Origin of the sequence: Streptomyces barringtoniae (assembly GCF_020819595.1) — a bacterium.
Classification (GTDB): Bacteria; Actinomycetota; Actinomycetes; order Streptomycetales; family Streptomycetaceae; genus Streptomyces; species Streptomyces barringtoniae.
The window spans coordinates 55263-112933 of record NZ_JAJHNP010000017.1; the positions used below are offsets into that span (position 1 = coordinate 55263).

General features: G+C 72.7%; 46 protein-coding genes and 1 pseudogene (2 of these 47 cut by a window edge). 33 read left to right on the plus strand and 14 right to left on the minus strand.

What is annotated here, in order from left to right; translation table 11 throughout:
* On the minus strand, nt 1-2001 hold the 5' portion of the coding sequence (locus LMU33_RS27840; protein ID WP_228623362.1) for a DEAD/DEAH box helicase. It extends 534 nt beyond the left edge of the window; 2001 of the gene's 2535 nt are visible here — the first part of the coding sequence; its start codon is at nt 1999-2001; its stop codon lies off the left edge, out of view.
* 406 nt (nt 2002-2407) lie between these two features.
* Between LMU33_RS27840 and LMU33_RS27845 the strand changes: the two genes are divergently transcribed.
* On the plus strand, nt 2408-3154 hold the full coding sequence (locus LMU33_RS27845) for a ferritin-like fold-containing protein (RefSeq protein WP_249814353.1): 747 nt from the start codon (nt 2408-2410) through the stop codon (nt 3152-3154).
* A 130-nt stretch (nt 3155-3284) separates the two neighbouring features.
* Here the strand turns inward: LMU33_RS27845 and LMU33_RS27850 are convergent, their stop codons facing one another.
* The 4 genes from LMU33_RS27850 to LMU33_RS27865 all read right to left on the minus strand — a co-directional run bounded on the left by LMU33_RS27850 (nt 3285) and on the right by LMU33_RS27865 (nt 5136).
* Nucleotides 3285-3554 (minus strand): hypothetical protein, encoded by a 270-nt coding sequence (locus LMU33_RS27850; protein ID WP_228623364.1) that lies wholly within the window; start codon nt 3552-3554, stop codon nt 3285-3287.
* Nucleotides 3555-3750: 196 nt separating this feature from the next.
* Nucleotides 3751-3978 carry a DUF3107 domain-containing protein gene (locus LMU33_RS27855; RefSeq protein WP_228623365.1) on the minus strand — a complete coding sequence of 76 codons (228 nt, stop codon included), beginning with the start codon at nt 3976-3978 and terminating at the stop codon, nt 3751-3753.
* Between the two features lie 134 nt (nt 3979-4112).
* A complete protein-coding gene (locus tag LMU33_RS27860) occupies nt 4113-4754 on the minus strand; it encodes a TetR/AcrR family transcriptional regulator (protein ID WP_132853227.1) in 642 nt (213 codons plus the stop codon).
* A gap of 157 nt (nt 4755-4911) precedes the next feature.
* Complete coding sequence (locus LMU33_RS27865) at nt 4912-5136, minus strand: Rv3202a family protein (protein WP_228623366.1); 225 nt, start codon at nt 5134-5136, stop codon at nt 4912-4914.
* 298 nt (nt 5137-5434) lie between these two features.
* On the opposite strand from LMU33_RS27865, the gene LMU33_RS27870 reads away from it, so the two are divergent.
* The 15 genes and pseudogenes from LMU33_RS27870 (at nt 5435) to LMU33_RS27940 (ending at nt 24316) form a co-directional block, all read left to right on the plus strand.
* Nucleotides 5435-6418 (plus strand): alpha/beta fold hydrolase, encoded by a 984-nt coding sequence (locus LMU33_RS27870; protein WP_228623367.1) that lies wholly within the window; start codon nt 5435-5437, stop codon nt 6416-6418.
* A gap of 7 nt (nt 6419-6425) precedes the next feature.
* Nucleotides 6426-8102 carry a DUF3152 domain-containing protein gene (locus LMU33_RS27875; protein WP_228623368.1) on the plus strand — a complete coding sequence of 559 codons (1677 nt, stop codon included), beginning with the start codon at nt 6426-6428 and terminating at the stop codon, nt 8100-8102.
* 49 nt (nt 8103-8151) lie between these two features.
* Nucleotides 8152-9297, plus strand: a pseudogene (locus tag LMU33_RS27880) (ATP-binding cassette domain-containing protein); the annotation flags it as partial.
* A 201-nt stretch (nt 9298-9498) separates the two neighbouring features.
* On the plus strand, nt 9499-11199 hold the full coding sequence (locus tag LMU33_RS27885; protein ID WP_228623369.1) for a DUF3492 domain-containing protein: 1701 nt from the start codon (nt 9499-9501) through the stop codon (nt 11197-11199).
* Complete coding sequence (locus LMU33_RS27890) at nt 11199-12443, plus strand: hypothetical protein (protein ID WP_228623370.1); 1245 nt, start codon at nt 11199-11201, stop codon at nt 12441-12443. Before LMU33_RS27885 ends, LMU33_RS27890 begins: the two co-directional genes overlap by 1 nt.
* A gap of 385 nt (nt 12444-12828) precedes the next feature.
* A complete protein-coding gene (locus LMU33_RS27895) occupies nt 12829-13788 on the plus strand; it encodes an NAD-dependent epimerase/dehydratase family protein (RefSeq protein WP_228623371.1) in 960 nt (319 codons plus the stop codon).
* Complete coding sequence (locus LMU33_RS27900) at nt 13776-14525, plus strand: spherulation-specific family 4 protein (protein WP_228623372.1); 750 nt, start codon at nt 13776-13778, stop codon at nt 14523-14525. Before LMU33_RS27895 ends, LMU33_RS27900 begins: the two co-directional genes overlap by 13 nt.
* Before the next feature lie 63 nt (nt 14526-14588).
* Complete coding sequence (moeZ, locus tag LMU33_RS27905) at nt 14589-15767, plus strand: adenylyltransferase/sulfurtransferase MoeZ (protein ID WP_228623373.1); 1179 nt, start codon at nt 14589-14591, stop codon at nt 15765-15767.
* A gap of 192 nt (nt 15768-15959) precedes the next feature.
* A complete protein-coding gene (locus LMU33_RS27910) occupies nt 15960-16145 on the plus strand; it encodes a hypothetical protein (RefSeq protein WP_228623374.1) in 186 nt (61 codons plus the stop codon).
* A gap of 92 nt (nt 16146-16237) precedes the next feature.
* Complete coding sequence (locus tag LMU33_RS27915) at nt 16238-17005, plus strand: hypothetical protein (RefSeq protein ID WP_228623375.1); 768 nt, start codon at nt 16238-16240, stop codon at nt 17003-17005.
* 11 nt (nt 17006-17016) lie between these two features.
* Nucleotides 17017-17916, plus strand: coding sequence for a multinuclear nonheme iron-dependent oxidase (locus LMU33_RS27920; protein ID WP_228623376.1), 900 nt, complete (start codon nt 17017-17019; stop codon nt 17914-17916).
* On the plus strand, nt 17913-21002 hold the full coding sequence (locus LMU33_RS27925; protein WP_228623377.1) for a carbamoyltransferase C-terminal domain-containing protein: 3090 nt from the start codon (nt 17913-17915) through the stop codon (nt 21000-21002). The genes LMU33_RS27920 and LMU33_RS27925 overlap by 4 nt, the downstream gene beginning before the upstream one ends.
* Nucleotides 20999-22237 carry a YcaO-like family protein gene (locus LMU33_RS27930; RefSeq protein WP_228623378.1) on the plus strand — a complete coding sequence of 413 codons (1239 nt, stop codon included), beginning with the start codon at nt 20999-21001 and terminating at the stop codon, nt 22235-22237. Before LMU33_RS27925 ends, LMU33_RS27930 begins: the two co-directional genes overlap by 4 nt.
* Nucleotides 22224-22997 (plus strand): TfuA-like protein, encoded by a 774-nt coding sequence (locus tag LMU33_RS27935; protein WP_228623379.1) that lies wholly within the window; start codon nt 22224-22226, stop codon nt 22995-22997. The genes LMU33_RS27930 and LMU33_RS27935 overlap by 14 nt, the downstream gene beginning before the upstream one ends.
* A 44-nt stretch (nt 22998-23041) precedes the next feature.
* Nucleotides 23042-24316: an MFS transporter gene (locus LMU33_RS27940; RefSeq protein ID WP_228623380.1), complete on the plus strand. Its 1275-nt coding sequence runs from the start codon at nt 23042-23044 to the stop codon at nt 24314-24316.
* Here the strand turns inward: LMU33_RS27940 and LMU33_RS27945 are convergent.
* From LMU33_RS27945 to LMU33_RS27960, 4 genes are all read right to left on the minus strand, one after another.
* Nucleotides 24249-24809: a GNAT family N-acetyltransferase gene (locus LMU33_RS27945; protein WP_228623381.1), complete on the minus strand. Its 561-nt coding sequence runs from the start codon at nt 24807-24809 to the stop codon at nt 24249-24251. The two genes, LMU33_RS27940 and LMU33_RS27945, sit on opposite strands and share 68 nt — an antisense overlap.
* A gap of 39 nt (nt 24810-24848) precedes the next feature.
* On the minus strand, nt 24849-26405 hold the full coding sequence (locus tag LMU33_RS27950; RefSeq protein WP_228623382.1) for an alpha/beta hydrolase: 1557 nt from the start codon (nt 26403-26405) through the stop codon (nt 24849-24851).
* Between the two features lie 148 nt (nt 26406-26553).
* The gene (locus LMU33_RS27955; protein WP_228623383.1) at nt 26554-28098 is read right to left on the minus strand and encodes an alpha/beta hydrolase; all 1545 of its coding nucleotides are present in this window, start codon (nt 28096-28098) and stop codon (nt 26554-26556) included.
* Nucleotides 28099-28183: 85 nt separating this feature from the next.
* Entirely contained in the window at nt 28184-30976 is a 2793-nt protein-coding gene (locus tag LMU33_RS27960; RefSeq protein ID WP_228623384.1) for a lysylphosphatidylglycerol synthase domain-containing protein, read from the minus strand.
* 186 nt (nt 30977-31162) lie between these two features.
* On the opposite strand from LMU33_RS27960, the gene LMU33_RS27965 reads away from it, so the two are divergent.
* The 5 genes from LMU33_RS27965 (at nt 31163) to nudC (ending at nt 41512) form a co-directional block, all read left to right on the plus strand.
* Nucleotides 31163-31549: an MGMT family protein gene (locus LMU33_RS27965; RefSeq protein WP_228623385.1), complete on the plus strand. Its 387-nt coding sequence runs from the start codon at nt 31163-31165 to the stop codon at nt 31547-31549.
* A 257-nt stretch (nt 31550-31806) separates the two neighbouring features.
* Nucleotides 31807-35160 carry an ATP-dependent helicase gene (locus LMU33_RS27970; RefSeq protein WP_228623386.1) on the plus strand — a complete coding sequence of 1118 codons (3354 nt, stop codon included), beginning with the start codon at nt 31807-31809 and terminating at the stop codon, nt 35158-35160.
* 176 nt (nt 35161-35336) lie between these two features.
* On the plus strand, nt 35337-38957 hold the full coding sequence (locus LMU33_RS27975; RefSeq protein WP_372478065.1) for an ATP-dependent helicase: 3621 nt from the start codon (nt 35337-35339) through the stop codon (nt 38955-38957).
* Nucleotides 38958-39010: 53 nt separating this feature from the next.
* Nucleotides 39011-40414, plus strand: a complete 1404-nt coding sequence (locus tag LMU33_RS27980) for a dipeptidase (protein WP_228623387.1) — start codon at nt 39011-39013, stop codon at nt 40412-40414.
* Nucleotides 40415-40567: 153 nt separating this feature from the next.
* Entirely contained in the window at nt 40568-41512 is a 945-nt protein-coding gene (gene nudC / locus LMU33_RS27985) for an NAD(+) diphosphatase (RefSeq protein ID WP_228623388.1), read from the plus strand.
* An 89-nt stretch (nt 41513-41601) separates the two neighbouring features.
* On the opposite strand, the gene LMU33_RS27990 is transcribed toward nudC, so the two are convergent.
* Entirely contained in the window at nt 41602-41844 is a 243-nt protein-coding gene (locus LMU33_RS27990) for a mycoredoxin (protein WP_228623389.1), read from the minus strand.
* Between the two features lie 163 nt (nt 41845-42007).
* On the opposite strand from LMU33_RS27990, the gene LMU33_RS27995 reads away from it, so the two are divergent.
* The 5 genes from LMU33_RS27995 (at nt 42008) to LMU33_RS28015 (ending at nt 45989) form a co-directional block, all read left to right on the plus strand.
* On the plus strand, nt 42008-44290 hold the full coding sequence (locus LMU33_RS27995) for an ATP-dependent DNA helicase UvrD2 (protein ID WP_372478066.1): 2283 nt from the start codon (nt 42008-42010) through the stop codon (nt 44288-44290).
* A gap of 165 nt (nt 44291-44455) precedes the next feature.
* Nucleotides 44456-44776, plus strand: coding sequence for a hypothetical protein (locus LMU33_RS28000; RefSeq protein WP_228623391.1), 321 nt, complete (start codon nt 44456-44458; stop codon nt 44774-44776).
* Between the two features lie 173 nt (nt 44777-44949).
* Entirely contained in the window at nt 44950-45318 is a 369-nt protein-coding gene (locus LMU33_RS28005; RefSeq protein WP_023546912.1) for a WhiB family transcriptional regulator, read from the plus strand.
* Nucleotides 45315-45638 carry a putative WhiB-interacting protein gene (locus tag LMU33_RS28010; protein ID WP_228623392.1) on the plus strand — a complete coding sequence of 108 codons (324 nt, stop codon included), beginning with the start codon at nt 45315-45317 and terminating at the stop codon, nt 45636-45638. Before LMU33_RS28005 ends, LMU33_RS28010 begins: the two co-directional genes overlap by 4 nt.
* Before the next feature lie 138 nt (nt 45639-45776).
* On the plus strand, nt 45777-45989 hold the full coding sequence (locus tag LMU33_RS28015; RefSeq protein ID WP_228623393.1) for a hypothetical protein: 213 nt from the start codon (nt 45777-45779) through the stop codon (nt 45987-45989).
* Nucleotides 45990-46073: 84 nt separating this feature from the next.
* Here the strand turns inward: LMU33_RS28015 and LMU33_RS28020 are convergent, their stop codons facing one another.
* Both LMU33_RS28020 and LMU33_RS28025 read right to left on the minus strand, forming a co-directional pair.
* Nucleotides 46074-47513 carry an ABC1 kinase family protein gene (locus LMU33_RS28020; RefSeq protein ID WP_228623394.1) on the minus strand — a complete coding sequence of 480 codons (1440 nt, stop codon included), beginning with the start codon at nt 47511-47513 and terminating at the stop codon, nt 46074-46076.
* Nucleotides 47506-48738 (minus strand): TOMM precursor leader peptide-binding protein, encoded by a 1233-nt coding sequence (locus LMU33_RS28025; RefSeq protein WP_228623395.1) that lies wholly within the window; start codon nt 48736-48738, stop codon nt 47506-47508. The genes LMU33_RS28020 and LMU33_RS28025 overlap by 8 nt, the downstream gene beginning before the upstream one ends.
* Nucleotides 48739-49043: 305 nt before the next feature.
* On the opposite strand from LMU33_RS28025, the gene LMU33_RS28030 reads away from it, so the two are divergent.
* From LMU33_RS28030 to LMU33_RS28045, 4 genes are all read left to right on the plus strand, one after another.
* On the plus strand, nt 49044-49640 hold the full coding sequence (locus LMU33_RS28030; protein WP_228623396.1) for a M48 metallopeptidase family protein: 597 nt from the start codon (nt 49044-49046) through the stop codon (nt 49638-49640).
* A gap of 129 nt (nt 49641-49769) precedes the next feature.
* Entirely contained in the window at nt 49770-51545 is a 1776-nt protein-coding gene (locus LMU33_RS28035; protein WP_228623397.1) for a TerD family protein, read from the plus strand.
* A 12-nt stretch (nt 51546-51557) separates the two neighbouring features.
* A complete protein-coding gene (locus LMU33_RS28040; protein WP_228623398.1) occupies nt 51558-52238 on the plus strand; it encodes an AIM24 family protein in 681 nt (226 codons plus the stop codon).
* A gap of 17 nt (nt 52239-52255) precedes the next feature.
* Entirely contained in the window at nt 52256-53011 is a 756-nt protein-coding gene (locus LMU33_RS28045) for an AIM24 family protein (protein WP_228623399.1), read from the plus strand.
* 75 nt (nt 53012-53086) lie between these two features.
* On the opposite strand, the gene LMU33_RS28050 is transcribed toward LMU33_RS28045, so the two are convergent.
* Together LMU33_RS28050 and LMU33_RS28055 are read right to left on the minus strand one after the other, a co-directional pair.
* Nucleotides 53087-53608 (minus strand): NUDIX hydrolase, encoded by a 522-nt coding sequence (locus LMU33_RS28050; protein WP_228623400.1) that lies wholly within the window; start codon nt 53606-53608, stop codon nt 53087-53089.
* Nucleotides 53605-55062, minus strand: a complete 1458-nt coding sequence (locus tag LMU33_RS28055) for a zinc-dependent metalloprotease (protein WP_228623401.1) — start codon at nt 55060-55062, stop codon at nt 53605-53607. The genes LMU33_RS28050 and LMU33_RS28055 overlap by 4 nt, the downstream gene beginning before the upstream one ends.
* A 191-nt stretch (nt 55063-55253) precedes the next feature.
* On the opposite strand from LMU33_RS28055, the gene LMU33_RS28060 reads away from it, so the two are divergent.
* The 3 genes from LMU33_RS28060 to LMU33_RS28070 form a co-directional block, all read left to right on the plus strand.
* Complete coding sequence (locus LMU33_RS28060; RefSeq protein WP_228623402.1) at nt 55254-56366, plus strand: SDR family oxidoreductase; 1113 nt, start codon at nt 55254-55256, stop codon at nt 56364-56366.
* Nucleotides 56367-56505: 139 nt separating this feature from the next.
* Entirely contained in the window at nt 56506-56967 is a 462-nt protein-coding gene (locus LMU33_RS28065) for a molybdenum cofactor biosynthesis protein MoaE (RefSeq protein WP_228623403.1), read from the plus strand.
* Nucleotides 56968-57349: 382 nt separating this feature from the next.
* Nucleotides 57350-57671, plus strand: partial view of a YlbL family protein gene (locus LMU33_RS28070; protein ID WP_228623404.1) — the beginning only. 776 nt of this gene lie beyond the right edge of the window; only the first 322 of its 1098 coding nucleotides appear in the window; the start codon lies at nt 57350-57352; its stop codon lies off the right edge, out of view.

Below are 57671 nucleotides of genomic sequence, written 5' to 3' on the forward strand. Positions count from 1 at the left end.
GGTCGTGTCGGCCGTCGCGGGCGCGGTGGCGGCCGTCTTGCGGGTGCGGCGCGGCTTGGGCTCCGCCTCCGTGTCCGCCGGTGCCGTCTCGGTGACGGCGGTGGCCGTCTTGCGGGTGCGGCGGGGCTTGGTCTCGGTGCCCTCGGCCGTGTCCACGGCCGTCTCGGCGGCCGGCTCGGCCGTCTTGCGCGTACGGCGGCGCGGCTTGGCCTCCACGGGCGCGGTTTCGGCCTGCGGCTCGGCGGCGACCGGCGCCGCCTCCGCCTCAGGTGCGGTGGCCTCGGGCGTCGTCTCGGCCGCGGCCGGCTCCGCCGACTTGCGGGTGCGGCGGCGGCGCGGCTTCTCGACAGCCTCCGGCACCTCCGGGGTCTCCAGCTGGGCCGGGCCCTCCGCGGTGTCCACCGACTCGACGGCGGCCTCGGTGGCCGTCACCGGCTGCGCCGACGCCCCGCCGCGCGTACGGCGACGGCGGCGCAGGGTACGGGGAGCGCCGGACTCCTCCACGCCGGTGGCCTCGGCGGCGCCCGACTCGGAGGCCGGCGCCGCGGGGGTCCCGGTGGCCGTGGCGCCCTCGAGCGGTGCTCCGCCACGGGTGCGGCGGCGACGGCGCGCCGTACGGGCCGTACGCTCGTGCTCGGCGGCGCCGGACTCGGGACGGCCGTCACGCTCGCCCCGGCCACCACGGCCGCGGCCGCGCGCGCCACGCCCGCCGGTCTCGCCGAGGTCCTCCAGCTCCTCCGCGTCCAGACCGGCACGGGTCCGCTCGGAGCGCGGCAGGGTGCCCTTGGTGCCCTCGGGGATGCCGAGGTCGGAGAACAGGTGCGGGGACGAGGAGTACGTCTCCACCGGGTCGTTGAAGTCGAGCTCCAGCGCCTTGTTGATCAGCTGCCAGCGCGGGATGTCGTCCCAGTCGACGAACGTGATCGCCGTACCCTTGGCGCCCGCGCGGCCCGTACGGCCGACCCGGTGCAGGTAGGTCTTCTCGTCCTCGGGGGACTGGTAGTTGATGACGTGGGTCACGCCCTCGACGTCGATGCCGCGCGCGGCGACGTCGGTGCAGACCAGGACGTCCACCTTGCCGTTGCGGAAGGCGCGCAGCGCCTGCTCGCGGGCGCCCTGCCCGAGGTCGCCGTGGACCGCGCCGGAGGCGAAGCCGCGGCGCTGGAGCTGCTCGGCGATGTCCGCCGCCGTACGCTTCGTACGGCAGAAGATCATCGCCAGTCCGCGGCCCTCGGCCTGCAGGATGCGGGCGACCATCTCCGGCTTGTCCATGTTGTGCGCGCGGTAGACGAACTGCTTGATGTTCGCGACCGTCGCGCCCTCGTCGTCCGGCGCGGTGGCGCGGATGTGCGTGGGCCGGGACATGTAGCGGCGCGCGAGACCGATGACCGCGCCCGGCATGGTCGCCGAGAACAGCATGGTCTGGCGCTTGACCGGCAGCATGTCGATGATCTTCTCGACGTCGGGCAGGAAGCCCAGGTCGAGCATCTCGTCGGCCTCGTCGAGGACCAGGCACTTGACGTGCTTCAGGTTCAGCTTCTTCTGGCCCGCGAGGTCGAGCAGCCGGCCCGGGGTGCCGACGACCACGTCGACGCCCTTCTTCAGGGCCTCCACCTGGGGCTCGTAGGCCCGGCCGCCGTAGATCGCGACCACGCGCACGTTGCGGACCTTGCCGGCCGTCAGCAGGTCGTTGGTGACCTGGGTGCACAGCTCGCGCGTGGGCACGACGACGAGCGCCTGCGGGGCGTCGGTGAGGGCTTCGGGGGCGGCGCGTCCGGCCTCGACGTCGGCGGGGACGGTGACGCGCTCGAGGAGCGGAAGACCGAAGCCCAGCGTCTTGCCGGTGCCGGTCTTGGCCTGGCCGATGACGTCCGTGCCGGAAAGGGCGACGGGAAGCGTCATCTCCTGGATGGGGAAGGGAGTGATGATGCCGACGGCCTCCAGGGCCTCGGCGGTCTCGGGAAGGATTCCCAGGTCTCGAAACGTGGTAGTCAGGGTCATGCCTCTTCTGTGTGCGCGGCGCGAGGCGAGCGCGGGGGTCATGTGCGACCGTGCCGGGGACGTCGGCTGCCGTACGGACGAACCACTCGGGGCAAGCCGTAAGACACGGGACCTCTGCCGACGCTCTAGCGCTCGTACCGCTGAGGGTGTCCCTCCGGTCGTCGTACGTACTGAGCCGTACGGCCAGGGAGGGCTGTCGGGTCGGAGCCGATCGGGCCACCGACCGGGCATCCTCATGCGTGCGCCCTGTTCGGAGACGTCGAACACCGTCGACGCACTCTGGCAGGCGCATTACCACCATACCCCGGATTCGCGCACATGCGATGGCCGATTTGGTCACGTCATGGTGGTCACACTGATCGGCCGGGACCTTACGACGCCACGCAAGCGGGCTATTGTGCGCCTCATGACTAGCTCTGACAAGCCTGAGAACGCGTCCGCCGCCTCCGCCGGACCCACCGGTGTCGCCGCCCAGGACTGGGCGCAGGCCTCCGCCGAGCCGCAGTACCGCGCCGCCGTCGTGGACCTGCTCGGCGCGCTCGCGTACGGGGAGCTGGCGGCGTTCGAGCGGCTCGCGGAGGACGCGAAGCTCGCGCCGACCCTCGCGGACAAGGCGGAGCTGGCGAAGATGGCCTCGGCCGAGTTCCACCACTTCGAGCGGCTGCGGGACCGGCTGACCGAGATCGGCGAGGAGCCGACGGCCGCCATGGACCCGTTCGTCGCCGCGCTCGACGGCTTCCACCGGCAGACCGCGCCCTCGGACTGGCTGGAGGGCCTGGTCAAGGCTTACGTCGGCGACTCGATCGCGAGCGACTTCTACCGGGAGGTCGCCGCCCGCCTGGACTCGGACACGCGCGAGCTCGTCCTCGCCGTCCTCGACGACACCGGGCACGCCGGGTTCGCGGTGGAGAAGGTGCGGGCCGCCATCGACGCCGACCCGCGCGTGGGCGGCCGCCTCGCGCTGTGGGCGCGGCGGCTGATGGGCGAGGCGCTGTCGCAGTCCCAGCGGGTCGTCGCCGACCGGGACGCGCTGTCCACGATGCTCGTGGGCGGGGTTGCCGACGGGTTCGACCTCGCGGAGGTCGGGAGGATGTTCTCGCGGATCACTGAGGCGCACACCAAGCGGATGGCTGCGCTGGGCCTCGCGGCCTGAGAGCCGGCGCGCTCTGTCGGGGGTGGTCGCGGGGATGTGCGCGGCTGCGGGTGTGCTGCGGGTGTGGTGCCGTTGCTCGCGCCCCGCGGCGGAGCCGCACCTCGAACGCAGCCCCGCGCCCCCTTGACGGCTACGCCGTCAGGGATCGTCGGCGCAGTCTGCCTGCCGGGCGCAGGAGGAGCGACAGGGACGCCGCCGAGATGATCGCGGCGCCCAGGAGGCTCAGCCAGGCGCCGCCGGGGCCGAGGGCCGTGTGGGTGACGAAGTCGCCGAAGAGGGCGCCGGCGACGCCCGTCGAGAGGACCAGCGGGCGGGCCGGCAGGCGGTGGGGCAGGCGGTACGCCGCGATCAAGGCGAGGGCCAGACCGAGCACTGCGGACGCGAGTGCTTCCAGGATCATGTCGGGGTCCCTCCCATGGCCGGTCTGCCTTGAACGGTCGTAGCCCGTCATACCCGTGACCTGCGGAGTGCAATCCTCCGCTGTGGAGGAGTTGTGCTCCAGCTGTGTGCCCGGGCCATACGGAAGGGCGCGGACCCAGCACCATGCGGAAGGGCCCGGCGGCACACGGCCGCCGGGCCCTTCTCACGACGTCGGCCTACAGCGCGCCGAACCCCACCTTGCGCACGGTCGGCTCACCGATCTCCACGTACGCCAGGCGGTCCGTCGGCACCAGGACCTTGCGCCCCTTCTCGTCCTGAAGGGTCAGCAGCTGCGTCTTGCCGGACAGCGCATCGGACACCAGGCGCTCGACCTCCTCGACGCTCTGACCGCTCTCCAGAACGATCTCGCGGGGCGCGTACTGCACGCCGATCTTGACCTCCACGGCTATGTCCCTCCGACGGCCAGTGATGTGCGCGATCTTCCGCGCCGTACGCAGCACACATTAGTCCGGTGAGGGGACCGGCACGCTGCGGGACGGAACGCCGTCAGCGAACAGCGTGCGGGAACAAACGGCCGTCAGTGGTGTTCGGTGCCGTGCAGCGGGAAGCCCGCGATGCCCCGCCAGGCCAGTGAGGTCAGCAACTGCACCGCCTGGTCGCGCGGCACGCTGCGGTCGCTGTGCAGCCAGGAGCGGGCCACCACCTGGGCGAGACCGCCGAGGCCGGAGGCGAGCAGCATCGACTCCGCGCGCGACAGGCCCGTGTCCTCGGCGATGACGTCGCAGATCGCCTCGGCGCAGTCGTTGGTGACCTTGTCGACGCGCTCGCGGACCGCGGGCTCGTTCGTCAGGTCCGACTCGAAGACCAGCCGGAAGGCGCCGCCGTCGTCCTCGACGTAGGCGAAATAGGCGTCCATGGTCGCCCGGACGCGCTGCTTGTTGTCGGTCGTCGACGCCAGCGCGTTGCGCACGGACTGGATCAGCGACTCGCAGTGCTGGTCCAGCAGGGCGAGGTAGAGGTCGAGCTTGCCCGGAAAGTGCTGGTAGAGCACCGGCTTGCTCACGCCGGCCCGCTCGGCGATGTCGTCCATCGCCGCCGCGTGGTACCCCTGCGCGACGAAAACCTCCTGGGCGGCGCCCAGCAGCTGGTTCCGTCGGGCTCGGCGCGGCAGGCGAGTGCCACGCGGGCGTGCTGCCTCAGTTTGCTCGATGGCTGTCACGCCGCCTCCCAAAGTCGTCCAAATCGCGGTGTCGGCCGCGCGGCCATCGTACTTTTCGGTAACCGTGCTGTGCGCGGTGCGAGCGCAGAATTTCACGTACCGGACGGCGACGAAAGCCGCAGCCGTCTCCTCGTGCAGCCGCGGGAGTCCGGCGAGGTCAGCGGTAGTCGTCCTCGTCGAGCGAAACCACACGCGCCTGTTCGGCCAGATCGGCCTCGTTCGCGGCGTCCCGGTTCACGCCCGTCAGGGGGTCGTCACGGTCCGGCTTGACCTCGGTGTGCTGCTCGGCGGCGTCCACCTCGGGGGCTTCGACGTCGATCTCCGGAACCGTGTCGGCCTCCAGGTCCTCGATCGTGTCGGGTTCGGTGGGGTCATGGGCCATGGTGGGCTCCCTTCCTACGAACGTCCCTGGTGAGCAGCAGGGGCCACATGCGGGTGCCCTCTGTACGAGCCTATGAGACGGCATAACCGGACGCCATGCCTCTCGCCCGTTCGCAGCGGACCGGTCCCGTTCGGGTTCACCCGTCGGTTCGGCGCAAACGTCGGTTCCGGTTCACCCGTCGGTTCCGGTCAACCCGGGCCCCCGCGGTTCACTCCGGGCGGGTTCAGTCCGTGACGGCTGGGACGGCTGTGACGGCGAACACATGAACCACGACGTGATCACCTCGTAACATTGCCGCATGTCTTCGACCGAGTCGCCGTCCGTGCCGGCCGCCAGTGTCCTTCCGAGGGTGGCGCCCGTCCGGGTCGGCGAGGGCGAGCGGCTGCGGTCCGTGGGGCTGCCCGGAGTCACCCTGTCGATCCGGTCCCGCCCTCCCGCGCGCGAGGGCCTGCCGCCCGCGCTGTACGTCCACGGGCTCGGCGGATCCTCGCAGAACTGGTCGGCGCTGATGGCCGAGCTGGACGGCGTCGTGGACGGCGAGGCGGTCGACCTTCCGGGCTTCGGTGACTCCCCGCCCCCGGACGACGGCAACTACTCCGTCACCGGGCACGCGCGCGCGGTGATCCGCTATCTCGACGCGGCCGGCCGCGGCCCGGTCCACCTGTTCGGCAACTCGCTCGGCGGCGCGGTCACCACGCGCGTGGCCGCCGTACGACCCGACCTCGTCCGTACGCTCACACTCGTGTCGCCGGCCCTGCCGGAGCTGCGCATCCAGCGCACGGCGGCGCCGACCGCGCTGCTCGGCGTGCCCGGTGTCGCCGCCCTGTTCACCCGGCTCACCAGGGAGTGGACGGCCGAGCAGCGGGTGCGCGGCGTCCTGGCGCTCTGCTACGGCGATCCCGGAATGGTTTCGCCCGAGGCGTTCCAGCACGCCGTGGAGGAACTGGAGCGGCGCCTGCAGCTGCCGTACTTCTGGGACGCGATGGCCCGCTCCGCGCGTGGCATCGTCAACGCCTACACGCTCGGCGGACAGCACGGGCTGTGGCGCCAGGCCGAGCGCGTGCTCGCACCGACCCTGCTGATCTACGGCGGCCGCGACCAGCTGGTCGGCTTCCGCATGGCCCGCCGGGCCGCCCGCGCCTTCCGCGACTCGCGCCTGCTGTCCCTGCCGGACGCCGGGCACGTGGCGATGATGGAGTACCCGGACGTGGTGGCCACGGCCTTCCGGGAACTCCTCGCGGAGACCGGGGACGCCCACACCGACTCGGACACGGGGAGCTGAGGCCGGCGTGGGACGCCACAGCCGCCGCGGCCCGTCTCCGAAGGACGACTCCGCGGACATACCCGCCGCCAGGCGCAAGGGCGGCACCCGGGGCGGGCAGCCGCTGCCCGGCCGGCGACAGGCGCCGACGGACGGGGCCGGCACCGGTGCCGGTGCGGCCGGGTACCCGCCGCGCGGCCCACAAGAGACACCGACGTTCCCGCAGGGCGCCGCGCCGCGTTCCGGCGAGGGGACTCCGGTGCGGGGTGTGCCTCGTTTGCCGGACGGCACGCCTGCGCAGGGTGTTCCGGGGTTTCCCGATGGCACGCCTGCTCAGGGTGTGCCGCGTTTCGGGGAGGGGACTCCGGCGCGCGGCGTGCCCCGGATGCCCGGTGGCGGTCCCGCGCGCGGTGTCCCGGGTTTTCCGGAGGGCACTCCGGCGCACGGCGTCCCGAGGCTTCCGGACGGCACTCCGGCGCACGGCGTCCCGAGGCTTCCGGACGGCACTCCCGCCCACGGTGTCCCGCGTCTTCCCGACGGCACCCCCGCCCACGGTGTCCCCCGTCTTCGTGAGGGCGCTCCCACCCGTGGGGGGCATCCCGAGCAGCGGGAAGCCGGCGGTGGGTGGGGTCGGTTCCCGGGGGCGGCCGGTCCCGGTGTGGTGATTCCGCGGCCGCGGCCGGGCGGGCCGGGGGCCGGTTCCGGGCCCCGGCAGGAGTACCTCGACGCCTTCACCGACGGGCGCGGCGGCGGTGTCGTCCTCGACGAGGACATCGACGTCTTCACACCTCGCACGGGGTCGCCTCGCCCTGCCGAGGGACACCCGGCCGACACGCCGGAGGCGGACGCCGACGACGCGTCCCCGTCCGGCCCGCCCGCGGAGCCCCCCGCCGGCCTCCCCGCGCAGCGCACGGGCGGCAAGGGGCGGGCCTTCACCGGGATCGCGGCCGCCGCCGTCACCACCGTGCTCGCGGTGGTCGTCGCCGGCCAGGTGACCGGGTCGCACCACGACGGCGGCGCAGGGTCGAACTCCGCCACCGACCAGGCTCGGGACGCGCGCACCCCCGGCGGTGAGACCCCGTCCGCCCCGCCAGGCACGGTCACGCTGTCGTACGAGCAGAAGATGGACCTGAAGTACCCGCTCAGCGCCACGCTGAAGGGCTCGGGGAAGTTCGCCGCCGTGCCCGGTTTCGCCAAGGCACCCGGCACCGGGCAGAAGTACACCTACCGCGTGGACGTCGAGCAGGGACTCGGCCTGGACGGCGAACTGTTCGCCGAGGCCGTGCAGAAGACCCTGAACGACGACCGCAGTTGGGCCCACGGCGGCGCCCGCACCTTCGAGCGGATCTCCTCCGGCAAGCCCGACTTCGTGATCACGCTGGCGAGCCCCGGTACGACCGCCAAGTGGTGCGCCAAGTCCGGGCTCGACACCACGGAGGACAACGTCTCCTGCGATTCCGCTGCCACCGAACGAGTGATGATCAATGCGTACAGGTGGGCCCAGGGCAGTAAGACATACGGGGACAAGATGTACGCCTACCGGCAGATGTTGATCAATCACGAGGTCGGTCACCGGCTCGGCCACGGCCATGTGACGTGCCAGAAGGACGGCGAACTCGCCCCCGTCATGCAGCAGCAGACCAAGTTCCTAGACCACGACGGAATCCACTGCCTGCCCAACCCCTGGCCCTATCCCAGGAGTTGACAGGCGCCGCTCATGTCACATTGATATGAGCCGCAAGGGCATTCGTATTTCTGGCGCCCTCATCGCCATGGCGCTCGCCTGTGAGCCGGACCTGCTGATCGCCGACGAGCCGACCACCGCCCTCGACATCACCGTCCAGGCCCAGATCCTCGACCTGCTGCACGCGCTGCGCGCGGAGACCGGCATGGGCCTGCTGCTCGTCACCCATGACGTGGGCGTCGCCGCCGAGAGCGTGGACGACGTCCTCGTCATGCGGCACGGCAGGGTCGTCGAGCAGGGCCCGGTCGGCACAGTCCTCGCCGCGCCCACCGCGGCGTACACCCGGGAACTCCTCGACGCCGTCCCGCGCGTGGACACCCGCCGTACCGGCTCCCGGGCCTCCGGCGAGGTCGTGCTGGAGGCCACCGGGGTGCGGCGCGAGTTCGGCCGCGGCAGGCGGGCGTTCGCGGCCGTGGACGACGTCTCGCTGACCGTCCGCCGCGGCGCAACGCTCGGCGTGGTCGGCGTGGTCGGCGTGGTCGGCGAGAGCGGCAGCGGCAGGACCACGCTCGGCCGCATGCTGGTCGTGCTGCTGGAGCCGACCGCCGGCACGATCCGCTACGCGGGCGCCCCGCACACCGGCGTGCACCCGGCCGTCCAGATGGTCTTCCAGGATCCCGTCTCCTCCCTCAACCCTCGTCGCAGCGTGGGCGAGTCCATCGCCGACCCGCTCCGCGCGCGTGGGGACCACGACGAGGAGCGCATCCGGGGGCGCGTGACGGAGCTGCTGGAGCGCGTGGGGCTCGAAAAGGCGCACTACGACCGCTCCCCGCACGAGTTCAGCGGCGGCCAGCGCCAGCGCATCGGCATCGCCCGGGCACTCGCCGCCGACCCGCGCGTCATCGTCTGCGACGAGCCGGTCTCCGCGCTCGACGTCACCACGCAGACCCAGGTGGTCGAGCTGCTCGGCGAACTCCAGCGGGAACTCGGCCCCGCGCTCGTCTTCATCGCCCACGACCTCGCCGTCGTACGGCAGGTCAGCGACCGGGTCGCGGTGATGCGCCGGGGCCGGGTCGTCGAGTCCGGGCCGGCCGACGAGGTGTACGACAGCCCGCGCGAGCCGTACACCAGGCAGCTCCTGGCCGCCGTACCGGCGCTGGACCCGGAGCCGGCGGCACAGCGGCGCGCGACGCGACGCGAACCGGCCGTGGCGTAACGTTTCGTGCACGGTTGATCGCCACATGAAGCCCTAGCGCGGCGGAACGCGACCCGCACGCGAAAGTTACGACCGTTCACCCCTTTTGGTGGCGCGATGGACAACCGTCCGTCGCGCCACCGCCTTGTCCGCTTACGTTCGTCCCGCTGCGAGCCGCCGGGGCAACGGCGGCTCACCGGACAGGAGATCGGGGGTGCACACGTGCGCATCGGACTGCTTACGGAGGGTGGCTACCCGTATGTGAGCGGTGACGCCGGACTCTGGTGCGACCGGCTCGTGCGCGGGCTCGACCAGCACGAGTTCGACATCTACGCGCTCAGCCGCGGCCGGCGCCAGGAGGACGACGGCTGGGTCGCGCTCCCGCCGCAGGTCGGCCGGGTGCGTACGGCACCGCTGTGGACGGCCGAGGACGACGGGGTCGCCTACGGACGGCGCACGCGCCGGCGCTTCACCGAGTGTTACGGCGAACTGGTCGGGGCGGTGTGCGACGGGACCGCGGCCGCCTCCGAGGAGGCATCCACCGATCTGGCGGACCGTTTCGGCAGCGCGCTGTACGGACTCGCCGAACTCGCCCGCGAGGAAGGCGGACTGGTCGGCGCCCTGCGCTCGGACGCCGCCGTACGCACCCTCGAACGCGCCTGTCGCGCCCCCGGAGCGCTGTGCACGGCGCGCGAGGCGCGCGTATCCGACCTCCTCACCGTCACCGCACACCTCGAACGCGCCCTGCGCCCCCTCTCCCTCGACTGGTACGGCGACGACGGCCTCGGCGCGGCCGATCTCTGCCACGCCGCCGCCGGCGGCTCCGCAGCCCTCCCCGGGCTGCTCGCCCGGCACTTCGCCGACGTACCGCTGCTCGTCACCGAGTACGGCGTACCGCTGCGTTCCCACTACCTGGCCCTCGGCCCCGACACCGCCGCCCCCGCCGTACGCGCGCTCCTCGCCGCATTTCACGGTCGGCTCGCCGCCGAGGTCTACCGGCGTGCCGAGGTCCTCACCCCCGGCAACGCCCACGCCCGCCGCTGGCAGGAACGGTGCGGCGCCGACCGGGCCCGGATCCGCACGGTCCACCCGGGCATGGACGCCACCCGCTTCGCGGAGGTCGGCGAGGCCCCGGACCGCGCCGACCCCGGGACCCTGGTCTGGGTCGGGCGTGTCGAACCCGCCAAGGACCTGATCTCGCTGCTGCACGCCTTCGCCGAGGTCCGCAAGGAGGAGCCCGAGGCACGCCTCAGGATCGTCGGCGCACCGTCGGGACCCGAGGGTGCGGCCTACCTCGGCCACTGCCGGGCGCTCGCCGCACAGCTGTTCCCCGACGAGGCGGAGGGCGTGCACGCCGTCGGCGACAACCCCGTCTCCTTCGAGGAGATCGGCGGCCCGGAAGCCCCCACGCTGCCCGAGGCGTACGCCGCCGGCGCGGTCGTCGTGCTGTCCAGCGTGGTCGAGGGCTTCCCGGTCGGCCTGATCGAGGCCATGTTCTGCGGCCGGGCCACGGTGTCCACCGACGTCGGTGCCGTGGTGGAGGTCATCGGGGGCACGGGACTCGTCGTCCCTCCGCGCAATCCGCGGGCGCTCGCCGAGGCGTGCGTGGCGCTGCTGCGCGACCACGAGCGCCGTGCGCGCCTCGGCGCCGCCGCGCGCGCCCGGGCGCTCGAACTGTTCACCGTCGAGCAGAACATCGCGGCGTTCGACGGCATTTACCTGCAGATCGTTTCGCACTGCCCGGTCCGCCGGGTCGTCCTCGACGAGGCCGGCGCTCCCCTGCCGTTCGCCACCCCCGCCGAGTCCCACGTCCCCGGCCGCTGGACCGGCCCCACGGCCCGCTTCCTGCCCCGGACCGTGCCCGGCTGGGCCACGGGCTCACCGGTGCGCGCGACACGACTGGCCGCCGCGGAGGGGGCGTGATGGACACACGGGACGACCGCACGGGCGCGGACCGCACCGGGGCGGTGGACGAGTTGAGCGACCGGGACACGCCACGAGCCCTCGGCCCGCTGGGCTCCCGCCCGGGCAACGGGGAGTCGGGCAAGCGGCGCGCCGCCGCGCCGCGGCGTGGTGCCGCCGACCCCGTGAAAGCCCTGCTGCACCGGCACCGTGAGCTGTGCGAGCGGGCCGTGGACCCGTTGGAGATCGCCGCCGGGCTGGAGGCACACGGCGTCACCGACCGGACCGCCGCCCGGTTCCGGCACCGCGATGTCTTCTCGCTCGCCGAGGAGTTGTACGCGCGCGTGCCGCGGGGCGGCGAGCAGGGCGCCGAGCCCGAGCCCCTGCCCGTACCCCGTGTGCGCAGGGACTGGGTCCTGCTCAGCCTCCTGCCGGGCGTCCTCGGCGGAGCCACCGTGGCCGGACTTCGCCTCACCCACGGACACCCCCGCCTGCTGGCCGCCGCCGTCGGCATCCTCGCCGTGGCCCTCGCCACACGCGCCGCACTGCGCCGCGGCCCCCTCGCCGGTCCGCCCGGCACGCACGCGTGGCGCACGGCGTACGGCACGCGCGCGTGGACCCTGTGGCTCCTCGGGTACGCCCTCCTCGGCGACGGCCTTCTCCACGCCGCCGCGACCGGTGGCCCCGATGCCCTGCCGACCGGCGCCCCGGACGGCTCCTGGCCCACGGCCGTAGCGCCCGCCGTGGCCCTGACCCTGGCCTGTGCCCCGGCGGCCTGGTGCGCCCACCTGCTGAGCGCGGGCGCCCGCCGCAGGCTCGCCGGCAGCCGGGGTCTGGAGGACTTCACAGCCGCCGCCAAGCCGCTGCTGTTCGGCACGTTCGCCCTGTTCCTTGGCGCGCTCACCGCCCTGCTGCTGGTGTGTGGCACCGTCCTGCACGAGCCCGTGGCCTACCCGCAGACCCTCGCCCTGGGCGCCCTGCTGCTGCTCGCCCGCCTGCTCACCGTGCACGGCCACCGGCACGCCCCGGCCGTGGCGCTCGGTGCGGCGGCGGCCACGGAGGCGGTGGCCCTCGCCCTGCCGCTGGCCGGAGGACTGCCGGGCTGTGCCGTTCTGACGGCCCCCGTACGAACGCTCCTGGACGCGTGGGGCGAGACCGCCGTCCCCGCCCTCGCCTGCGGCACGGCCGCGCTGGCCCTGCTGTTCCACGCCGGCCGCACCCTCACCCGGGCCTCGGCGCACGCGCCCACCGAAGCCCCCGACTGAATCTTCCGCAACCGGCCCGAACCGGCGCCGGAGGCGACCGCACCACGCCTTTTGAAGGAGAAAGCCAGATGACCACCTCCCGACCCGGAGCGTCCGGAGCCCCCGGAGCCGCCGGCGCGTCCGCAGCAGTCGCAGCCGCAGGCGCACAATCCGCCGGGACCGCCGGAGCCGGAGTCCGGGGAACCACCGGATCCGCCGGCACCGCGAGCGAGCGCGGACCCGCCGCACCGTCCTGGCCCACGGCACCCCTCGGCGCCGCCGGCCACCCGGGCCGGGCCTGTCACGTCGGCCTCAACGGTCATACTGGCCACGCTGATCACGTCGGCCCCGTCGGTCATCTCAGCCCCGCCCGTCAGGCCGGCGCCCGCACCCCGGGAGCTGTCCGATGAGGGTCCTGCTGATCGGAGCCAACGGATACATCGGCCGCTTCGTCGCCGACCGCCTGCTCGCCGACCCGGCCGTCCAGCTCACCGCGCTCGGCCGCGGCGACGACGCCGACGTCCGTTTCGACCTCGCCAGCGGCAGCCCCGGCGCGCTCACCCGCTTCCTCGACGCGGTCCACCCCGGGGTCGTCATCAACTGCGCCGGCGCCATCCGCGGCGGCGCCCGCGAACTGACCCGGCACAACACCGTGGCCGTCGCCACCGTCTGCGAGGCCCTGCGCCGCAGCGGCTGCGGGGCCCGGCTGGTGCAGATCGGCTGCAGCGCCGAGTACGGTCCGAGCCAGCCCGGCTCCTCCACCGCCGAGGACGCCGTACCGCGCCCCGGCGGCCCGTACGGGGTGAGCAAGCTCGCCGCGACCGAGCTGGTCCTCGGCTCCGGACTGGACGCCGTCGTACTGCGGGTCTTCTCCCCGGCGGGCCCCGGCACCCCGGCCGGCTCCCCGCTGGGCCGGCTCGCCGAGGCCATGCGGCGCGCCATGCAGTCCGGCGACGGCGAGCTCAAGCTCGGCGGCCTCGGCGTGCAGCGCGACTTCGTCGACGTACGCGACGTCGCGCGCGCCGTGCACGCCGCCTCGCTCTCCGCCGCGCAGGGCGTGATCAACATCGGCTCCGGCCGCGCCGTCCGCCTCCGCGACGCCGCCGCCGTCCTCGCGCGCGTGGCCGGATACGGCGGCGCCCTGCACGAACTCGACGCCCCGCCCGGCCCGCTGCGCAGCGCCATCGGCCACCCCCGCGCCGACTCCGACCACGCGGCCCCGGTGGCGTACCCGTACCCGGACGGCTGCGGCAGCTGGCAGCAGGCCGACGTGCGCACCGCGCGGGACCGACTCGGCTGGCGGCCCCGCATCAACCTCGAAGAATCCCTGGCCGACATCTGGATGGAGGCGGCATGCCGCATCTGACCAGCACCACAGCAGGCGTCACGAGCACCGGCCTGCGCACCGCCATCGGCGTCCCCGGCTACGCCCACCCGCTCGTCGCCCCCGCCCAGTGGGCCGAGCTAGCCCGCCCGGGCACCCCGCTGGACTGGGTGGTCCTCAACGTGGCCGCCGGCCCCGGCACCCGCCCGGACCCGCACTGCCTGGAGGCCGCGGGCCGGCTGCGGGGAGCGGGCGTCCGGGTCCTCGGCCACCTGGACCTCGCCCACGGCACCCGCGCCTTCGCCGACCTGCTCTCCGACGCCCACCGCCACCTCGACTGGTACCGGGTCGACGGCTTCCTGCTGGACCGCTGCCCCACCGACCGCACCGCGCTCCCCGAGGTCCGCCGCGCGGTCACCACCCTCCGGACGATCAGCGACACGGCCCACGTCGTCCTCGGCCACGGCAGCCATCCGCACCCCGGGTACGCGGAGAACGCCGATCAGCTGGTGACCTTCTCCGGCTCCTGGTCCGACTACCGCTGGTCGCAGGTCGCCGAGTGGACGGCCGACTACCCGCCGGACCGCTTCTGCCACTTCGTGCACGGCGTGCCCCGCGGCCACCTGGAGGAGGCGCTGCGCATCGCCCGCTGGCAGGGTGCGGCGACGATCTACTTCACCGACCGCACGGACCGGGGCGGCCGCACCGACCCCTGGGAGACCATGCCCGGCTACTGGGACGAAATCGTCTCGCGTATCGGAACAGGTGTCTCGGAATGAAGAAGGCCGTGGCAGTGTTACGGGGAGAACAACTGTAGTGATTGACCGACCAACGGAGTCCCCGTGTCGCTGCCACCCCTGGTTGAGCCAGCCTCTGAGCTCACCGTAGACGAGGTCCGCAGGTACTCCCGCCACCTGATCATCCCCGACGTGGGCATGGACGGGCAGAAGCGGCTGAAGAACGCCAAGGTGCTTTGTGTGGGCGCCGGCGGCCTGGGCTCGCCGGCGCTGATGTACCTGGCCGCCGCGGGCGTGGGCACCCTCGGCATCGTGGAGTTCGACGAGGTCGACGAGTCGAACCTGCAGCGCCAGATCATCCACAGCCAGTCCGACATCGGCCGCTCCAAGGCCGAGTCCGCCCGTGACACCGTCAAGGGCATCAACCCGTACGTGAACGTGATCCTTCACGAGGAGCGGCTCGAGGCCGACAACGTGATGGACATCTTCAGCCAGTACGACCTGATCGTCGACGGCACCGACAACTTCGCGACCCGCTACCTGGTCAACGACGCGTGCGTGCTGCTGAACAAGCCGTACGTGTGGGGTTCGATCTACCGCTTCGACGGCCAGGCCTCCGTCTTCTGGTCCGAGCACGGCCCCTGCTACCGCTGCCTCTACCCGGAGCCCCCGCCCCCCGGCATGGTCCCCTCCTGCGCCGAGGGCGGCGTCCTGGGCGTGCTCTGCGCGTCCATCGGCTCCATCCAGGTCAACGAGGCCATCAAGCTCCTCGCGGGCATCGGCGAGCCGCTGGTCGGCCGCCTGATGATCTACGACGCCCTGGAGATGACGTACCGTCAGGTCAAGGTCCGCAAGGACCCGAACTGCGCGGTCTGCGGCGAGAACCCGACCGTCACCGAGCTCATCGACTACGAGGCCTTCTGCGGCGTCGTGTCCGAGGAGGCCCAGGCGGCGGCCGCCGACTCCACGATCACTCCGAAGCAGCTCAAGGAGTGGATCGACGACGGCGAGAACATCGAGATCATCGACGTCCGCGAGCCGAACGAGTACGAGATCGTCTCCATCCCGGGCGCCAGGCTGATCCCGAAGAACGAGTTCCTCATGGGCACCGCCCTGGAGGGCCTCCCGCAGGACAGGAAGATCGTCCTGCACTGCAAGACGGGTGTCCGCAGTGCGGAAGTCCTGGCCGTGCTGAAGTCCGCGGGCTTCGCCGACGCCGTCCACGTCGGCGGCGGCGTCATCGGCTGGGTCAACCAGATCGAACCGCACAAGCCGGTCTACTGATCACGGTTCCCGCCGAACGGCGGGACTGACGAAGCCCACGGCATCTGACCAGTTCAGATGCCGTGGGCTTCTGTCGTCCGTGGTCGGCGTCGGTCGGACGGTCCAGCCTCGTTCAGACGGGACTCGAGTTCCCCCTCCTAGTTTTGGTGATCGCCAGAGAGACGACGTTCTCAACTGCCACAGGGAGACTCGATGTCCGACAAGACCACTGCCATCCTCGCTGCCCTCGACGGTGACAAGACGCTGCGTTCGGCGATCATCCAGCACCTCGCCACGACCCACGCGCAGGAGTTCGTCAACCCGCTGCGCGCCGAGCTCGGCGGCAACGACGACCTTTCGCTGGGCGCCGTGAACTCCAACAAGGAGTGGCAGGAGTAACGAGCCGCGACCCCGGCCGGGTTCCCTCCGGGGGACCCGGCCGCCCGTTTTTCCCCACACCCCTTGTCCAAGTCGAAACGGCGGTGATCGCCTTGCCCACCCTCGCCCCCGACGCGTGCGCCGTCGGGCCCGGTACGACCCGCGCGCTGCTGCTGCGCGACGACCGGGAGGCCCGCACGGAGCTGCTGCTCCGCCTGCTCTACTCGAAGACGTCCGCCGACGTGGTCGCCGACGCGCTGGCCGCCGGCGAGGGGCGGGTGTGCCCGGAGACGGCCGCTGTGCTCGCCACCGTCGACTTCCACGCCCTGACCGTGGAACGCGCGGCCCGGCTGCGGAACCTGAACCGCCACCTGCAGCGCACCTGCCCGCCGCTGTGGCAGTGCCTCGACAAGAAGACCCTCACCCCGCTGGTCGAGGGCTACGCGGACTCCGACGCGTTCTGGCGCAGCACCGGCCGCACGCTGTTCGAGAACTTCTGCCTGTACGCCCACGGCGCCGTCCGGGGCCGGTCCGCGCTGCTCGCGGACGTCTTCCAGCTCTTCGGGCTGGTGAGCCGCTTCTCCGCGCCCGAGCTGATCGCGCCGCCCGAGGACGTGTGCGCCTGTACGACCGGGATCCCGGGCGAGGGCATGGACCTGACGAAGTCGGCCTTCTCCCCCTGGGACGACGGCGGGCTGCTGCCGCCGGTCGTGCCGGGCGCCCTCCAGGTGGAGTCGTTCCGGTCCGCCTGGCGCCTGGTCGACGAGCGGGGCCGGCTGCCGCGCTCCGCGGAGCCCGGCGCGCTCGAACCCGGTGACCACCAGATCGTCGTAGCCGCCTTCCCCGGTCACCGGGTGACGGCCGCGGCCCTTCCGCTGTGAAGCAGGTCAGCATGACACCAGCAAAGGCACAGACCGTCGCCCGGCTCGGCTTCGGGCTCGACTGGCAGTACCGCGACCGCTACCCGCAGAGCATGGCCGAGCTGCGCACCAAGTACGACGGCCGGCTCAGCCACCTCTCGGTGGTGTCCCTGCCGAGCGCCGGGGACGCGCGGGTCTTCATGGACGAGTGCGCCCGCGGGCTGCCCGTGGTGCATCATCTGCCCGGCGTGGCACCGGCGGCGCCCGGCGGCCCCAACCTGGAGCTCTACACCCGCCTGGAGGCGGTGAGCGACGTCCTGGACGCCGTGTGGACGTGCGAGGACATCGGTCTGTGGTCGATCGGCCCGTATCCGCTGCCGTACTTCACCCCGCCCCTCTTCGAACCCGAGCTCGCCGACCACGTCGTCGAGGGCATCCGCACACTGCACCGCCTCGGCCGCTACCCGTTCGTGCCGGAGATCCCCTCCTGCACGCTGGCGGTCGGGCGGATGAGCCTCGGCGACTTCTTCCACCGGGTCACCGACGGCGCCGACTGCGATCTGCTGCTCGACGTCGCCCATGTCTTCTCGTACGCCGTCGCCGCGCGCCGGCCCTTCGCGCAGGTGCTGCGCTCGCTGCCGCTGGAGCGGGTGGTGGAGATCCATGTGGCGGGCGGCTACATCGACCCGACCTTCGACAACCGCTACCTCGACACCCACAGCCACTCGGTGGCCCCGGCCGTCATCGACCTGCTCCAGGAGGCGGTGGCCGCCTCCCCGCGGCTGCGGGCCGTGACGTACGAGATCGGCGTCGGCCTCGACGCCGGGAACCTCGACGAGGACTTCGGCCGGATCGAGGAGCTGCTCGGCCAGACCGACTGGACGCCGGCGGTCGTAGGCCCGTCCGGCCTGGCCCCGGCGGGTGCGGCATGACGGGGATCGGGGCGGGTGTCCGTGTCCTCGTGATGAGCGACGGGTCCGTACCGGCCGAGGAGGGCTCGCCCACCGACGGCCACACCGAGCGGGTGGCCCGGCTGTGCGCACGGCTCGCGCCCGGCGCGGAGATCGGGTACGCCTGCGCCGCGGACCTCAAGGCCCGCACTCTCGCCGCCGATCTGCGCCGCATCGTCACCGGCTGGGACGTCGTCGCCATGCCCTGGTCCTCCCCCGAACCGGACGCCGAACGTCTCGGCGTGCGACGCGCCTTCGAGGAGGTCGCCCGCGATCCGGCCATGCCCCTTTTCGTCGCCGCCGCCGGCCACGACGGCCCGGGACGCCTGCGCTTTCCCGCCTCCTGTACGTCGGTGCTGGCGGTCGGCGTGACGGGCGCCGACGGGGCGCCGACGGCGTACTGCGGGACGGACCTGGTGGGCCGCAAGCCCCAGGTGCTGGTCGCGGACGGGGCGTATCCGACCGAGTCCGCGTCCGGTGGGTTCGAGCCGATGCGGGGGACCTCGGCGGCGGTCGGGGTGGTCGCCGGGTGGGCGGCCGTGGTGCTGGGGCGGTTGCGGGGCGGTGGGAAAGCGGTGCCCTCGGCGTTGCTGCGGGCCGCGCTGCTCGCCTCGGCCGGGCCCGGTGGCGTGCTGGAGGGCGGGCCCGAGGATCTGGACGCGCCGGCCGCCCAGGGTGCCGACGTGCAGGTGTTCGCCCTGGACGGCGGGGAGTTGCGGCTGCGCGTCGGCGGCGGGCCGGCGCGGGTCGCCGTCGTCGCGACGGGGGCCGCGGAAACCGTCCTCGGCGGAGACCGGCCGCTGTGGCTGCCGCCCGCGGCCGAGATGTCCGTAACGGTTCCGGGGACCGAGCGTGCGACCGGCGCCGGATGGCTGGTGGCGGACGCCGAGGAGGGCACCGTCACGGTCGAGTGCTCCGGCCCGGCCTATGCGGCCGTGGGCGGGAGGGCCGTGGCGGAGGAGACCGGGCGGGCTCCGCACGCCGCACCCGCCGCTCGGCGCGGGCCCGTCGTCCTCGGGCTGTCCGCCAGCCACGACGCCTCCGCGTGTCTGCTGAGCGACGGGGTGCCGCGCGTCGGTGTGCAGCAGGAGCGGGTCACGCGGCGCAAGCACGACGGCGTCGGCTATCTGAACTCCCGTGCGGCGGCCGACTACTGCCTGAACTCGGCCGGGGTGGGCGCCGCGGAGGTCGACGCGTTCGCGTTCAACGCGCAGCCGCTGCTGCCCGGTTACGTCGGTCTCTCGGTGCCGTCCGCGGCGCGGGACTTCGACCTCTTCGACCCGTTCGACGAGCGGGTCGTGTACGTCTCGCACCATCTCGCCCACGCCTTCTCGGCGTTCTGGACCTCGCGGTTCGAGGAGGCGGTGGTCGTCGTCTGCGACGGCTCGGGCGGTTCCGTCCTGGGCGCGGACGACCTGCTGATCAGCGGGCCGGAGCTGAAGGAGTACCTGGAGCGGCCGCTGGAGGGGCGGCTGCCGCGGATCCACGTCTTCTCCGTCTACCACTTCGACCGCGGCGGATACCGGCTGCTGTTCAGGGAACTGGCCGACTCCTTCAACGTACGCGTCGGATCGTCGTCGATCGGGGAGACCTACGCGGCGGTCAGCCAGTACGTCTTCGGGGACTGGCAGGAGGGCAGCGGCAAGCTCATGGGCCTCGCCCCCTGGGGCAGGCCCGGCAACGCGGGGCCCAGTCTGCTCGAGGACGGCCCCGACGGTCTGCCGCGTTTCCGCGCCGACTGGAAGGACCTGTACCGCCGCCCGTCCGACGGCAGCGACCCGCTGGACCACGCCGACCTCGCCGCCCGCGTCCAGGCCGACCTGGAGGAGGCGCTCCTCGCCCGGGTGCGGTACGCGATGACGCTGGTCCCAGGCTGCCGGAACCTCGCCTACGCGGGCGGTGTCGCACTCAACTCCGTGGCCAACGACAGAATCGCCCGGGAGAGCGGCGCCGACCGCTTCTTCGTGGTGCCTGCGGCGAGCGACGCCGGCGTCTCCCTGGGCGCCGCGGCGGCCGCGCACTTCCGGCTCACCGGCTCGACCCGCAGGGACATCGGCGACTTCGACGACTACCTGGGCCATCCCTACACCCAGGAGGACCACGACAGCGCCCTCGCGCTCGTCGGGGACCGGGTCGCGGCCGAGCCGCTCAGCCTGCCCGGCCTCGCGGACCGGATCGCGGCCGGCGAGGTGATCGGCTGGTTCCGGGGCGGCTCGGAGTTCGGGCCGCGCGCGCTGGGCCACCGGTCGGTGTTCGCGGACGCCCGCAGCAGGGACACCTGGGACTTCATCAACGCGCAGATCAAGTTCCGGGAGGACTTCCGCCCGCTGGCGCCGATCGTGCCGGAGGAGGTCGCCGCGAAGTACTTCGAACTCGACGCCCCCTCCCCGCACATGCTGCGGGTGGTCAAGGTGCGCGAGGAGTACCGGGCCGAGCTGGCGGCCGTCACCCACGTCGACGGCACGGCCCGGGTGCAGACCGTGTCCGAGGCCGCCAACCCCGAGGTGCACCGGCTGCTGCACCTGGTCGGAGAGCGCACCGGCTTCCCGGTGATGGTCAACACCTCCCTCAACCGGCGCGGCGAACCCATGATCGAGACACCCGGCCAGGCCCTCGACATGCTGCTGGCCACGCACCTGAGCGGCATGGTCCTCGGCGACCGGTTCGTCCGCCGGCTCGCCGGACTCGGTACGACGCTCGACCTCGACTCCTGCATCGCCCTGGCACCCGGCGCCCGCCTCCGGTGGGAACAGGACGGGTCCGCAACCCGGCTGCGCATCACCGGCGGAGCCGAGGGGAAGGCCGGGCTGCGCCTGCCGGAGTGGGCGTTCACCGCGCTGTCGCGGGCCGGGTCGGGACGGCCGTTGTCCGCGTATCTGCCGGGGTGCCTGACGGGCACGGGCACCGAAGTCGACGCGGCGCTGGCCTTTCTGACGGCACTGCACGCGCGCTGCCTGGTGGTCGTGACACGCAGGCGTGCCGTGGCCGACCGGACGACCGCGCCGACGGGCGACAGCACGCCCGAGCCGCATCCACCCGTACGCCCCCGTCAGGGAGGCATGTCATGACCGACCTCCTCGCACCCGCTCAGACCCACGCCCTCACCTGGCTGGAGGAGCGCGGAGGCGCGCCCGCCATGGTGTCGTGCGGCACCTCGCACCGGTCCGTGGCCGCCGAGGAGGCCGTCGCCCGGGTGTGGCCGCTGCGCAACCGGCTCGGCATCAGCCGGGTCGCCGACCTCACCCCGCTGGACGTCCTCGGCATCCCGGTGTTCAGCGTGACGCGGCCGGGCGCCCGCGCCGGTCAGATCACCCTGTGCCAGGGCAAGGGCAACGGAAAGACCGAGGCGCTCGCCTCCGCCCTGTTCGAGGCCCTGGAACGGCACTGTGGTTCCCTGCCCCGGCCGCTGCGGACCGCCCGGCCGTCCGAACTCGACGCCGCCGGCCTCGTACGACTGGACGCCGCCGACCTCGGACTGCCCGCACTCCCCGACGAACCGATGGAGTGGATCGTCGGCACGGACGCCCGCGACGGAACCGACGTACTGCTTCCGGCCGCCGAGGTGGTCTTCCCGTACGACACCCCGCCGGGCCACGTACGGCCCGTACGCCCGAGCACCACAGGGCTGGCCTCCGGCGCGACCTTCGCCGAGGCCGTGCTGCACGCCCTGTACGAGGTGGTCGAGCGGGACGCCACCTCCCGCTATCTGCACGGCGGTCCGGGGCGGCTGGTCGGCCTGGACACCATCACCGGCGCCGCCGAGGCGGAGCTGCTGCACAAGTACGCGCGGGCCGAGGTCGACACGGTGGTCGTCGACCTCACCCATACGACGGTCCTGCCGACGTTCGCCGTGTTCCTGTCCGACCCGAACGCCGCCCAGGCCCACCTCGCCGTCTCCGGCTTCGGCACCCATCCCAACGCCGGGGTCGCGCTGCGCCGGGCGCTGACCGAGGCCGCGCAGGCGCGGGCCACCGCGATCCAGGGCAGCCGTGAGGACCTCGACCGGGTCGCCGACGTCTACCGTGCGGACCCGGCCCGGCAGCGCTCGGTGTTCCTGCGGCGCGCGCTGGCCGCCAAGGTCGAGGGTGTCACCGACTTCCGCGAGCTGCCCGACCCGCCGCCGCGGTCGACCCGCGCCACGCTGCGGCACGTCGCCGACCGGCTGGCGTACGGCGGCTACGACCGCGTCGTCTGTACCGACCTGACCGTCCAGGAGTTCGGCCTGCCCGTCGCCCATGTCGCGGTGCCCGGCATGGTCGACTCCGTCGTCGACCCCGGCAGGAGCCATCGTGTGGCCCAATGACACCGCCAGGCCGATCGTCTTCGGCGCCGCCTCCGTCCACCCGCTGGACCCGGCCGTGCTGGCCGGCGTGGAGCTGCGGCCGCCGGTGCGCCGCGGCGACCTCGCGCCGCTGCTCGAGCGCAGGCCCGGCACGGTGGTGCTGATCGACGGGTTGTTCGGCGGGTCGATGGCCGTCACCCCGACCGAGTGCCGGGAACTGCTCGACGCCGGCTGGACGATGGTGGGCGCCTCCAGCATGGGGGCGCTGCGGGCCGCCGACCTGTGGCCGCTGGGCGCGATCGGCATCGGCGACGTCTTCACCCTGTACCGGCTGGGCGCGCTGACCTCGGACGCCGATGTCGCCACCCTGCTGGACGCCGACGCCGACCACGCCGAACTGACGGTGTCCGTCGTCCACCTGCGAGCGGTCCTGGCGGCCGCGACCGGCTCGGGTGTCCTCGCCCCCGCTCTGCGCACGGCGATGTCCCGGGCCGCCGAGGTCGTCCACTGGACCGAGCGGTCGTGGCCGGCGTGCCGGGCGGCCTGGCGTGAACTGGGGGTGGCCGAGCCGGTGATCGCCGCGGTGCTGCGGCTCGGCCGGGAGACGTCCCTGCACCCGAAGGTGCGCGACGCCGACACCGCGCTGCGCTCGGTGCTGTCCAACGCCTGGATCGGCGACGGCGTCGATCCGGTGCGGCGCTGCCCGGCCTGCCAGGAGCGCCTGGAGGGTGCCCTGTTCTGCCCCACCTGTGTCTCCGAGGCGCACGAGACGTGTCTGTGAGTCTCCACATGTCTGGATCACCTGGAAAGGACCGGTGACTGATCATGCCGATGTCGGTGGCCGCACGGTTCAGGATCCGCCCCACCGGCCCGACCGAAGGACGGCTGCTGACGACGGTCGCCGTCGATGCCGTCGGCGGCGGCCTGTTCCTGGCGGGGGCCACCCTCTTCTACTCGCGGGTGGCCGGGCTGTCCGCCGGCCAGATCGGCGTCGGGCTGTCCGTGCTGGGCGTGGTGGCGCTCGCCGCGACCGTCCCCAACGGTGCCCTGGTGGACCGGATCGGGCCGCGGCGCGCGCTGATCGTGCTGCATATGTGGCGCGCGCTGTGGTGTTCCGCGCTGGCCTTCGTCGGCTCCTTCTGGCAGTTCCTCACCGTGCTGGTCCTGCTGGGGTTGGCCGAGTACGCCGGTATGCCCGCCCTCCAGACCTACGTCGGTGCCGCCTTCTCGGACGCCGAGCGGGTCGGCGTGATGGCCAGGGTGCAGGTGCTGAAGAACGCCGGGTTCCTGATGGGCGCGCTGCTGGCGGCGGTGGCCGTGGGCGTCGGCTCGGATCTCGCGTACCGGTCGCTGCTGCTGGGCGACGCCCTGTCCTTCGTCGTCGCGGCGGCGCTGATGGTGTCGGTGCGCGAGGTGGGCGGCCGCGGCAAGGGCCGGGGGCGCACGGGGCTGGCGCCGTTCCGCAACCGTCGGTTCCTGCTGCTGACCTGCTGCAACGGGTTCCTCCAGCTCAACTTGTCGGTGCTGGTGATCGGCATGCCGCTGTGGGTGACCCGCGCGACCGAGGCGCCGGAGGCGATCGCGCCGCTGCTCATCGCCGTCAACACCGTGATCGCCATCGCGCTCCAGGTGCCGATGAGCAGGGGCGCCGAGACGGTGCCCGGCGCGGGCCGGCACATGCGGCGGGCCGGGATGTCCCTCGCCCTGATGTGCGGCACGCTGACGCTCGCGTCCTGGGTGCCGCCGGCCGCGGCCGTGACGCTGATGCTGGCCTCGGTGGTGCTGCACACCCTCGGCGAGATCTGGCACGCCTCGGGCGGCTGGGGCCTGCAGTTCGCGCTGTCCCCCGAGGCCGAGCGCGGGAGTTACGCCGCCGCCTACAGCCTGGGCCCGACCGCCGAGGGCATGGTCGGGCCGTCGCTGGTCGCGGGCGGCGTGGTGGCCGCGGGGGCGGTCGGCTGGACGGTGCTGGGCGTGCTGTTCGCGGCCGCGGGGCTGGGCGCGCACACGCTGGCCGTGCGCGCCGCCCGGGTCACAGAACCGGGTGGTCGTCGTGCAGCACCCGCTGGAACATCCGGTGGTCCCGCCACTGTCCGTTGATGTGCAGATAACGCGGGGCCATGCCGATCGCCTCGAACCCGCACTTCTCCAGCACCCGTTGGGAGCCGGTGTTCTCCAGGAGGGTGGTCGCCTCGATCCGGTGCAGCCCGACCTCGTCCCGGGCGATCCGGCAGACCCGCTCCACGGCGGCGGTCGCGAGTCCGCGGCCCTGCTGATTCTCGGCGACCCAGTAACCCAGATAGGAACTGCAGAAAGGTCCCATGGCGATTCCGGACAGCGTGATGGCTCCCACGATCCGCCCGCCGGACTCGAAGAGCCACGGCACGAGCCGGCCGTCCGCGTACTGCCGTTCCTGTTCTTCCAGGCGCTGTGCCTGACCGGCCACGGTGAAGAAGGATTCCGGGCGGCGCGGCTCCCAGGGTTCGAGGTATTTCCGGTTCTCGACATAGGCGGTGCAGAGCGCCGGGGCGTCCGCCGGTTCGGCGAGCCGCAGTATCACGCCGTCCGCGATTTCTTCGCTTCCGATGTCCATGCGCGCACCCTAATGTCCCTTGCCGGGACGCCCGTCCTGTCAGGAGCAGACCTTGCCGTCCTTCGGCACCGTCCCGTTCAACAGGTAGGCGTTCACCGTCGAGTCGACGCAGTCGCTGCCGTTGCCGTACGACCCATGCCCCTCGCCCCTCCAGGTGAGCTCGACGCCGACGCCCTTGCCGAGTTCGTCGGCCATTCTGCGGGCGCCCTCGTAGGGCGTGGCCGGGTCGCCGGTGTTGCCGACCAGCAGGATGGGCGCCGCTCCCGGTGCGCTGACCTCCGGAGTGGTGTACTGGCCCGGCACCGGCCAGTCGTGGCACCAGCCGGCCGTGTCCCAGCCCAGGAAGTCCCCGAACACCGGCGAGATCCGCTCGAACTGCGCCAGCCGCTTCTTCGTCTCCGCGGGCGTCGGCCGCTCCTTCTCGTCCAGGCACGATATGACCCGCTGGGAGTGGGACGTCGTGCCGTAGCGCCCCGAGGAGTCCCGTTCGTTGTAGCCGTCCGCGAGCGCCAGCAGCGGTGAACCGTCCCCCTTCTGCGCCGAGTCGAGCGCAGCGGTCAGCCTCGGCCAGCTGGACTCGCTGTACAGCGGCAGGACGATCCCCGTGACCGCCAGGGTCTCGGTCAGCTTGCGTCCGGACGACGTCGGCAGCGGTCGCGCGTCGATCCGCCGCAGCAGGGCCGCGATCTTCCGGGTGCCCTGTTCGGGGTTCTGGCCGGTCGACTTCAGGTAGTCGTCCAGCGCCCGCTGGAAGCCCCGGGTCTGGTTCTCGGCATGGCCCACCGTGTCCGCGGTCGGGTCGACCACCGCGTCGAGGATCAGCCGTCCCACCCGCTTCGGGAACAGGTGGGCGTACACACCGCCGAGTTCGGTGCCGTAGGAGATGCCGAAGTAGTGCATCCGCGCATCGCCGAGGACCTGGCGCATCAGGTCCATGTCGCGGGCGGTGTCGGTGGTGGACACATGGGCCAGCAGCTTGCCGGCGGCCTTCTGACAGCCCTTGCCGAAGTCCGTGGCGTCCTGGAAGAACGCCTTCTCCTCCTGCGGGGTGTCCGGTGTGGCGTCCACGTCCTCGGCGGCCTCGATCTGCCGGTCGCCGCGGCAGCGGACGCCCTCGCTGGCGCCGACCCCGCGCGGGTCCCAGCTCACCAGGTCGTAGCGCTCACGGAGTTTGGGCACGGTGGCCGCGTAGTACGGCATCATCTCCCGGCCCGAGCCGCCGGGGCCGCCGAAGTTGAACAGCAGCGAGCCGATACGGTTCCCGCCCGTCGCCCGCGCGCGGATCAGTGCCAGGCCGATCGTCGCACCGTCCGGCTCGGACCAGTCCAACGGAACCTTGAGCGTCGCGCACCGCCAGTCGCCGCTCGGTGCGGGGGAGTCCCCCGTGGCCTTGCAGCCGTGCCAGTCGAGGCGCTGGGAGGTGAGGGAGGCGGGCAGGTCCGTCGCAGGCGCCGACGGCGGAGCCGCACTCGTGCCCTTGTCCTCGCCGCCCTCGTGCCCCTTCCCGTTGCCGCCCCCGTCCGACGAGCCGCCGCCGCAGCCGGCCATCAGCAGCGCCGCGGCCACCGCGGCCGTCCAGCGCAGGAATCGCCTCATACGCACCCCCCTCACAGGCCCTTCGCGTCGTGCCGCGCCGGGCGTTCAGGCCATGGTAGGCGCACCCGACCGAACCCGCGGCGGCCTGTGGATAACCCTCTGACCAGCGATTTCTTCATGGTTGTGGGGGTTCCGGGTTCCGGGGTCTTCAGGAGCAGACCGTGCCGGCCTGCGGTTGCCTTCCGTCCAGCAGATAGCCGTTCACCGCGCTCTGCACGCACCTGTTCTTGCTGTCGTACGCGCCGTGTCCCTGGCCCTTGTACGTCAGCTCGACGGCGACGCCCTTGCCGAGCGCGTCCACCATCTTCTTCGCGCCCTCGTACGGGGTGGCCGGGTCGCCGGTGTTGCCGACGACGAGGATGGGCGCCGAGCCCGGCGCGCTGACGTCGGGATGGTCGGCGGCACCCGCCACCGGCCAGTCGGTGCAGCTGAGCATGCCCCAGGCCAGGTAGTCCCCGAACAGCGGGGAGGCCGCACGGAACTCGGGCAGCTTCTGCTGGACGTAGTCGGCGGTGTACCGCGGCTTCTGGTCGGCGCAGCTGATGGCGATGTTCGCCGCGGTGATGTTGCTGTACTCGCCGTCCTCGCTGCGGCCGTTCATCGAGTCGGACAGCAGCATGAGGATCTTGCCGTCGCCCGCGTACGCCTGCTCGAGACCTTCGGTGAGGTACTCCCAGAAGTCCTTGGAGTACAGGGACTGCGCGATGCCGTTCGTCGCTGCGGTCTGGGTGAGCTGGCGCGGCGCGATGCCGGGGATCGGCCTCTTCTCCAGGTCGTTCAGCAGTTTCGCGATGCGGTTCTTCACATCCTGCGGGGTGCTGCCGACCGGGCATTCCGTGGGCTTCGACGTGCAGTCCTCGGCGAAGTTGTCCAGCGCGAGCTGGAAGCCCTGGGCCTGTCCGAGCGAACTCTGTTCGGGGTTCTGCGTGGGGTCGACGACGGCGTCGAGCACGGCCCGGCCGACGTTCTTGGGGAACAGGTGGGCGTACACGCCGCCGAGTTCGGTGCCGTAGGAGATGCCGAAGTAGTGCAGTTTGTCGTCGCCGAGGACCTGGCGCATCAGGTCCATGTCGCGGGCCGCGTCGGTGGTGGCCACGTGCGGCAGGATCTTCTTGGAGTTCTTCTCGCAGGCCGCGTTGAACTGCTTGGTACGGTCCAGGAGCTGGGTGCGCTCGGCGCTGTTGTCCGGGGTGGCGTCCTGCTGGAAGTACGTGTCGAGCTGGGAGTCGCTCTCGCACTTCACCGGCGCGCTGCGGCCGACCCCGCGCGGGTCGAAGCTGACCAGGTCGTAGCGGGTGCGCAGGGCGGCGTAGTCCGAGGCGAACGCGGGCAGCGTGCTGACGCCGCTGCCGCCGGGGCCGCCGAAGTTGAACACGAGGGAGCCGATCCGCCGGTTCGCGGGGCCGCTGGCCTTGGCACGGATCAGGGCGATGCCGATGGTGTCGCCCTTCGGCTTGCTCCAGTCCAGGGGCGCCTTCATGGTGGCGCACTGCCAGGTGCCGCCGTTCGGCAGCGGAGACGGGGCATTGCCGCCGCCCTCGGCCTCCGACGGAGCCGGGCAGTCCTTCCAGTCCAGCTTCTGCGCCGCGAGGTCGCCGTCCTTGCCGCCGTCGCCGCACCCGGCCAGCGGGGTGCAGAGCAACAGGGCGGCGGTGGCCAGGGCAGCGGCGCGCAGCCGGGAGGGGTTCGCCATGTTCCCATCCTGGACGCGTGCACGCCGGGGCGCGCGGGGCGCGAGCCGTACGAGGTACGGGCGCCCCGTGCCGTCGTAGGGCTCCCTACAGGGCTCCCTTGCGGGTGAGCTGGTTGAAGGCCAGCCAACCCGGCAGCACCGGCAGCCACAGCGTCAGCAGGCGGTACAGCAGGACGGCCGGGGCGGCGACCTCCTTGGGCAGGCCGACGGCGATCAGGCCGACCGTCAGGGTCGCCTCCACGGCGCCCACGCCGCCCGGGGTGGGCGCCGCGGACCCGAGCGCGTTGCCGGCGAGGAAGACCACGGCGACGCTGGCGATGCTGAGCGAGGCCGAGCCGTCGCCGAACGCCCGGATGGAGGCGTCCAGGCACATCACGAAGCAGAACGTCAGCAGCAGGATGCCGCCGATACCGGTGATCAGCTTCTGGGGCCGCTGCAGCACATCGAGCATGCGGGGCACGACACCGGCGAACAGCGACCGCACGCGCGTGACGACGAATTTCCGCAGGAACGGCACCGAGGTCACCACGAGCACCAGCACCGCGACCGTCAGCAGGCCCGCGATGACCGTCCGGGACGGCGACAGGGACGGCGTCTTCTCGGTGCCGGTGAGATAGCCGAAGGACAGCAGCATCAGGATGTGGAAGCCGAGCCCGGCCAGCTGCGAGGCGCCCACGCTCGCCACCGCGAGCCCCGGCCTGACACCCGCACGCTGCAGATACCGCGTGTTGAGGGCCACACCGCCGACCGCGGCCGGTGCCACGATCTTCACGAAGGAGCCGGCCACCTGGGCTCCCACGGCCCGCAGGAACGGCACCCGCTCCGGCACGAACCCCAGCAGCTGCATCGCCGCCGCGACATAGCTGAGCGCCGAGAACAGCACGGCGGCGACGACCCAGCCCCACTGGGCGTTGGCCACGAGCGGCCCGAGCTCGATGTGCGTGAGCTGCGTCAGCAGGAAGTACGCGCCGATCGCACCGGCGATGAAACTGATCAGCGTGCGCGGCCGCACCCGCTCCAGCCGGGCCGGTTCTACCGGCGCCTGCGGCCTGATCCGCAGCACCTCATGGCGGATCTGGGTGAGCAGATCCTCCTCGCGCGCCTCCTCCAGAGCCTCGTCGACTGCCCGCTTCTCGGCGCGCGCCTGGGCGCGTACGGCCTTCTTGGCGGCCTTCCCGAGGGACTCCTGGCCCTCGCCCTCGGCTCCGGCTGCCTCCGGACGCTTGGCCTGGCGGGACGCCTCCAGGACCGCCTCGCGCTCGCGCTGAGCCTGTTCCCGGGCCAGTTTGCGCAGCGTCGCGCGCGTGGAGCGGGTCAGGGCGATCGGCTGGAGCAGCGGCAGGCAGTCGGCGACCGCGTCGGGCCCGAGCACCCGGACCGCCGAGGCCACCGCCCGCTCGGCGCCCACCCGCAGGCCGAGCGTCGTGACCAGCTGGGCCACGTCCATGCGCAGCAGCAGCTCGCCGGCCGCGATCTCACCGCCGCGCAGTTCGGTCAGGATCACCCTGCCGGAACGATCCACCAGAATCGCGTCACCCGCGAGTCTGCGGTGTGCGATGCGCCGCGACTGCAGCGCCTGCACCTGGTGCCAGGTGTTGCGCAGCAGCTCGTCGGTGATCTCCTCGTCGGCCAGCGAGTCGAGCGTGCGCCCGCCGGTGTGCTCGTAGACGAGCATGACGGCGTCCGGACCGAGTTCGGCGGTGGCGATCAGCTTGGGTGCGTTGGCGCCCGCCGCGATCGCCGCGTACGCCAGCAGCGCCTCCTGCTCCAGCGCCTGGCGCAGCGACTGGAGGCTGGAGCGGGTGGCGAAGCCGCGCAGGGTGAGATTGCGCCACGCGCGGTAGAAGAAGCCCTGGGCCTGCTGTTCCCGGTCCACGACCGTGACGTCCAGCGGCGGGCCGTCCTCCAGGGTGACGAAGTAGCGTCGGCCGCGGTCGCCGTTCTCCGTCTCCACGGCCTCCTCGCGGGCCGCGCTGACGGGGTGGAAGCCGACGTGCCTGAGGCCCGCCATCAGCGTCTGCCCGGTGGGGCGGACGTTGGGGGAGCCGACCGCGTACAGCGTGCCGTAGGCGATGGTCCAGCCGATCAGCACCGTCAGGATGATCGAGAAGGGGGTCGTGTAGCCGGTGACCAGCATCGAGAACGCGTCGAGCAGCAGCACGATCCACAGCACCGCGCGCCATCTGGGTCTGCGGGACATGCCGACGGCCGTCATGTAGGCGATGACGGGTGCCAGGTAGCCGTGCACGGGATCGGTCAGGGCGTGGATGTCGCCCGGGGAGGGCTGGGTGAGCGCCTCCTGGATCGAGCCCGGTGCGGCCCGCGCGACCCATAGGTCTGTGGCGAGGGTCACCCCGTGGGCGAGGACCGCCGCGAGGACACCGTCGGCGATGCGCAGCCCGTCGCGTTTGATCAGCCGCTCGATCGCGAAAGCGACCGGCACCAGCAGGATCGCGATGCTGGACGCCAGACCCGCGATCTTGATGAGCAGGTCGGGGGCCTGACCGGTGCCCTTGTTGATGTCCTGCTCGAAGCCCGAGGTGGTGCCGTGCGCGAACGCGGCGATCGCGAGCAGCACCACGATGGCGAGTACGCCCACCATGAGCCGCATGAGGTCGGACGGACGGTGCACGCGCGCGGGGAGCAGCGGTTCGTCGCCCTCCACGGCCTCGGCGTGCGAATCGTCGCCGGCGCCCGGGCCGTGGCCGTGAGTGGTGTTCTCCGGAACGTGCGCTCCCTCGGTGCTGTCGTCTGCGTCGGCCGCGCTGTTCTCACGCGCGCGCGTGCCGTCGTCGTCCGCGCCTGCGGCGGTGTCGGGGCGCGCGGCGGCGTCAGGGGTGCCCGCCGCGTCTTCGGGGTGCACGCCCTGCTGCTTCATGGTCTCTTCTTGGTCTCGTATCACCAGTCACCGCCCGCACGATGGTGGCATGCCCCACCGACACACGCGGGCATCAGGGTGCGGATGCGCGGGCGCACAGTCTGCCGGAAGCGCCGTCCGGGGGCGAGAGGGCCGCTCCGCACGGTCCGCGCCGCGATGTCGGTGGGGTGCGGCAGGATGGGACGAATGAGCGAGCAGAGCCCTGCCGAGGACACCCCCGAGGAGTACGCGGACGCGCTGCCCGAGTACGCCGAGCGGGTGCTCGAGGTCGCCGAGCGGATCCCGCCGGGCCGGGTCATGACGTACGGCGATGTCGCCGAGTGGCTCGAGCAAGGGGGGCCGCGCCAGGTCGGCCGGGTGATGTCGCTGTACGGAGGCGCCGTCCCGTGGTGGCGCGTCGTACGCGCCGACGGGGTGCTGCTGCCCGGCCACGAACTGCGCGCGCTGGCCCACTACCGCGCGGAGGGCACCCCGCTGAAGGAGGCGGCCAGGAGCGCCGAGGGGCATCTGCCGCGGATCGACATGCGGCGGGCCCGATGGGACGGCGGGGCGGGCGCGGTGGCTCACACCTGACAGCTTCCGCCATCCAATGCCCTCGGGGAGAGCCCGTGGCCCGAAAGGGTGACCTGGGGGACATCCGTGGCATGACGTACGTTCGTGGGTTGTGGGACGCAGGTGGCACGAGCGCCGCGAGGGAAGAAGCGGAAGCCCTGCTTCCGTCCGGAGCGGCGGCGTAGCGTCGGCTGCACGCGTCCCCCTCACCCCGCGGCCACCGCCTCGCGCCCGTGACCGCCCGCCCACCAGCACGAACACCAGGACCGGCCAATCACGTGAGCTCCTCTTCCTCCACCAGGCGCCTGTCGCACCCTCCGGTGCGGCAGGGGGGCCGTGGCGCTTACCGACTGGTCCGTACCCCGCCGGCCGCCGTCGACCCCCCTCGTCTGGACGCGGCACAGCGCGCCGTGGTTGACCACCGCAGCGGACCCCTGCTCGTCCTCGCCGGTCCCGGCACCGGCAAGACCACCACCCTCGTCGAGTCCGTGGCCACGCGGATCGCCCGCGGCGCCGACCCCGAACGCATCCTGGTGCTGACGTTCAGCCGCAAGGCCGCCGTCGACCTGCGCGACCGCATGGCCCTGCGCATCGGCGCCGCCCGCGCACCGCGCGCGACGACGTTCCACTCGTACTGCTACGCACTGGTGCGCGCCCACCAGGACACCGGCCTGTTCACCGAGCCGCTGCGGCTGCTCTCCGGCCCGGAACAGGACGTCACCGTCCGCGAGCTGCTCGCCGGGCAGCCCGAACTGCAGCGGCTCGGACTGGCGCACGTGCGCTGGCCCGACGAGCTGCGCGCCTGCCTGACCACACGGGGCTTCGCCGACGAGGTCCGCGCGGTCCTCGCCCGCAGCCGTGAGCTGGGCCTCGGTCCCGACGCACTGGACGCCTTCGCGCGCCGTATCGGCCGCCCCGACTGGCGCGCCGCGGCCGCGTTCCTCGCCGAGTACCTGGACGTGCTCGACATGCAGGGCGTGATCGACTACGCGGAACTGGTCCACCGCGCGGTCCTGCTCGCCCACCGCCCCGAGACCGCCGCACGGCTCGCCGCCCAGTACGACGCCGTGTACGTCGACGAGTACCAGGACACCGACCCCGCCCAGGTACGGCTCCTGCACGCGCTGGCCGGCGGCGGCCGCACGCTGCTTGCCTTCGGCGACCCCGACCAGTCGATCTACGCCTTCCGGGGCGCGGACGTGAACGGCATCCTCGACTTCCCGGCGGCCTTCCCGCGCGCGGACGGCCGCCCCGCCCCCGTCGAGGTGCTGCGCACCTCCCGCCGCTGTGGCGCCGCCCTGCTCGCCGCAACCCGGCTGATCACCCAGCGCATGCCGCTGCCCCGGCTGCCCGCCGACAAGGTCCGCGCCCACCGCGAGCCGGCCGCCGAACGGGACGGGGGCCGCGTCGAGGTCTACACATACCCGACGGCCGGTACGGAACTGGACAACATCGCGGACATCCTGCGCCGCGCGCACCTGGAGGACGGCGTCGCCTGGAGCGACATGGCCGTCCTGGTCCGGGCCGGCTCCCGCACCCTGCCCACCCTCCGCCGCGCCCTCAGCGCGGCCGGCGTCCCGCTGGACATCGACGGCGACGACCTGCCCCTGCGCCACGAGCCGGCGGTGGCCCCGCTGCTGACGGCCCTGCGCGCGGTGGCCACGGCGGAGGCACACGACCGAGAGGCGGACGCCACCGCACTCGACCCGGAAAGCCCACCGGCCCCCGACGAAGTCCGGGAAGACACCCCCGACACCTCCTGGCTCGACACCGAGACCGCGCTCACCCTGCTCGCCTCACCCCTCGCCGGCATGGACCCGGCCGACCTGCGCCGCCTCGGCCGTGCCCTGCGCGAGGAGGAGCGGGCGGCCGGCAACCCGCTGCCGCCCCCCTCCGACGTACTGCTCGCGCGGGCGCTCGCCGAACCCGAGCGCCTGGCCGTGCACGACCCGGCGTACGCGCGCGGCGCGCAGCGCCTCGGCGCGCTGCTCCGCAAGGCCCGCGAACGGCTCGCAAACGGCGGTACGGCCGAGGAGACGCTGTGGGACCTGTGGGAGGGCACTCCGTGGCCCGCGCGCCTGGAGCGGACCGCCCGGCGCGGCGGCGCGGCCGGCCGCAACGCCGACCGGGACCTGGACGCCGTGTGCGCGCTGTTCGCCACCGCCGCACGCGCGGAGGAGCGCACCGGAGGCCGGGGCGCGCTGAACTTCCTGGAGGAGACCGAGGCCGAGGACATCGCCGCCGACACGCTCACGCGCCGCGCGGTACGCCCCGACGCCGTCCGCCTGATGACCGCGCACCGCGCCAAGGGCCTGCAGTGGCGGCTGGTCGTCGTCGCCGGTGTCCAGGAAGGCCTGTGGCCCGACCTGCGCCGCCGCGGCTCCCTCCTGGAAGCCGACCGCATCGGCCGCGACGGACTCGCCGAACCGCTCACCCCGGGCGCACTGCTCGCCGAGGAACGCAGGCTGTTCTACGTGGCCGCCACGCGCGCGCGTGACCGCCTCGTCGTCACCGCGGTGAAGGCACCGGCCGACGACGGCGACCAGCCGTCCCGCTTCCTGACCGAGCTCGGCGTCGAGCCGAAGGACGTCACCGGCCGCCCCCGCCGCCCGCTGTCCGTGGCCGCGCTCGTCGCCGAGCTGCGCGCCACCACGGTCGACCCGCGCGTGTCCGCCGCCCTGCGGGAGGCCGCCGCGCGCCGCCTGGCCCGGCTCGCCGCCCTCGCCGACGAGGACGGTCGCCCGCTGGTGCCGTCCGCGCACCCCTACCGCTGGTGGGGCATGTACGACCCGACGGAGAGCAAGGTGCCGCTGCGCCACCGCGACCGGCCGGTCGTGCTCTCCGGCAGCGCCCTCGACCAGCTCGCCAACACCTGCGCCCTCCAGTGGTTCCTGGGCCGCGAGGTGAAGGCCGACGCCCCGGCCACCACCGCCCAGGGCTTCGGCAACGTCGTCCACGTCCTCGCCGACGAGGTCGCCTCCGGCCGTACCCCGGCCGACCTCGACGTCCTCATGGAACGGCTGGACTCGGTGTGGAACGCGCTCGCCTTCGACGCGCCCTGGAAGTCGCAGCAGGAGAAGGACAACGCGCGCGTGGCGCTCGAACGCTTCCTGAACTGGCATGTGCTGGACCGCACCGGGCGCACCCCGGTGGCGAGCGAGCAGGACTTCGACGTCACCCTCGAAGCGGGCGACTACCAGGTCCGCATCCGCGGCCAGATGGACCGCGTGGAGACGGACAGCGAGGGCCGCGCCTACGTGGTCGACTTCAAGACCGGCAAGCAGGCGCCCAGCGCCGCCGAGGTGGCCCGCCACCCCCAGCTCGCCGTCTACCAGCTCGCCGTCCACGAAGGCGCCGTCGACGAGGTCTTCGACGGCGTACGTCCCGAACCCGGCGGCGCCGAACTGGTGCACCTCAGGCAGGGCGCCGCCAAGCGCGACGGAGGCGACGGCCTGCCCAAGACGCAGGGCCAGGAGCCGCTGTCGGGGGAGTGGGTCGGCGATCTGCTGGCCACGGCCGCCGGCAAGGTCCTGGACGAGCGGTTCGCGCCGAACACCGGCCAGCACTGCACGCACTGCGCCTTCCGCGCCTCGTGCAGCGCGCGGCCCGAGGGGCGGCACGTGGTCGAGTGAGTCCCCGGAAGGTGCCGGAGCCCACCGGAAGGGGCTGGAGTCCACCGGAAGGGGCTGGAGTCCACCGGGAGATACCGGAGTGACGCACAGCACCATAGGAGCTGACCTGCGCTTCTTCCTCCCCGGACGGCCTATCCGGACTCGACTGTCAGTGCCCGCCGCTAGCCTTTTCCGACATGCCCGCCCGTATCAGCGACCCCGAGCAGCTCAAAGAGCTCCTCGGCATCCCGTTCACCCCGGAGCAGACGGCCTGCATCACCGCGCCGCCCGCCCCGCAGGTGATCGTGGCCGGAGCCGGGTCGGGCAAGACCACCGTGATGGCCGCCCGCGTGGTCTGGCTGGTCGGCACCGGCCAGGTCGCCCCCGAACAGGTCCTCGGCCTGACCTTCACCAACAAGGCCGCCGGCGAGCTGGCCGAACGCGTCCGCAAGGCACTGATCAGGGCCGGCGTCACCGACCCCGATGTCATCGACCCCGACAACCCGCCCGGCGAACCGGTGATCTCCACCTACCACGCCTTCGCCGGCCGCCTCCTCACCGACCACGGCCTGCGCCTCGGCCTGGAGCCCACCTCCCGGCTGCTCGCCGACGCCACCCGCTACCAGCTCGCCGCGCGCGTGCTGCGCGAGGCCCCCGGCCCCTATCCCGCGCTGACCCGCTCCTTCGCCGACCTCGTCAGCGACCTGCTCGCCCTCGACTCCGAACTCGCCGAACACCTCGTCGACCCCGAGGAACTGCGCTCCTGGGACGCGGACCTGCTGCGCACCCTCGAGGACGCCAAGCTCACCAACGCCGACCTGCGCAAGGTCCCCGAGACGGCCGCCGCCCGCCGCGAACTCGCCGACCTCGTCCGCCGCTACCGGACGGCAAAACGCGAACGCGACCTGCTCGACTTCGGCGACCAGATCGCCCTGTCGGCCCGCCTCGCCCGCATCCCCGAGGTGGGCCGGCTGCTGCGCGAGGAGTTCCGCGTGGTGCTCCTGGACGAGTACCAGGACACCTCCGTGGCCCAACGCGTCCTGCTCGCAGGCCTGTTCGGCGGCGGCACGGGCCATCCCGTGACCGCGGTCGGCGACCCCTGCCAGGCCATCTACGGCTGGCGCGGCGCCTCCGTCGCCAACCTGGACGACTTCCCCGCGCACTTCGCGCACGCCGACGGCCGCCCCGCCACCCGGCAGGCCCTCAGCGAGAACCGCCGCAGCGGCGGCCGCCTCCTCGACCTCGCCAACGGGCTCGCCGAGCCGCTGCGCGCCATGCACGCGGGCGTGGAGGCCCTGCGGCCGGCCCCCGGCGCCGAGCACGACGGCGTGGTCCGCTGCGCGCTGCTGCCCACCCACGCGGAGGAGATCGACTGGATCGCCGACTCGATCGCCCACCTCGTGCACACCGGCACCGCCCCCGGCGAGATCGCCGTACTGTGCCGCACGGCGACCGACTTCGCCGAGATCCAGGGCGCCCTCGTGGCGCGGGACGTCCCCGTCGAGGTGGTCGGCCTGTCCGGCCTGCTGCACCTGCCCGAGGTCGCCGACCTCGTGGCCGTCTGCGAGGTTCTGCAGGACCCCGGCGCCAACGCCTCCCTGGTGCGCCTGCTGACCGGCCCGCGCTGGCGCATCGGCCCCCGCGACCTCGCCCTGCTGGGCCGCCGCGCCCGTCTGCTGGTCGCCCACGCGCGCGTGGACGACGGCGACGACCCCGACCGCCGGCTCGCCGCCGCCGTCGAAGGGGTCGACCCGGCCGAGGTGATATCGCTCGCGGACGCCCTCGACACGTTCCTAGAAGCGCCCATGGACGCTGAGGCCGATGACGACGGGCTGCCGTTCTCGCCGGACGCCCGCGTGCGCTTCGCGCGCCTGGCCGCCGAACTGCGCGAGCTGCGCCGCTCGCTGTCCGACCCGCTGATGGACGTCCTGCACCGCGTGCTCGCCGTCACCGGCCTGGAGGTGGAGCTGTCGGCGTCCCCGCACGCCCTGGCCGCCCGCCGCCGCGAGACCCTGTCCAACTTCCTGGACGTCGCCGCGTCCTTCGCGGCGAGCGACGGCGAGGCCACCCTGCTCGCCTTCCTCGGCTTCCTGCGCACCGCCGCTCAGTACGAGAAAGGCCTCGACAACGCCCTCCCCGGCGGCGAGAACACCGTCAAGGTGCTCACCGCCCACAAGTCCAAGGGCCTGGAGTGGGACGTCGTCGCCGTCCCCGGACTGGTCAAAGGCACCTTCCCCAGTGCACAGGGCCGCGAGAAGTGGACGGCGCAGGCCAAGGTGGTGCCGCACGCACTGCGCGGCGACACCGACACCCTGCCCGACGTCGACAGCTGGGACGCGCGCGGCCTCAAGGCCTTCCACGAGGCCATGAAGGACCACCAGCACACCGAGGAGCTCCGCCTCGGCTACGTCACCTTCACACGCCCCCGCTCCCTCCTGCTCGGTTCCGGCCACTGGTGGGGCCCCAGCCAGAAGAAGCCACGCGGCCCCTCCGACTTCCTCCAGGCCCTGCACGACCACTGCGCCGCCGGACACGGCGAGATCGAGGCCTGGGCCGAGGAGCCCGCCGAGGACGCGGAGAATCCCGCCCTGCACACGGCCGGCGCCGACCAGGTGTGGCCGCTCCCGCTGGACGCCGCCGCCCTGGCCCGCCGCCGCGCGGCCGCCGAGACCGTCCTCGCCCACCTGGACGCCCTCGCGGCCCAGGACACCACCCACCCGCAGGCGGCCCACGACCCAGTCGCCCTCGACGACCCCGACTGGCCCCCGCCCCCGGACGACGACCCCTACGGCGAGGAGCCGTACGACGAACACGACGGGGACCTCCCGTACGGCGAGGGCTTCCCGTACGAGGAGCACGACGAGCTCGACGAGGGTCCGCCGTACACCGAGCGCGGCGCGGGCCTCCCCTACGAGGAGGACACCTTCGGCGCCGCGGCCGCCTTCGGCGAGGAGGAACCGCCGTACGACGCGACTGCCCCCGGCCCGGACGACCCCGCCGACCGGGACGCCCGGAGTGCCCGGAGCGCCGACCGGCCCACGGTCCCGCACCAGGTGCCCGCCCCGCCGCACCGCCCCCGCCCCGCCGAGCTACTGCCCCACCCCGGACTCACCCCGGAGGAGGCCCGCACCATCGCCTCCTGGGACCGCGACCTGGATGCGCTCACCGGCGAGCTGCTGCGCGCCCGCCAGACCGTCACCGACGTCCCACTGCCCGCCACGCTCACCGCCTCCCAGCTGCTGCGCCTGGCCGAGGACCCGGACGGGCTCGCGCAGGAACTCGCGCGCCCCATGCCACGCCCTCCGCAACCGGCCGCGCGCCGGGGCACCCGGTTCCACGCCTGGGTCGAAGCCCGCTTCGAGGAACTGACGCTGCCCCTGCTGGAACCCGACGAGCTGCCCGGCAGCGACGCCGAGATCGCCGACGAACAGGACCTGGAAGCCCTGAAAGAGGCCTTCGAACGCACCGAGTACGCCCGGCGCACTCCCTACCGGATCGAGGCGCCCTTCCAGCTCACCCTCGCCGGCCGCGTCGTAAGGGGCCGCATCGACGCGGTCTACAAGCACGGCGACGGAGACGGGGCGACGTACGAGATCGTCGACTGGAAGACCAGCCGCACCCGCACCGCCGACCCGCTCCAGCTCGCCGTGTACCGGCTGGCCTGGGCCGAGCAGCAGGGCGTGCCGCCCGAGTCGGTCACGGCCGCCTTCCTGTACGTGCGCACCGGCGAGGTCGTACAGCCGCCGGACCTGCCGGACCGGGCCGCCCTGGAGCGGCTCCTCGCGGAAGACTCCGAAACGGCACACCAGGCAACCTGAGTGTGACGAACCGCCCGCCGAGGATGTCGGTGCGGGCCGATAGGCTCGTGAGCATGAGCCAGACCCCGGACAGCGCCGTCCGCATGTACATCGAGCAGCACCGCGCCACCTTCCTCGACGACCTCGCGGCATGGCTGCGCATCCCCTCCGTGTCGGCCCAGCCCGACCACGCGCCCGACGTACGGCGCAGCGCCGACTGGCTCGCCGCCAAGCTCAAGGAGACCGGCTTCCCGACCGTCGAGGTCTGGCAGACCCCCGGCGCCCCGGCCGTCTTCGCCGAGTGGCCCTCCGGTGACCCCGAGGCGCCCACCGTCCTCGTCTACGGCCACCACGACGTGCAGCCCGCCGCCCGCGAGGACGGCTGGGACAGCGACCCCTTCGAGCCGGTCGTCCGTGGAAACCGCCTCTACGCGCGCGGGGCGGCCGACGACAAGGGCCAGGTGTTCTTCCACACACTCGGCGTCCGCGCCCACCTCGCCGCCACCGGCCGCACCGCCCCGGCGGTCAACCTGAAGCTGCTGATCGAGGGCGAGGAGGAGTCCGGCTCCCCGCACTTCCGGGCCCTGGTCGAGGAGCACGCGGGACGGCTCGCCGCCGACGCCGTGATCGTCTCCGACACCGGCATGTGGGCCGAGGACACCCCGACCGTGTGCACCGGCATGCGCGGCCTCGCCGAGTGCGAGATCCGGTTGTACGGCCCCGACCAGGACATCCACTCCGGCTCCTTCGGCGGCGCCGTACCCAACCCGGCCACCGCCGCCGCCCGCCTGGTCGCCGCCCTGCACGACGAGCACGCGCGCGTGGCGATTCCCGGCTTCTACGACGGCATCGTGGAGCTGACCGACCGCGAGCGCGAACTGTTCGCCGAGCTGCCCTTCGACGAGGAGCGCTGGCTGGACACCGCCAAGTCCCGCGCCACCCACGGCGAGGCCGGCTACAGCACCCTCGAACGCATCTGGGCCCGCCCGACCGCCGAGGTCAACGGCATCGGCGGCGGCTACCAGGGCCCCGGCAGCAAGACGATCATCCCGTCCTCGGCCATGGTGAAGCTGTCCTTCCGGCTGGTCGCCGGCCAGGACGCCGACCACCTGGAGAAGGCCGTCCACGCCTGGGCCCAGACGCAGGTGCCCGCCGGGATCCGGTACGAGATCGTCTTCGGCTCGGCCACGCGCCCGTGCCTGACCCCGCTCGACCACCCCGCGCTGCAGTCCGTGGCCCGCGCCATGGGCCGCGCCTTCGAGACCCCGGTCCGCTTCACCCGCGAGGGTGGCTCCGGACCCGCCGCCGACCTGCAGGAGATCCTCGGCGCCCCCGTGCTCTTCCTGGGCATCTCCGTCCCCTCCGACGGCTGGCACGCGCCGAACGAAAAGGTCGAGCTGGACCTCCTCCTCAAGGGCGTCGAGACCAGCGCCTACCTGTGGGGTGACCTGGCCGAGCACTGGCGTCCCACGCCCTGACCGGCCGGTGCCGTACGGGAGGGCATCGCGCGCGGGGCACACTGGAAGGACCGCCCGCCCGTCCCACCCGCGTCCGGCCCGGTGCCCTCCCGCCCACGTCCCGCCGAACCGCCCGCCGAACGAACCGCTGCACTGGGGGAGTTGGAAGCACCCGTGACCACCTGGACCGACGACACAGCCGATCGACCCATCTCGCTGACCGCACCGAGCGGCATCGACCGCGCCGCCCACCACCGGCTCGACGAGGCCTGGCTCGCGGCTGCGTGGAGCCACCCCACGACCCGCTGCTTCGTGGTCTCCGGCGGCCAGGTGCTCATCGACGAGACCCCGGACGGCCGGACCGAGCTCGTCATGACCCCCTCCTTCGAGGCCCCGCTCACCGAGGCACACCGCTACTTCCTCGGCATCGACGAGGACGGCGTCAGCTACTTCGCGCTCCAGAAGGACGCACTGCCCGGCCGTATCGACCAGTCCGCACGCCCCGCCGGGCTGCGGGAGGCCGGGCTGCTGCTCTCGCCGCGCGACACCGGGCTGATGGTGCACGCGGTCGGCCTGGAGAACTGGCAGCGCACCCACCGCTTCTGCTCCCGCTGCGGCGAACGCACGGTCATCGCCGCCGCCGGCCACATCCGCCGCTGCCCGGCCTGCGGCGCCGAGCACTACCCGCGCACCGACCCGGCCGTGATCATGGCCGTGACCGACGCGGACGACCGCATCCTGCTCGGCCGCCAGGTTCACTGGCCCGAGGGCCGCTTCTCCACGCTCGCCGGATTCGTCGAACCCGGCGAGTCCATCGAGCAGGCGGTGCGCCGCGAGGTGTCCGAGGAGGTCGGCATCACCGTCGGCCCCGTGGAGTACGTGGCCAGCCAGCCCTGGCCCTTCCCGTCCAGCCTGATGCTCGGCTTCATGGCCCGCGCCACCTCGACCGAGATCGACGTCGACGGCGACGAGATCCACGAGGCCCGCTGGTTCTCCCGCGAGGAACTGCACGACGCCTTCGAGTCCGGCGAGGTGCTGCCGCCCTACGGGATCTCCATCGCGGCCCGCCTGATCGAGATGTGGTACGGCAAGCCGCTGCCGACCCGCAGCTTCGTCTGAGACACAGCACTCCTTCCCAGGCGCAGCAGGGCGGCCCCCGATCTCTCGGGGGCCGCCCTGCTGCGGTCACCGCGGAAACCCGCGGAGCGTCACGCGGCGAGCTTCTGCTTCACCTGGGCGAGCGACGGGTTCGTCAGCGTCGTGCCGTCCCCGAAGAGCACGGTCGGCACCGTCTGGTTTCCGCCATTCGCCTTCTCCACGAACGCGGCGGACTCGGGGTCCTGCTCGATGTTGATCTCGGTGTAGGCGATGCCCTCCCGCTCCAGCTGGCTCTTCAGCCGCCGGCAGTAGCCGCACCAAGTCGTGCTGTACATCGTCACAGTGCCCTGCATCTCTCTCGCGCTCCTCAGGCAGCTCGGAAAATCGTCCGGGGGAAGAACGTACGCGAGCCGCCGGCCATTCCCGCCCGGGGTAGCGGTCCGGTGTGCCACCCACGGGGTCTGCCCCGGGCCGGCCCGGGCTGGGGGCGTCCGCGTGGGATATCCACAGGCCGCTGTGACACCTGCCGCATTCGTACGACTATCTGCGCCCGCCTGTGGACAACGGGCACGGCAGTCCCACGCGACCTGGCAGCATGGCGGGGTGACAGCAGCAACGCACTCCACCCTTTTCCCGCAGACACCGGACTCGGCCGACGCGGTGCTCGAAGGGCTCGACCCCGAGCAGCGCGCGGTGGCCACCGCCCTGCACGGCCCGGTGTGCGTCCTGGCCGGAGCGGGCACGGGCAAGACACGGGCGATCACGCACCGCATCGCCTACGGCGTACGCGCCGGCATCCTCCAGCCCTCCAGCGTGCTCGCCGTCACCTTCACCAACCGCGCCGCCGGAGAGATGCGCGGCCGGCTCCGCCAGCTCGGCGCCCACGGCGTCCAGGCCCGCACCTTCCACTCCGCCGCCCTCCGTCAGCTGCAGTACTTCTGGCCGAAAGCGATCGGTGGCGGCATGCCCCGGCTCGTCGACCGCAAGATCCAGCTCGTCGCCGACGCGGCCGCAAGCCTGGGCACCCGGCTCGACCGGGGCGAGCTTCGGGACGTCACCGCCGAGATCGAATGGTCCAAGGTCACCCAGACCATCCCCGCCGACTACCCGTACGCGGCCGCGAAGGCCGGCCGCGACGCCCCCCGCGACCCCACCGAGATCGCCCACCTCTACGCCGCCTACGAAGACCTCAAGCGCGACCGCGCCGTGATCGACTTCGAGGACGTCCTGCTGCTGACCGTCGCCATCCTCCAGGACCGGCACGACATCGCCGAACAGGTCCGCGCCCAGTACCAGCACTTCGTCGTCGACGAGTACCAGGACGTCAGCCCGCTGCAGCAGCGGCTGCTGGAACTCTGGCTCGGCGACCGCGACACACTGTGCGTCGTCGGCGACGCCAGCCAGACCATCTACTCCTTCACGGGAGCAACCCCCGACCACCTCCTCGACTTCCGCACCCGGCACCCCGGCGCCACCGTCGTCAAACTCGTCCGCGACTACCGCTCCACCCCCCAGGTGGTCCACCTCGCCAACGGCCTCCTCGCCCAGGCCCGCGGCCGCGCCGCCGACCACCGGCTGGAACTGGTCTCCCAGCGAGCCCCCGGCCCCGAGCCCGTCTACACCGAGTACACCGACGAGCCGGCCGAGGCCGAAGGCGCCGCCCGCCGCATCCGCGAGCTGATCGACGCGGGCGTCCCGGCCGCCGAGATCGCCGTCCTGTTCCGTACGAACGCCCAGTCCGAGACCTACGAACAGGCCCTCGCCGACGTCGGCGTCCCCTACCAGCTGCGCGGCGCCGAGCGCTTCTTCGACCGGCCCGAGGTACGCAAGGCCGGCATCGCCCTGCGCGGCGCGGCCCGCTTCGGCGGCAACGACTCCCTGCTGGACGACGTCGTGGACCTGCCCTCACAGGTGCGCGCCGTCCTGTCCGGAGAGGGCTGGACCACCGAACCCCCGGCCGGCTCCGGCGCCGTCAGAGAGCGCTGGGAGTCCCTCGCGGCCCTGGTCAGCCTCGCCCACGACCTCGCCGCAGCCAGACCCGGAGCCACCCTCGGCGACTTCGTGACGGAACTCGACGAACGGGCGGGCGCCCAGCACGCCCCCACCGTCCAGGGCGTCACCCTCGCCTCCCTGCATGCCGCCAAGGGCCTGGAGTGGGACGTCGTCTTCCTGGTCGGCATCGCCGAGGGCATGCTGCCGATCACCTACGCCAAGACCGACGAGCAGATCGAGGAGGAACGCCGGCTGCTCTACGTCGGCGTCACCCGAGCGCGGGAACGGCTCCACCTCTCCTGGGCGCTGTCCCGGTCACCCGGAACCCGCCCCAACCGCAGACCCAGCCACTTCCTCGACGGACTGCGCCCAGGCACCACATCGACCGTCGGCCACAGCGGCGCCACCGCCACCGGAGGCATCGAGCGCGGGACCACCACCGGCACCCTCGCCGCTCCCCGGCGTACTCAGCGCACCCCCGCCCGCTGCCGGGTCTGCGGCCGCACGCTCACCGACGCGGGCGAGATGAAGCTGATGCGCTGTGAGGACTGCCCCTCGGACATGGACGAAGCGCTCTACGAACGGCTGCGGGAATGGCGGGCCGTCCAGGCCGAGCGCAGCGGACAGCCGGACTTCTGCGTCTTCACCGACCGCACCCTGATGGCCATCGCCGAGGCACGGCCCGAGAGTCCCGCCGAACTCTCCCGCATCCCCGGTGTCCTCACCCGCAAGCTGCGCAGCTACGGAACCGACGTTCTGGCCATCTGCGCAGGCCACGAAGCCGGAGAAGGCGACGAGGACCACTGATGCGAACTCGTCGAAAAAATAGTTTGCGCATGCCCCGGCAATCCCCATAGGTTCTAGGCACGGAAGCAGCGGCCTTCTCGAAGGGCCCTGCTCCGTGATGTACTTGCATATCCGAACGGACTGGTTCACCCCAGTCCCATGAGACGCCGAGAGGAGGCGAGTCCAGTGATCAGCATCAACACCAGCACCACCAGCACGGCCAAACTGACCGATCGCTCGACCGTCTCCCTGTGCATGCTCGGCGCCTCCCACCAGGGCACCGGTCTGTCCGGCATTCGTGCCGACCGTCCGGCGTCCTCCCACGCTCCCGCGGGCCTTCCCGTCCGTGAGCGCAATGAGCGACCGACCAAGGCACTGGAAGCGGTAGCGGCACAGGCACAGGCCTATGCCTTTGCGGCGGCCGGTGCCGGATTCCGCAAGCAGACGACGCAGCACCACCTGATGTGGGCCTTCCGTGGGCCAGAACCCTGGAGTGATCCAGCCTGATCCGATCAGGCCGGCGCCTTCAGGGCCGCGGAACCCCATCCGGGATCCGCGGCCCTTCTGTTTTCCCCGAATCGGGGACGACGGAGCGAAGGGGCCTCGGGACAAGAAAAGAACCCGGTACCAAGCCGACACCCGGTCAACCGGCCGGAACGACCAGACGAGGAAGACCAACCGTGCAACTCGAAGCGCACGCCCCGTCCGTACCGCCTTCGCAAACGATCCCCCCGCCCGGCCTCACGGAGGACTCCACCTTGACCCCCCTCACCGCGCTCACCGCGCTCGACGACGCCATCGAGAACCTCGGCGTACCCGTCCCCTGCCGCTCCTACGACCCGGAGGTCTTCTTCGCCGAGTCGCCGGCGGACGTCGAGTACGCCAAGTCCCTCTGCCGCACCTGCCCGCTGATCGAGGCCTGCCTCGCCGGCGCCAAGGAGCGGCGTGAGCCCTGGGGCGTCTGGGGTGGCGAGCTGTTCGTCCAAGGTGTCGTCGTCGCCCGGAAGCGGCCGCGTGGTCGCCCGCGGAAGAACCCGGTCACGGCATGAACACCGCAGGAACGATCGACCGTCCCCTCACGCACGACCCCAAGAAGCAGGCCCCGATGAAGCCGTCCACCAGCGAGCCCGCAGGCTCCGCGACTCCAGACGTCACCACCTCAGGCGCGACCGAAGCGCGCCAGAACAGGACCCGAGAGATGCAACTCATGCAAGAAGCCCTTGCTCGTGCGCATATGCACGAGCGACTCCACCACGCCGTACGGGAACGCCAGGCCGTGCGCCTGGCAGTCGCCCAGCGGATGCAGCGCCGGGCCGAGCGAGCCTCGCGGCGCGCCCGCCGCGCGCTCGCCATGGCGGTCATGCAGTAACGATCACACCTGCAGAAGCGGTGGCCTCCCGGCCCTGGGAGGCGAAACCATCTCGAGTGGGGGCCGGTCCGGCCGAACGGACCGGCCCCCGCGGTGCGTTGCGCGGCGATCCGCCGCCGGCGGAGTTATCGTCGCCAGGTGACGAGTCTTCCCGGAGAACCTGATCAGGGCGGCTCCACCCCGGAGCACCGCGTGCTCGTGTGCGCCCGCTGCGGGGCCCCCGCCGACGGCCCCCCGCCGGCCACCTGGACCTGCTCCGTGGAGAACGGCGTCCGCCAGTACTTCTGCGACATCTGCTCCAGGGAGAACCTGAGGGCGATCGAGGGGCGGCTGGACTCGTCCTGGTGGTGAGCCGCTTCCCGGGGCCCCTCCCCCCCACCCCCCTCCCGCCCCACTTTCAAGCAACGCCGGTCACCCGATTCCGGGCACCCCGGATCACGCCTCCGCCGCAGGCTCCTCCTCGCACAGTTCGTCGCCCGCCAGCTCGCCATCCGCCAGCTCGTCGTCCGCCAGTCCACCATCCGTCAGCTCGTCCTCGGGGATGTCGGTGACGAATCCCGGCAGCCACTCCTCCAGTTCCTCGCGGAGGCGTACGGTGGCGCCGAGTTGGCACAGGACGCCAATGGTGCTCAGGGTCACCCGGTGGATCAGCAGATAGGCGGGCGGCAGGTTGAGCCGCTTGCCCAGCTGGTAGGCGGGGGAACGGGGGTCGGCGATGCGGGCGGCCTGGTTGCGCATCCAGGTGCGGTTGAAGGCGAACGCCTCGACCCGGGCCGGCTCGATGATCGGCAGCAGGTAGTCGAGGACCGCGTCGGGGTCCAGCTCTATGGACTCCTTCACGAACCCTTCCTCGCAGAGGAGCTCGTAGACCGGCTCGGCCTCGCCGTCCAGCGTCATCCGGAGCGAGATGCCGATCGGTGTCGGCAGACCGCCGGGCAGCCGGTCGACCGTGCCGAAGTCCAGGACACCCAGGCGCCAGTCGTCCTCGCCGCCCGGGCCGCCGGGCAGCAGCCGGAAGTTGCCGGGATGTGGGTCGGCGTGCAGCAGGCCGGTGCGGGCCGGGCCCGAGAAGAGGAACCGGGCCAGGAGCTGACCGGCGCGGTTGCGCTGCTCCGGGGTGCCGTCCGAGATCACCTCCGACAGCGGGATGCCGTCGATCCACTCGGTCACCAGGACCTGGTCGCACTGGTGCACCACCGCCGGGACCACCACGTCGGGGTCCTCCGCGAACTCCTCGGCGTGAACGGTCTGGGCCTCCGCCTCCAGCGCGTAGTCCAGCTCTTCGGAGACGCGGTCTCTCAGCTCCGCGATCAGCGGCTTGATGTCCATGCCGGGAATCAGCGGTCCCAAGAGGCGGGCGAAACGGCTCAGTTGGCCGAGATCGGAGAGCAGGGCCTCGCCGGCGCCCGGGTACTGCACCTTGACCGCCACTTCGCGGCCGTCGTGCCACACCGCCCGGTGCACCTGGCCGATCGAGGCCGCCGCCGCAGGCTTGTCCTCGAACTCCTCGAACAGATCACGCCAGTCCGGACCGAGGCGCTGCTCGAGCACTGCGTGCACCGTGCGGGTCGGCATCGGCGGCGCCGCCTCCTGGAGCTTGGTCAGCGCGGCGCGGTAGGGACCGGCGATCTCCTCGGGGAGCGCGGACTCGAAGACGGACAGGGCCTGCCCGAACTTCATCGCACCGCCCTTCAGCTCGCCCAGCACCTTGAACAGCTGCTCCGCCGTCCGCTGTTGCAGTTCCCGGCCGACGATCTCCGCGGACTCGCCCACGATCCGCTTGCCCAGCCCCCAGGTCGCCCGGCCGGCGAAGCCGAGCGGGAGCGCGGCGAGCTTGGCGGTACGGGTGACCGCCTTCCGGGGAAGATCAGACATGCGCCCTCCAAGTCCCAGTCGGCCGCGTCGCGCCTGCCTTGCGTCGGCGCTCCGTCGACGGCCGTTGCACCGCCATTGTCGCGCGCGCTTCGCCACCGGTTGAGGAGTGCTCCTGTTTAGGCCTGTCCGCAGCGCCGCACCCGCATGCCGGATGCGGCCGGACCGGCCGGGCGTGCCAGTTCAGGCCGGGTGCGGACACCTCCCAGCGGGTGCCCGTGCTGGACGGCGACTCCCCGTCGAGGAAGGCGAGCGCGTGGGCCGCGGCCAGTCCGGCGACCGCCGTGGCCAGCGTCAGATCGCAGGCCCCGGTCCGGCGGGCCCTGGCGCACCGCCACTGGGCGGTCAGCTGCGGCCAGGCCGGGTCCCGGTCGCCGCGGTCGAGGTGCAGACAGCGGGCGCAGCCCGACTCGCCGGGCAGGACGAGCGGTCCGACGACTCCGGTGCCCTCGACGACGCCGGCGTACAGGTGGGGTGTCCCGGAGGTCATCAGTGGTTCGGCTTCGGCCGGGTCCGGTGCGTGGACGGCGACGTCGTCCCGGGGGGTGAGGATCACCAGGGAGAGCCCGGGGTCCTGGGCGCCCGTGCCGGTGCCGGATCCGGATCCGGGGGAGTGGGTGCGGCGCGGTGGGTGGTCGGGTGCCGCGCGGCGCACGGCGGCCCGCGCCGCGGTCTCCCGGCGCTGGCCGAGCGACTCGGCGGGCAGCCCGCCCGGGGCCACGTCCCACGGCTCCACGCGTCCCACGTCGCGCACGTCGATCTCGCCGACCCCTGCGGCCGAGAGCGCCGACGCGAGCGGCGCGCCGACCCGTCCGGCACCCCGCACCTGTACCCGCAGGGCACGTCGGGCGGCGAGCCGGGCGAGCGCGGCGCCGGGCTCGGCCGTGGTCAGGGACAGCGCGGCGAGGTCGGGGCGCAGCCGCCGCAGGACGTCCGTCCTCGCGCGCAGTGCGTCGGCGGCGGGGCCGCCGCCGCGTGCGTCGTCGACCAGGCCCGCGCGGGTCAGCCGTGCCAGCAGGGTGTCGACATGGCCGGCCGTGAGCCGCATGCGGCGGCCCTCCTCGCGGAGCAGCGGCAGCCCGCGGGTTCCGTTGAGCAGATCCAGGAAGTCGCCGGTCGCCGGGTCCATCGGTCCCAGTGTCTGCGCGTGCGCCGGGGTCATCCCGAACTGCACGGTCTCGCGATCACGCCAGCCGCGCCGAAGCGCGGGTTTCATCACCGGATGCATGACTGGCCCCCGTATCCGTGGAAAGCATCCCGAACATCGCGTCGCCGGTGGAACCGGTCACGTTCTCCCGACGCCTGCCAGCATGCCGTGCCCGTCGGTCCGGCGCCGAGAGTTATCCACAGGTTGGGGGTGTTCGTCATACAAGACGGTCGGGCAAGGTGTGACGAAACGGACGTGCGGAGTCTCGTAAACCGGATGTGCGGATCAGTCGTAGGAATCATAGGAATCAAACGCATGGTGGGGGATCGGCATCGAACCGTTCCGGAGCCGGGACTTCGGCCACGCCCAGCGGGTAACGTCGGGGCGTGCCCGCCGACCCACTGCACCGCGCCGGAAAGCCACAGCGCAGCACGACGAGCCAGCCGCCCGGCGGCTCGGGGGCGAGCGCGATCGAGGTCCGCAGGAGCAACCGGCGCCGCCGGACGGTCTCCGCGTACCGCGAGGGCGATCGCACCGTCGTACTGATCCCCGCCCGGATGTCGAAGGCGGAGGAACAGCGCTGGATCACCGTCATGCTCGACAAACTCGCCGCCCAGGAGAGCAGGCGGGTGCTCGGCGACGCCGAGCTCGGCGAGCGTGCCGAGCGGCTGTCGGCCCAGTACTTCGACGGCCGGGCGCGACCCGCCTCCGTACGCTGGGTCACCAACCAGAACACGCGCTGGGGTTCGTGCACCCCGGCCGAGGGCAGCATCCGGCTCTCGCACCGGCTGCAGGGGATGCCCGAGTACGTCGTCGACTACGTCCTGTGCCATGAGCTGGCCCATCTGCTGGTCCCCGGTCACGGCCCGGATTTCTGGCGGCTGCTGGAGGCGTACCCGCGCACCGAGAGGGCCCGCGGCTACCTCGAAGGCGTGGTCGCCGCGGAACGGCTGCCGTACGTGCCCGGGGCGCACGGGGAGTGAGCCGGACGCCGTCCGTCCTCCTCCGGGCGCGGTTGTGTACCGGGTCTGTACCGGCTGCGTGCGTTGTCGGACTTTGCCGTTAGCCTGGCGCGACGCACTCACATTCGGGATGGGGGACGGTCGTTACGCATGGCCAGGGAATTCCAACGCGGCCACAAGGCCAGGATCAGTGACCTGACGGCGGGCACGGATCTGTACGTAGGCGTGCAGATCTCCGGCCCCGGGCTGACCTTCGACATCAGCTGCTTCGGTCTGGACGCCGACGAGCGCCTCTCCGACGACCGGTACTTCGTCTTCTTCAACCAGCCGAAGTCCCCGGAGGAGTCCATCCAGCTGCTGGGTGCCCAGGCGGGCGACACGGAGTCGTTCCGGGTCACGCTGGACCGCATCCCGTCGCAGATCCGCAAGCTGTCCTTCACGGCGACCATCGACGGCACCGGGCAGATGTCGCAGGTCGCTCCGGGCTACCTGCGCATCGTGGCGGGTGGCGAGGAGGTCGCGCGGTACTCCTTCAACGGCTCGGAGTTCTCCACCGAGCGGGCCGTGATGCTCGGCGACATCTACCTGAAGGACGTGTGGCGGTTCGCCGCCGTCGGACAGGGCTTCGACGGTGGACTGGAGGCGCTGCTGAAGAACTTCGGCGGCGAGGTGCTGGAGGAGGAGGCGCCCGCCGCCCCGCAGCAGCCGCAGACCGGCGCCGCCCCCGCCGCCGCCCCCGGCTTCGCCCCGCCCGCCCAGGCCACGACCCCGCCCTCGTTCGCCGCCCCGGCCTCCCCCGCCCCGGCGCCGCAGCCCGCCGCCCAGGGCTTCGCCCCGCCGTCCGGAGCAACTCCCGCGCAGGGCTTCACACCGCCGCCCGGAGCCACACCGCCGCAGGGCTTCACGCCGCCCGGCCAGACCCCGATGGGCCACACCCCGCCTCCGCCTCCGGCACCGGCCCCCGCGCCGAACGTGCACGGCGCGCCGACGGTCATCGCCCCCCTGGCCCCGCCCGCCGGCGGCACCGTCCCGCCGCCGGCCCCGGCCCCCGCGCCGTACGGACAGCCCCAGCAGCAGCCGTACGGCCAGCCGCCCCAGCAGCCGTCCTACGGCGGCCGACCCGGGGCGCCGATGCCGCCCGGCTACGGCCAGCAGCCGCCCTCCTACGGCGGCCAGCCCACCGCGCCCATGCCCCCGGGATACGGGCAGGTCCCCGGCCAGCAGCCCGGCGGCTACGGGGTGCCGCAGGGCGCCCCGCAGGCCGGTGCCGGTGTGACGGCCGCGCTGCAGGCGTTCAAGGAGACGCCGACCGGGCAGCGCTGGACACAGCAGAACAAGAAGCTCATCCGCGTCGACCTCGGTATCGGCGGGCAGCCGGTGCTGGCCCGGCAGGGCAGCATGGTGCTCTACCAGGGCAAGGTCGACTTCAGCTACAAGGGCGCCGGATTCGCCGGGCGGATCGTCGGCAACGCCACCGGCCAGGAGATGCAGCTGATGCGCTGCACCGGCAACGGCCAGGTGTTCCTCGCCGAGAACGCCACCCATGTGCACCCCGTCGAACTGCAGGGCGACGCGATCTGCGTGTCCGCGGAGAACGTCCTCGCCTTCGACGAGAGCCTGCAGTACGAGGTCCGCCGCATCGAGGGCCACGGCATCCCCGGCGGCGCCCTGTTCACCATGCAGTTCCAGGGCACCGGCACGATCGTCGTCAAGACGCACGGCACGCCCGTGGTCCTGCCGGTCACGCCGACCACCTTCGCCGACTGCAACGCGGTCGTCGCCTGGTCGGCCGCCTCCCAGGTGATCGTCTCCAGCCAGGTCCGCATGCGCCGCAACGCCTACCCGGGCGACACCGGCGAGAGCGTCAACCTCCAGTTCCGGGGCGCGCCCGGCAACTTCATCGTCGTCCAGCCGTACGAGGTCTAAAGGGAGCCCGTCATGAACCAGCCGCTCGCGGGCTACGCCCCCGCACCCGTCACCGCCCGCATGGAGAACCACGGCAGCCACATGCTGAAGGTCGCCATGCAGACCGGAAACGACCTCCTCGCGCGCGTGGGCTCGATGGTCGCCTACGAAGGCTTCATCCAGTACGAGCCCAACCCGCCGGCCGTCCGCCAGATCGCCCGCGACTGGATCACCGGCGAGGGCGCGCCCCTGATGAAGTGCACCGGCGACGGCCTGCTCTACCTCGCCGACTACGGCGCCAACGTCGTCGTGATCAACCTCAACGGCGACGGCATCTCCGTCAACGCCACCAACCTGCTCGCCTTCGACGCCCACCTCAGCTGGGGCGTGGAACGGGTCAAGGGGCTCGCGAAGTTCGCCGGGCAGGGCCTGTGGAACACGAAGATCTCCGGGCAGGGCTGGGTCGCGCTGACCTCCCGGGGCAAGCCGATCGTCGTCGACTGCGGCGGCGGCGAGGACGAGACCTACGTCGACCCGGACGCGCTCGTCGCCTGGTCGCCGAACCTGAGGGTGAAGGGCAAGCGCAGCTTCAAGGCGCAGTCGCTGATCGGCCGGGGCAGCGGTGAGGCCTACCAGATGGCCTTCTCCGGCCAGGGCATCGTCGTCGTCCAGCCCAGCGAGGACAGCACCGACCGCATCCGGATCCGGGGCTGAGGGGGAGTCAGTAAGCCATGCAGAGCCCGCTTTTCGCGCACAACGACCTCCAGACGCAGGAGCGTTGGAGCCTGCAGAACGCGCAGCTGCTCCGCGTCACCCTGGAGGGCCACGACGACATCCTCGCCCGCAAGGGCACCATGGTCGCCTACCAGGGGCTGATGGAGTTCGACGCCGAGTACCAGAACAACAACCAGGCACGCGCGCGTGCGTACACCGGCGAGGGCCTGGACCTGATGCGCTGTCACGGACAGGGCACGGTGTATCTGGCCAACCTGGCCCAGCACGTGCACATCATGGACGTCGAGCAGGACGGGCTGACCGTCGACAGCTCCTACGTCCTCGCCATGGACTCCTCGTTGCACTACGAGGTCGTGGCCGTCGACAGCCTCTACGGCATCTCCGGCTCCGGGAAGTACCAGCTGAACATCACCGGGCGCGGCAAGGTCGCCCTGATGACCTCGGGCGCGCCGCTGCTGATGCAGGTCACCCCGGACAAATACGTCAACTGCGACGCGGACGCGATCGTCGCCTGGTCCACCGGGCTGCGCGTGCAGATGCAGGCCCAGACGCATTCCTCCGGGGTGTGGCGCCGGCGAGGCAACACCGGTGAGGGCTGGGAGCTGAGCTTCATGGGCTCCGGGTTCGCGCTGGTCCAGCCCAGCGAACTGCTCCCGCCGCAGAACGCGGTCATCGGGCAGGGCCTGGCCGCCCAGTTCGGCATGGGGCAGCACGGGGCGCACGGGCAGAACCAGGGGAACGTCTGGAGCTGAGCCCGGGATCCCCGGGATCCGGGTCCGGAAAGCAAACGTAAGGGGCGGTCGCTCGTGCGGTCGCCCCTTACATGCTCACAGCCTCGCGCGGGTTGCCTCCAGCAGGCGTACGACCGACTCGTCGGCCACCTCCGCCACCTCGTCGTAGGCGAACCAGCGCAGGTCCAGTGACTCCTCGCTGATCACGTGCTCGGCGCCCGCCGGGGCCAGGGCCGCGTACTGGACGTCGAAGTGCCAGTGGCACGGCGCCGGGATCGGATGCCGGTCCAGACGCACCGGGCCCCCGGGCAGCAGGGTCAGCCCGGGCACGCCGGACTCCTCGGTGGCCTCGCGCAGGGCCGCCGCCGCGAGCGAGGCGTCCCCCGGCTCGCAGTGGCCGCCCATCTGCAGCCACATCCGCAGCTTCCTGTGCAGCGTGAGCAGCACCCGGCCGCGCCCGGGATCGACCACCAGGGCGCTCGCCGTGACATGGCCGGCCTCGCAGGCCTTCCACATGCCGTCCGGGTGGGCCGCCAGATGGTCCAGGTAGGCCTGGCGCAGCTCGCCCTGGCCCTCGTACCCCTTCAGCACGAGGACCGCGTCGTCGTACAGGCTCACTCGCCGTCGTCGCCCTCGGTGTCGTCGCCCTCGGTGTCGGCGTCCTTCTTGCGCAGGTCCGGCTTGCCGTGCGAACCGCCGGCCGCCTCGCCCAGCATCTTGTCCAGCTCGGAGAAGTCCAGCTGCTCCCGGTGCACGAAGCCGTCCGGGTCGTCCAGGTCGGTCGCCGTCGGCAGCATGTCCGGGTGGGCCCACAGGCCGTCCCGGCCGTCGACCCCGCGCGCGTCCGTGAGCGAGGCCCACAGGCGGGAGGCGTCGCGCAGCCGGCGCGGGCGCAGCTCCAGGCCGATCAGCGTGGCGAACGTCTGCTCGGCGGGGCCGCCCGTGGCGCGGCGGCGGCGCAGGGTCTCGCGCAGGGCGTCGGCGGACGACAGACGCGGTTTCGCGGCCGCGTGGACCACCGCGTCCACCCAGCCCTCCACGAGCGCCAGAGCGGTCTCCAGACGGGCCAGGGCGGCCTTCTGCTCCGGGGTGTCCTCCGGCTGGAACATGCCCTGCTGGAGCGCGTCCTGCAGCTGCTCGGGGTTCTGCGGGTCGAACTGGCCGACCACGTCCTCCAGCTTGGCGGTGTCGACCTTGATGCCGCGCGCGTACCCGTCGACCGCGCCGAACAGGTGCGAGCGCAGCCACGGCACGTGCGCGAACAGGCGCTGGTGGGCGGCCTCGCGCAGGGCCAGGTACAGCCGCACCTCTTCCTGCGGCACGCCGAGGTCCTTGCCGAAGGCCTCCACGTTGGCCGGGAGCAGCGCGGCCTTGCCGGCCGGGCCGAGCGGCAGGCCGATGTCGGTGGAACCGACGACCTCGCCCGCGAGCACGCCGACGGCCTGCCCGATCTGCGTGCCGAACATGGCGCCGCCCATCGAGCGCATCATGCCGATCAGCGGGCCCGCCATGGCCTGCATCTCCTCCGGCAGGACGTCACCCATGGCCGCGCCGACCCGCTCGGCGACCGGGTCGACCAGCTCCTGCCAGGCGGGCAGGGTCGCCTCGACCCACTCCGCGCGGGACCAGGCCACCGCCGAGGCCGAGCCCGACGGCAGGGACGTCGCGTCGTCCAGCCACAGGTCGGCCAGGCGGACGGCCTCCTCGACCGCCTTGCGCTCGGCCGGGCCCACACTGGCGTCCTTCGTGCCGTCCGGGGTGCCCTGGGCGACCGTCTGGCGGGCGATCTGCTTGGCCATGTCCCAGTTCACCGGGCCGCCCTCGTAGGAGAGCATCTGGCCCAGCTGCTGGAACGCGGCGCCCAGATCCGTGGGGTTCAGCGACCCGAACATCGCTGCGAGCGGATTGTCGGCGCCGGGGCCGCCAAAGCCCCCGGCTCCGGGCAGGCCGCCGAAGCCGAACGGGTTGGCCGGTCCCTGCCCACCACCGCTCTGCTGGTCCTTCTTCTTGCCCTCGTCGCCGTCCTCCGGCTCCTCCGGCGGAAGGCCGAAACCGAATGGGGTGTCACTCACGGGATTCCTCGGCTGGTAAGGCCGCCGGTTCTCTCCGGCGGCGCGGCTGCCCGACAACACCACCCAGCGTAGACACCCGGACCCGATCGGGCCTCGGTGCTTCGCCCACGGCAGGCCTGCGGCAGGATGGATGCACCTGGTACGTACGCGTCACTCGCGCCCGTACTGAAGACAACCGCTGGAGACGCCCGGTGAGTTCCCCAGATCCGCAGGTTCGCGCAGCGCGAAACCCGTCAACCCCTCCCGCCCTGCGCGGCCCCGTCGTCGCGGTCACCGGCGCCGCCACCGGGGTCGGCGCCCTGCTCACCGAGCGGCTCGCCGCCTCCGAGGAGATCAAGCAGGTCATCGCGATCGACGAGCGGCGCGGGGAGTGCGCCGAGGCGCAGTGGCACATCCTCGACGTGCGCGACCCCGCCATCGCGGACAAGCTGCGCGGCGCCGCCGTGGTCGTCCACCTCGCGCTCGACCTCGATCTGGAGACCGATCCGGCCGCTCGCACGGCTTACAACGTCCGGGGGACACAGACCGTCCTGACCGCCGCCGCGGCGGCCGGCGTGCACCGGGTCGTGCTGTGCACCTCGGCGATGGTCTACGGCGCGCTGCCGGACAACGAGCTGCCCCTTTCGGAGGACGCCGAACTGCGCGCGACCGCGGAGGCCACCGGGGTGGGGGACCTGCTGGAGATCGAACGGCTGGCCCGGCGGGCGCCGCGCGCGCATCCGGGGCTGAACGTCACCGTCGTACGGCCCGCGGTGCTGGTCGGAGGCACCGACACCGCGCTGACCCGGTACTTCGAGTCGCCGCGGCTGCTCGTCGTCGCCGGGTCGCGGCCCGCGTGGCAGTTCTGCCACGTCGAGGACCTGTGCAGTGCCCTGGAGTACGCCGTCCTGGAGAAGGTCGACGGGGAGCTGGCCGTCGGCTGCGACGGATGGCTGGAGCAGGAGGAGGTCGAGGAGCTGAGCGGGATCCGGCGGATGGAGCTGCCGTCGGCGGTGGCGCTCGGCGCGGCGGCCCGGCTGCACCGGATCGGGCTCACGCCGTCTCCGGCCGGCGATCTGGCGTACACGATGTACCCGTGGGTGATCAGCGGGAGCCGGCTGCACGACGCCGGGTGGCGGCCGCGGTGGACCAACGAGGAGGTGCTCGCGGAGCTGCTGGAGGAGGTCTCCGGGCGGCACACGGTCGCCGGACGGCGGCTCGGGCGCAAGGACGCCACGGCCGCGGGGGCCGCGGGGGCGACCGTGGCCCTGCTCGGCGCGGCGGCTGTCGTACGGCGGGCCCGGAAGGCCCGGCGGCGGGTCTGAGCCGGGCTGGGCCGGGCTGGGCCGGGCGGGCCGGGTCTCGTGCTCGCGGCCGCGTCGTACGAGCATCCAAAAAGCCCCGCGCGCGTGCCTGCTGAATCTCGTATTCCCGCGTGTCACAGGCGTGCGGCACGATGGGGGTATGGCACACGCGAACGAGCACCCCGGTGAGCAGGCGGCGCAGGATCCCATCAAGTTGATCGGTGTCCGGGAGACCGCGCTCTCCGTGGACGAGGTGTTCCAGGCCGTCGGGGACGACGCCGCCGGGGGCATCGCCCTGTTCGTGGGGACCGTGCGCAACCACGACGGGGGTGCGGACGTGGACGCGCTCGGGTACTCCTGCCACCCCAGCGCCGAGGCCGAGATGCGGCGGATCGCCGAGAAGGTGGTGGCCGAGTACCCGGTGCGGGCGCTGGCCGCCGTGCACCGGGTGGGGGACCTGCAGGTCGGGGACCTCGCCGTGGTCGTCGGCGTCGCCTGTCCGCACCGGGCCGAGGCCTTCGACGCCTGCCGCAAGCTGATCGACGACCTCAAGCACGAGGTGCCCATCTGGAAGCACCAGAGGTTCTCCGACGGCACGGAGGAATGGGTCGGGGCCTGCTGAGGCACGCAACCGGGGGCACACGGCCCCCGCGTACGTCACCCGGAGCACTCGCGACCCCCCGTGTTGCGTAACCGGCACCCTCGCGTGAGCGTTGTCAGTGCGGATGGTTAATCTGCTGATCAGTCAGTTGCGGACGCTCACGGCGTTGGGAGGTCGGCATGGGGGCGCTTGTCTGGCTGCTGATTCCGCTTGTGGCCGCGGTCGGCGGCGGACTGTGGGGCAGTTGGGCCAATCGGACTCGTAAGGTGCGCGGTGACGGCCCGGAGCTGGATGGGTATGCCCGGTTCCGCGAGGCCATGGAGAGATCCCACACGGGTGCCGGCGGCGCGTGACGGGGGTGCCCTGACGGTGCGCTGACAGAGGCGTCCCGTACTGTCGTGGCATGCCACGCCGCACCGCGACGATGCTCGCCTCCACCCTGATGCTGATCGCGCTCCTGTGCGCGGGAGTACTCATCCCCGTGCCGTACTCGGAGATGTCTCCCGGCCCGACCGTGAACACGCTCGGGGACCACGACGGCGAGCCGGTGCTGCAGATCACCGGGCACGACACGTACAGGACCAGCGGCAACCTGAACATGACGACCGTCCGGGTGACCAGCGCGGACTTCCGCATGAACCTGGTGCAGGCCGTCTACGGCTGGCTGGACCCCGACAGCAAGATCGTCCCGCACGACACGCTCTACCCGAACGGGACGACCGAGC

Coding starts and splice junctions, on each gene's coding strand:
- LMU33_RS27845 (WP_249814353.1), top strand. CDS start 2,408: ATGACTAGCTCTGACAAGCCTGAGAACGCGTCCGCCGCCTCCGCCGGA.
- LMU33_RS27850 (WP_228623364.1), bottom strand. CDS start 3,554: ATGATCCTGGAAGCACTCGCGTCCGCAGTGCTCGGTCTGGCCCTCGCC.
- LMU33_RS27865 (WP_228623366.1), bottom strand. CDS start 5,136: ATGGCCCATGACCCCACCGAACCCGACACGATCGAGGACCTGGAGGCC.
- LMU33_RS27870 (WP_228623367.1), top strand. CDS start 5,435: ATGTCTTCGACCGAGTCGCCGTCCGTGCCGGCCGCCAGTGTCCTTCCG.
- LMU33_RS27890 (WP_228623370.1), top strand. CDS start 11,199: ATGGACACACGGGACGACCGCACGGGCGCGGACCGCACCGGGGCGGTG.
- LMU33_RS27895 (WP_228623371.1), top strand. CDS start 12,829: ATGAGGGTCCTGCTGATCGGAGCCAACGGATACATCGGCCGCTTCGTC.
- LMU33_RS27900 (WP_228623372.1), top strand. CDS start 13,776: ATGCCGCATCTGACCAGCACCACAGCAGGCGTCACGAGCACCGGCCTG.
- LMU33_RS27910 (WP_228623374.1), top strand. CDS start 15,960: ATGTCCGACAAGACCACTGCCATCCTCGCTGCCCTCGACGGTGACAAG.
- LMU33_RS27920 (WP_228623376.1), top strand. CDS start 17,017: ATGACACCAGCAAAGGCACAGACCGTCGCCCGGCTCGGCTTCGGGCTC.
- LMU33_RS27925 (WP_228623377.1), top strand. CDS start 17,913: ATGACGGGGATCGGGGCGGGTGTCCGTGTCCTCGTGATGAGCGACGGG.
- LMU33_RS27930 (WP_228623378.1), top strand. CDS start 20,999: ATGACCGACCTCCTCGCACCCGCTCAGACCCACGCCCTCACCTGGCTG.
- LMU33_RS27940 (WP_228623380.1), top strand. CDS start 23,042: ATGCCGATGTCGGTGGCCGCACGGTTCAGGATCCGCCCCACCGGCCCG.
- LMU33_RS27945 (WP_228623381.1), bottom strand. CDS start 24,809: ATGGACATCGGAAGCGAAGAAATCGCGGACGGCGTGATACTGCGGCTC.
- LMU33_RS27950 (WP_228623382.1), bottom strand. CDS start 26,405: ATGAGGCGATTCCTGCGCTGGACGGCCGCGGTGGCCGCGGCGCTGCTG.
- LMU33_RS27955 (WP_228623383.1), bottom strand. CDS start 28,098: ATGGCGAACCCCTCCCGGCTGCGCGCCGCTGCCCTGGCCACCGCCGCC.
- LMU33_RS27960 (WP_228623384.1), bottom strand. CDS start 30,976: ATGAAGCAGCAGGGCGTGCACCCCGAAGACGCGGCGGGCACCCCTGAC.
- LMU33_RS27965 (WP_228623385.1), top strand. CDS start 31,163: ATGAGCGAGCAGAGCCCTGCCGAGGACACCCCCGAGGAGTACGCGGAC.
- LMU33_RS27975 (WP_372478065.1), top strand. CDS start 35,337: ATGCCCGCCCGTATCAGCGACCCCGAGCAGCTCAAAGAGCTCCTCGGC.
- LMU33_RS27980 (WP_228623387.1), top strand. CDS start 39,011: ATGAGCCAGACCCCGGACAGCGCCGTCCGCATGTACATCGAGCAGCAC.
- LMU33_RS27990 (WP_228623389.1), bottom strand. CDS start 41,844: ATGCAGGGCACTGTGACGATGTACAGCACGACTTGGTGCGGCTACTGC.
- LMU33_RS28010 (WP_228623392.1), top strand. CDS start 45,315: ATGAACACCGCAGGAACGATCGACCGTCCCCTCACGCACGACCCCAAG.
- LMU33_RS28020 (WP_228623394.1), bottom strand. CDS start 47,513: ATGTCTGATCTTCCCCGGAAGGCGGTCACCCGTACCGCCAAGCTCGCC.
- LMU33_RS28025 (WP_228623395.1), bottom strand. CDS start 48,738: ATGCATCCGGTGATGAAACCCGCGCTTCGGCGCGGCTGGCGTGATCGC.
- LMU33_RS28035 (WP_228623397.1), top strand. CDS start 49,770: ATGGCCAGGGAATTCCAACGCGGCCACAAGGCCAGGATCAGTGACCTG.
- LMU33_RS28040 (WP_228623398.1), top strand. CDS start 51,558: ATGAACCAGCCGCTCGCGGGCTACGCCCCCGCACCCGTCACCGCCCGC.
- LMU33_RS28045 (WP_228623399.1), top strand. CDS start 52,256: ATGCAGAGCCCGCTTTTCGCGCACAACGACCTCCAGACGCAGGAGCGT.
- LMU33_RS28065 (WP_228623403.1), top strand. CDS start 56,506: ATGGCACACGCGAACGAGCACCCCGGTGAGCAGGCGGCGCAGGATCCC.